At 67.3% G+C, this 55,586-nt stretch carries 53 protein-coding genes and 1 pseudogene (1 of these 54 only partly in view); 20 read left to right on the forward strand and 34 right to left on the reverse strand.

Annotated features, from left to right (window positions below; genetic code table 11):
* Positions 1-139: 139 nt before the first annotated feature.
* Genes ACW7G3_RS05980 through ACW7G3_RS06000 form a run of 5 tightly spaced genes read right to left on the reverse strand, consistent with a single transcriptional unit; the run spans position 140 to position 2,469 of the window.
* On the reverse strand, positions 140-307 hold the full coding sequence (locus tag ACW7G3_RS05980) for a hypothetical protein (RefSeq protein WP_456981699.1): 168 nt from the start codon (positions 305-307) through the stop codon (positions 140-142).
* A gap of 36 nt (positions 308-343) precedes the next feature.
* Entirely contained in the window at positions 344-790 is a 447-nt protein-coding gene (locus ACW7G3_RS05985) for a CBS domain-containing protein (protein WP_456981701.1), read from the reverse strand.
* Positions 791-817: 27 nt separating this feature from the next.
* Positions 818-1,201: a succinate dehydrogenase, hydrophobic membrane anchor protein gene (gene sdhD, locus ACW7G3_RS05990; protein ID WP_456975467.1), complete on the reverse strand. Its 384-nt coding sequence runs from the start codon at positions 1,199-1,201 to the stop codon at positions 818-820.
* 3 nt (positions 1,202-1,204) lie between these two features.
* Positions 1,205-1,582, reverse strand: a complete 378-nt coding sequence (gene sdhC, locus ACW7G3_RS05995) for a succinate dehydrogenase, cytochrome b556 subunit (RefSeq protein WP_456981702.1) — start codon at positions 1,580-1,582, stop codon at positions 1,205-1,207.
* Between the two features lie 47 nt (positions 1,583-1,629).
* Positions 1,630-2,469 (reverse strand): succinate dehydrogenase iron-sulfur subunit, encoded by an 840-nt coding sequence (locus tag ACW7G3_RS06000; protein WP_456975603.1) that lies wholly within the window; start codon positions 2,467-2,469, stop codon positions 1,630-1,632.
* A 162-nt stretch (positions 2,470-2,631) separates the two neighbouring features.
* Between ACW7G3_RS06000 and ACW7G3_RS06005 the strand changes: the two genes are divergently transcribed.
* Both ACW7G3_RS06005 and ACW7G3_RS06010 read left to right on the forward strand, forming a co-directional pair.
* Entirely contained in the window at positions 2,632-2,832 is a 201-nt protein-coding gene (locus ACW7G3_RS06005) for a hypothetical protein (RefSeq protein WP_456975463.1), read from the forward strand.
* On the forward strand, positions 2,783-3,073 hold the full coding sequence (locus ACW7G3_RS06010) for a hypothetical protein (RefSeq protein ID WP_456981704.1): 291 nt from the start codon (positions 2,783-2,785) through the stop codon (positions 3,071-3,073). Before ACW7G3_RS06005 ends, ACW7G3_RS06010 begins: the two co-directional genes overlap by 50 nt.
* A gap of 18 nt (positions 3,074-3,091) precedes the next feature.
* Here ACW7G3_RS06010 and ACW7G3_RS06015 read toward each other — a convergent pair whose 3' ends face one another.
* From ACW7G3_RS06015 to ACW7G3_RS06035, 5 genes are read right to left on the reverse strand one after another with little or no spacing between them, the layout of a single operon-like run.
* Positions 3,092-4,219 (reverse strand): zinc-binding dehydrogenase, encoded by a 1,128-nt coding sequence (locus ACW7G3_RS06015; protein ID WP_456981706.1) that lies wholly within the window; start codon positions 4,217-4,219, stop codon positions 3,092-3,094.
* Positions 4,220-4,229: 10 nt separating this feature from the next.
* A complete protein-coding gene (locus tag ACW7G3_RS06020; protein ID WP_456981708.1) occupies positions 4,230-4,697 on the reverse strand; it encodes a PaaI family thioesterase in 468 nt (155 codons plus the stop codon).
* Positions 4,694-5,395, reverse strand: coding sequence for an SDR family NAD(P)-dependent oxidoreductase (locus tag ACW7G3_RS06025; protein WP_456981710.1), 702 nt, complete (start codon positions 5,393-5,395; stop codon positions 4,694-4,696). The genes ACW7G3_RS06020 and ACW7G3_RS06025 overlap by 4 nt, the downstream gene beginning before the upstream one ends.
* On the reverse strand, positions 5,392-5,985 hold the full coding sequence (locus tag ACW7G3_RS06030) for a DsbA family protein (protein WP_456981711.1): 594 nt from the start codon (positions 5,983-5,985) through the stop codon (positions 5,392-5,394). Before ACW7G3_RS06030 ends, ACW7G3_RS06025 begins: the two co-directional genes overlap by 4 nt.
* Positions 5,982-6,485, reverse strand: a complete 504-nt coding sequence (locus ACW7G3_RS06035) for a winged helix-turn-helix transcriptional regulator (protein ID WP_456975451.1) — start codon at positions 6,483-6,485, stop codon at positions 5,982-5,984. The genes ACW7G3_RS06030 and ACW7G3_RS06035 overlap by 4 nt, the downstream gene beginning before the upstream one ends.
* A gap of 208 nt (positions 6,486-6,693) precedes the next feature.
* Here ACW7G3_RS06035 and ACW7G3_RS06040 point away from each other — a divergent pair, with 208 nt between their 5' ends.
* Both ACW7G3_RS06040 and ACW7G3_RS06045 read left to right on the forward strand, forming a co-directional pair.
* Positions 6,694-8,157 carry a SulP family inorganic anion transporter gene (locus ACW7G3_RS06040; protein WP_456981837.1) on the forward strand — a complete coding sequence of 488 codons (1,464 nt, stop codon included), beginning with the start codon at positions 6,694-6,696 and terminating at the stop codon, positions 8,155-8,157.
* Between the two features lie 22 nt (positions 8,158-8,179).
* Positions 8,180-9,067, forward strand: coding sequence for a universal stress protein (locus ACW7G3_RS06045; protein WP_456981712.1), 888 nt, complete (start codon positions 8,180-8,182; stop codon positions 9,065-9,067).
* A 31-nt stretch (positions 9,068-9,098) separates the two neighbouring features.
* Here the strand turns inward: ACW7G3_RS06045 and ACW7G3_RS06050 are convergent, their stop codons facing one another.
* Complete coding sequence (locus ACW7G3_RS06050) at positions 9,099-10,301, reverse strand: serine hydrolase domain-containing protein (RefSeq protein WP_456981713.1); 1,203 nt, start codon at positions 10,299-10,301, stop codon at positions 9,099-9,101.
* Between the two features lie 202 nt (positions 10,302-10,503).
* Here ACW7G3_RS06050 and ACW7G3_RS06055 point away from each other — a divergent pair, with 202 nt between their 5' ends.
* Complete coding sequence (locus tag ACW7G3_RS06055; RefSeq protein WP_456981714.1) at positions 10,504-11,862, forward strand: MATE family efflux transporter; 1,359 nt, start codon at positions 10,504-10,506, stop codon at positions 11,860-11,862.
* Between the two features lie 6 nt (positions 11,863-11,868).
* Here ACW7G3_RS06055 and ACW7G3_RS06060 read toward each other — a convergent pair whose 3' ends face one another.
* From ACW7G3_RS06060 to ACW7G3_RS06075, 4 genes are all read right to left on the reverse strand, one after another.
* Positions 11,869-12,318 carry a hypothetical protein gene (locus tag ACW7G3_RS06060; RefSeq protein WP_456981716.1) on the reverse strand — a complete coding sequence of 150 codons (450 nt, stop codon included), beginning with the start codon at positions 12,316-12,318 and terminating at the stop codon, positions 11,869-11,871.
* A gap of 16 nt (positions 12,319-12,334) precedes the next feature.
* A complete protein-coding gene (locus ACW7G3_RS06065) occupies positions 12,335-13,378 on the reverse strand; it encodes an NAD(P)-dependent alcohol dehydrogenase (RefSeq protein WP_456981717.1) in 1,044 nt (347 codons plus the stop codon).
* Between the two features lie 70 nt (positions 13,379-13,448).
* Entirely contained in the window at positions 13,449-16,094 is a 2,646-nt protein-coding gene (locus ACW7G3_RS06070; RefSeq protein WP_456981719.1) for an AAA family ATPase, read from the reverse strand.
* A complete protein-coding gene (locus ACW7G3_RS06075; RefSeq protein ID WP_456981721.1) occupies positions 16,091-17,239 on the reverse strand; it encodes a metallophosphoesterase family protein in 1,149 nt (382 codons plus the stop codon). Before ACW7G3_RS06075 ends, ACW7G3_RS06070 begins: the two co-directional genes overlap by 4 nt.
* Positions 17,240-17,333: 94 nt before the next feature.
* On the opposite strand from ACW7G3_RS06075, the gene ACW7G3_RS06080 reads away from it, so the two are divergent.
* From ACW7G3_RS06080 to fghA, 3 genes are all read left to right on the forward strand, one after another.
* Positions 17,334-17,609, forward strand: a complete 276-nt coding sequence (locus ACW7G3_RS06080; protein WP_456981722.1) for a metal/formaldehyde-sensitive transcriptional repressor — start codon at positions 17,334-17,336, stop codon at positions 17,607-17,609.
* Positions 17,610-17,667: 58 nt separating this feature from the next.
* Positions 17,668-18,777, forward strand: coding sequence for an S-(hydroxymethyl)glutathione dehydrogenase/class III alcohol dehydrogenase (locus tag ACW7G3_RS06085; RefSeq protein ID WP_456981723.1), 1,110 nt, complete (start codon positions 17,668-17,670; stop codon positions 18,775-18,777).
* A 209-nt stretch (positions 18,778-18,986) separates the two neighbouring features.
* Entirely contained in the window at positions 18,987-19,832 is an 846-nt protein-coding gene (fghA, locus tag ACW7G3_RS06090) for an S-formylglutathione hydrolase (protein WP_456981724.1), read from the forward strand.
* Between the two features lie 195 nt (positions 19,833-20,027).
* Here fghA and ACW7G3_RS06095 read toward each other — a convergent pair whose 3' ends face one another.
* From ACW7G3_RS06095 to ACW7G3_RS06115, 5 genes are all read right to left on the reverse strand, one after another.
* Positions 20,028-20,723 (reverse strand): Dph6-related ATP pyrophosphatase, encoded by a 696-nt coding sequence (locus ACW7G3_RS06095; RefSeq protein ID WP_456981725.1) that lies wholly within the window; start codon positions 20,721-20,723, stop codon positions 20,028-20,030.
* A gap of 12 nt (positions 20,724-20,735) precedes the next feature.
* A complete protein-coding gene (locus tag ACW7G3_RS06100; RefSeq protein ID WP_456981727.1) occupies positions 20,736-21,068 on the reverse strand; it encodes a hypothetical protein in 333 nt (110 codons plus the stop codon).
* A gap of 65 nt (positions 21,069-21,133) precedes the next feature.
* The gene (locus ACW7G3_RS06105; protein WP_456981728.1) at positions 21,134-21,292 is read right to left on the reverse strand and encodes a hypothetical protein; all 159 of its coding nucleotides are present in this window, start codon (positions 21,290-21,292) and stop codon (positions 21,134-21,136) included.
* Positions 21,293-21,386: 94 nt separating this feature from the next.
* The gene (locus ACW7G3_RS06110; protein ID WP_456981729.1) at positions 21,387-22,694 is read right to left on the reverse strand and encodes an amidohydrolase family protein; all 1,308 of its coding nucleotides are present in this window, start codon (positions 22,692-22,694) and stop codon (positions 21,387-21,389) included.
* Positions 22,691-24,103 carry an amidohydrolase gene (locus tag ACW7G3_RS06115; RefSeq protein ID WP_456981730.1) on the reverse strand — a complete coding sequence of 471 codons (1,413 nt, stop codon included), beginning with the start codon at positions 24,101-24,103 and terminating at the stop codon, positions 22,691-22,693. The genes ACW7G3_RS06110 and ACW7G3_RS06115 overlap by 4 nt, the downstream gene beginning before the upstream one ends.
* Before the next feature lie 96 nt (positions 24,104-24,199).
* Here ACW7G3_RS06115 and ACW7G3_RS06120 point away from each other — a divergent pair, with 96 nt between their 5' ends.
* The 3 genes from ACW7G3_RS06120 to ACW7G3_RS06130 are packed head-to-tail and all read left to right on the forward strand — an operon-like array spanning position 24,200 to position 26,144.
* A complete protein-coding gene (locus ACW7G3_RS06120) occupies positions 24,200-24,970 on the forward strand; it encodes an AMP nucleosidase (RefSeq protein ID WP_456981731.1) in 771 nt (256 codons plus the stop codon).
* A gap of 34 nt (positions 24,971-25,004) precedes the next feature.
* The gene (locus ACW7G3_RS06125; protein WP_456981732.1) at positions 25,005-25,574 is read left to right on the forward strand and encodes a DUF411 domain-containing protein; all 570 of its coding nucleotides are present in this window, start codon (positions 25,005-25,007) and stop codon (positions 25,572-25,574) included.
* A gap of 33 nt (positions 25,575-25,607) precedes the next feature.
* The gene (locus tag ACW7G3_RS06130) at positions 25,608-26,144 is read left to right on the forward strand and encodes a DUF924 family protein (protein ID WP_456981733.1); all 537 of its coding nucleotides are present in this window, start codon (positions 25,608-25,610) and stop codon (positions 26,142-26,144) included.
* A gap of 171 nt (positions 26,145-26,315) precedes the next feature.
* Here the strand turns inward: ACW7G3_RS06130 and grxD are convergent, their stop codons facing one another.
* Positions 26,316-27,248: a Grx4 family monothiol glutaredoxin gene (gene grxD / locus ACW7G3_RS06135; RefSeq protein WP_456981734.1), complete on the reverse strand. Its 933-nt coding sequence runs from the start codon at positions 27,246-27,248 to the stop codon at positions 26,316-26,318.
* Positions 27,249-27,305: 57 nt separating this feature from the next.
* Here grxD and ACW7G3_RS06140 point away from each other — a divergent pair.
* A pseudogene (locus ACW7G3_RS06140) lies at positions 27,306-28,049 on the forward strand (polysaccharide deacetylase family protein); the annotation flags it as partial.
* A gap of 120 nt (positions 28,050-28,169) precedes the next feature.
* On the opposite strand, the gene ACW7G3_RS06145 reads toward ACW7G3_RS06140, so the two are convergent.
* The 3 genes from ACW7G3_RS06145 to ACW7G3_RS06155 form a co-directional block, all read right to left on the reverse strand.
* Positions 28,170-28,931 (reverse strand): hypothetical protein, encoded by a 762-nt coding sequence (locus tag ACW7G3_RS06145; RefSeq protein ID WP_456981735.1) that lies wholly within the window; start codon positions 28,929-28,931, stop codon positions 28,170-28,172.
* Positions 28,932-29,027: 96 nt separating this feature from the next.
* Entirely contained in the window at positions 29,028-29,792 is a 765-nt protein-coding gene (locus ACW7G3_RS06150; protein ID WP_456981736.1) for a methyltransferase domain-containing protein, read from the reverse strand.
* Positions 29,793-29,838: 46 nt separating this feature from the next.
* Positions 29,839-30,513, reverse strand: a complete 675-nt coding sequence (locus ACW7G3_RS06155; RefSeq protein ID WP_456981737.1) for an SGNH/GDSL hydrolase family protein — start codon at positions 30,511-30,513, stop codon at positions 29,839-29,841.
* 111 nt (positions 30,514-30,624) lie between these two features.
* Between ACW7G3_RS06155 and rsgA the strand changes: the two genes are divergently transcribed.
* Positions 30,625-31,704: a ribosome small subunit-dependent GTPase A gene (gene rsgA / locus ACW7G3_RS06160; RefSeq protein WP_456981738.1), complete on the forward strand. Its 1,080-nt coding sequence runs from the start codon at positions 30,625-30,627 to the stop codon at positions 31,702-31,704.
* A 21-nt stretch (positions 31,705-31,725) separates the two neighbouring features.
* Here the strand turns inward: rsgA and ACW7G3_RS06165 are convergent, their stop codons facing one another.
* Genes ACW7G3_RS06165 through ACW7G3_RS06175 form a run of 3 tightly spaced genes read right to left on the reverse strand, consistent with a single transcriptional unit; the run spans position 31,726 to position 35,652 of the window.
* Positions 31,726-32,646 carry a LysR family transcriptional regulator gene (locus ACW7G3_RS06165; RefSeq protein ID WP_456975391.1) on the reverse strand — a complete coding sequence of 307 codons (921 nt, stop codon included), beginning with the start codon at positions 32,644-32,646 and terminating at the stop codon, positions 31,726-31,728.
* Between the two features lie 23 nt (positions 32,647-32,669).
* On the reverse strand, positions 32,670-33,917 hold the full coding sequence (locus ACW7G3_RS06170; RefSeq protein WP_456981739.1) for an FAD-dependent oxidoreductase: 1,248 nt from the start codon (positions 33,915-33,917) through the stop codon (positions 32,670-32,672).
* Positions 33,892-35,652: a gamma-glutamyltransferase family protein gene (locus ACW7G3_RS06175; protein ID WP_456981740.1), complete on the reverse strand. Its 1,761-nt coding sequence runs from the start codon at positions 35,650-35,652 to the stop codon at positions 33,892-33,894. Before ACW7G3_RS06175 ends, ACW7G3_RS06170 begins: the two co-directional genes overlap by 26 nt.
* A gap of 228 nt (positions 35,653-35,880) precedes the next feature.
* Between ACW7G3_RS06175 and ggt the strand changes: the two genes are divergently transcribed.
* The 3 genes from ggt to ACW7G3_RS06190 all read left to right on the forward strand — a co-directional run bounded on the left by ggt (position 35,881) and on the right by ACW7G3_RS06190 (position 42,036).
* Positions 35,881-37,611 (forward strand): gamma-glutamyltransferase, encoded by a 1,731-nt coding sequence (gene ggt, locus ACW7G3_RS06180; protein WP_456975385.1) that lies wholly within the window; start codon positions 35,881-35,883, stop codon positions 37,609-37,611.
* 85 nt (positions 37,612-37,696) lie between these two features.
* Positions 37,697-40,810 (forward strand): TonB-dependent receptor plug domain-containing protein, encoded by a 3,114-nt coding sequence (locus tag ACW7G3_RS06185; protein WP_456981741.1) that lies wholly within the window; start codon positions 37,697-37,699, stop codon positions 40,808-40,810.
* A gap of 101 nt (positions 40,811-40,911) precedes the next feature.
* Positions 40,912-42,036: a serine hydrolase domain-containing protein gene (locus ACW7G3_RS06190; protein WP_456981742.1), complete on the forward strand. Its 1,125-nt coding sequence runs from the start codon at positions 40,912-40,914 to the stop codon at positions 42,034-42,036.
* On the opposite strand, the gene gltS is transcribed toward ACW7G3_RS06190, so the two are convergent.
* On the reverse strand, positions 42,020-43,213 hold the full coding sequence (gene gltS, locus ACW7G3_RS06195; RefSeq protein WP_456981744.1) for a sodium/glutamate symporter: 1,194 nt from the start codon (positions 43,211-43,213) through the stop codon (positions 42,020-42,022). The two genes, ACW7G3_RS06190 and gltS, sit on opposite strands and share 17 nt — an antisense overlap.
* Before the next feature lie 39 nt (positions 43,214-43,252).
* Positions 43,253-44,890: an N-acyl-D-amino-acid deacylase family protein gene (locus tag ACW7G3_RS06200; protein ID WP_456981746.1), complete on the reverse strand. Its 1,638-nt coding sequence runs from the start codon at positions 44,888-44,890 to the stop codon at positions 43,253-43,255.
* 204 nt (positions 44,891-45,094) lie between these two features.
* Here ACW7G3_RS06200 and ACW7G3_RS06205 point away from each other — a divergent pair, with 204 nt between their 5' ends.
* Entirely contained in the window at positions 45,095-47,401 is a 2,307-nt protein-coding gene (locus ACW7G3_RS06205; RefSeq protein WP_456975375.1) for an NADP-dependent malic enzyme, read from the forward strand.
* A gap of 28 nt (positions 47,402-47,429) precedes the next feature.
* On the opposite strand, the gene ACW7G3_RS06210 is transcribed toward ACW7G3_RS06205, so the two are convergent.
* Genes ACW7G3_RS06210 through ACW7G3_RS06220 form a run of 3 tightly spaced genes read right to left on the reverse strand, consistent with a single transcriptional unit; the run spans position 47,430 to position 50,062 of the window.
* The gene (locus ACW7G3_RS06210; protein ID WP_456975373.1) at positions 47,430-47,807 is read right to left on the reverse strand and encodes a response regulator; all 378 of its coding nucleotides are present in this window, start codon (positions 47,805-47,807) and stop codon (positions 47,430-47,432) included.
* A gap of 12 nt (positions 47,808-47,819) precedes the next feature.
* Positions 47,820-48,260, reverse strand: a complete 441-nt coding sequence (locus ACW7G3_RS06215; RefSeq protein ID WP_456975371.1) for a response regulator — start codon at positions 48,258-48,260, stop codon at positions 47,820-47,822.
* Entirely contained in the window at positions 48,257-50,062 is a 1,806-nt protein-coding gene (locus ACW7G3_RS06220) for a sensor histidine kinase (RefSeq protein ID WP_456981748.1), read from the reverse strand. The genes ACW7G3_RS06215 and ACW7G3_RS06220 overlap by 4 nt, the downstream gene beginning before the upstream one ends.
* 219 nt (positions 50,063-50,281) lie before the next feature.
* On the opposite strand from ACW7G3_RS06220, the gene aceE reads away from it, so the two are divergent.
* Positions 50,282-52,972, forward strand: a complete 2,691-nt coding sequence (aceE, locus tag ACW7G3_RS06225; protein WP_456981750.1) for a pyruvate dehydrogenase (acetyl-transferring), homodimeric type — start codon at positions 50,282-50,284, stop codon at positions 52,970-52,972.
* Positions 52,973-53,021: 49 nt separating this feature from the next.
* On the opposite strand, the gene ACW7G3_RS06230 is transcribed toward aceE, so the two are convergent.
* Positions 53,022-53,876: a universal stress protein gene (locus tag ACW7G3_RS06230; RefSeq protein WP_456975365.1), complete on the reverse strand. Its 855-nt coding sequence runs from the start codon at positions 53,874-53,876 to the stop codon at positions 53,022-53,024.
* The gene (locus tag ACW7G3_RS06235; RefSeq protein ID WP_456981752.1) at positions 53,873-54,634 is read right to left on the reverse strand and encodes a hypothetical protein; all 762 of its coding nucleotides are present in this window, start codon (positions 54,632-54,634) and stop codon (positions 53,873-53,875) included. Before ACW7G3_RS06235 ends, ACW7G3_RS06230 begins: the two co-directional genes overlap by 4 nt.
* 98 nt (positions 54,635-54,732) lie before the next feature.
* On the opposite strand from ACW7G3_RS06235, the gene ACW7G3_RS06240 reads away from it, so the two are divergent.
* A complete protein-coding gene (locus ACW7G3_RS06240) occupies positions 54,733-55,338 on the forward strand; it encodes a TetR/AcrR family transcriptional regulator (protein ID WP_456981754.1) in 606 nt (201 codons plus the stop codon).
* 61 nt (positions 55,339-55,399) lie between these two features.
* On the forward strand, positions 55,400-55,586 hold the beginning of the coding sequence (locus ACW7G3_RS06245; RefSeq protein ID WP_456981755.1) for a DUF5671 domain-containing protein. The gene runs 875 nt beyond the window's last position; the window shows 187 of its 1,062 coding nt (coding positions 1-187); it begins with the start codon at positions 55,400-55,402; its stop codon lies off the right edge, out of view.

Genomic DNA, 55,586 nt, shown 5'->3' on the forward strand with positions numbered 1-55,586 from the left:
ATGTTGCCGACATGAGATTCACGGTGAAGCTTTCGGCCGTCGCTTTGTCTTGAGAGGTCCGTCGTCACCGCCAATACCGGCCGCTGCATCCACGAGCAAGGCAGTGACCAAGCCTTCCAGCGCAATCACGAATGTGCAGTTACGATAATTCCGCATTCGTCAGAGGAGGCACTTCGGATGGTTTCTCATCCGAAGCGGCATTTTCTCCATGCTCGCTACGGATCGCGCCACCCTCGTTTTCCCAGCTTGCAAGTGCTTTCGCGCGAAGCTGCAACGGGGTCAGGGATTGCAGGTCTTCGTCAGACATAAAAAGCTCCGAAACAGCAAGGCTCGTACACTGGGTTCAGTGGTAACCGACGGTCATCACATAGTCTCGAAGCAGCGATTCCTCGTACTCGACTTCCTGCATGAGCGCTTGCAGCGCATCGCGGGCATTGAGCACTCCCACTGGCCGGGAATCCTCGTCTGTCACCGGAACGTTCTTCAAGCCACGCGTTCTCATCTTCGACCACACCTCGTCCATCCGATCTCCTGGCCGACAAGCAAGAACATCGCGCACCATTACAGATGAAACCGCGGTGGTGCAGCCGCATCCTTGGCATCGGCTGATCTGGTCGACGACGTTGGTCTTGGTCACGACGCCCGCCAGCACACCATTCACGTCGCAAATCACCACAAGGTCGGTCCCGGTATTGCGCAAGAGTTTGGCGGCCTCAATGAGTTGCGCGTCGTCGGCAAGCATGACGAGCCGCTCGCGCGCTACAGGCAGCGATGCTTCAACGAATATCATGGTACTCCTCCGGGTTCACGCTCGCGTTCATTTGAAGACTATATGCAGGGTGGCCATGGCACCGGCAATGGCCAATGCGAGACAGGTCAGACGCATCGCTACCAGCACCGTGAACCTGGCACGTGAGTGCATGTAATCCTCAATGACCACCTGCAGACCGAGCGCCGTGTGATGGAACAACGCCAGCAGCAACAGGATCATCGCAACGGCATTCAATGGTGCCCTCAACCACACCAGGAAGGTGGCGTGGTCACTGTGGGTATGCGCGATGAGCGACGCGACGAACCAGAGCGTGAGCGGGATGAGCGCGATGGCTGAAACGCGCTGGGCCCACCAGTGCTCGACGCCCGCCTTCGCCGATCCGAGCCCGGCCGCACGGGCCACGGGGGATCGCATGTCGTGACTGCCCATGTCCTAACTCCCTCTCAAGAGTATGGCGAGCACCCAGGCCAACACGGTCAACACCACACTCGCCACCACCACGGCCCAGCCGGACAGATAAATGGAACGCAACTCGAATCCCTGCACGGCATCGAAGAACAGATGGCGGATGCCTCCGCAAAGATGCAAGAAGAACGCCAGGGTGGCTGCCACCAACAGGGCTTGGCCGACCCAGGAGCCGATAACGCTTTGTACGAGGCTATAGGGGCTCGGTCCTGATGCGGCAGCGAGCAACCAGAGCACCAATACGATGGCACACACGCTCAGCATGACGCCGGTGATGCGATTGACGATCGACAGGACCGAAGTCAGCTGCGGGCGATAGATCTGGATATTGGGAGATCGGGGCATCGGCCGTTTCCGCACATGATTTGACGTTTTTTCCATGAGGTCCGCCGTCAGCCCCTGCGCTCGATCATCTGCCGCTTGATCTCCGCGATGGCCTTGCCTGGGTTCAGGCCCTTCGGACACGTCCGGGTGCAGTTGAGGATGGTGTGGCATCGGTAAAGGCGGAAGGGGTCTTCGAGTGCGTCGAGCCGTTCATCCGCTGCGTCGTCACGACTGTCGGCAAGCCAACGCCAAGCTTGGAGCAGTACCGCAGGGCCCAGGAAACGGTCGCCATTCCACCAATGACTGGGGCAGCCCGACGTGCAGCAGAAACACAGAATGCACTCGTAAAAGCCATCGAGCTTGTGACGTTCCTCCACCGATTGAAGTCGTTCGCGCTCGGGTTCTGGCGTTCTGGACTTGAGCCATGGCTCGATCGCGGTGTATTGCGCGAATACATGCGTGAGATCCGGAACAAGATCTTTGACGACCGGCATGTTCGCCAGCGGATAGATGGTTGCTGGCGAAGCCAGGTCAGTGATGAATCGCATGCAGGCGAGCCAGTTCGTGCCATCCATGGTCATGGCGCAGGAGCCGCAGATGCCTTCGCGGCATGAGCGCCGGAACGTAAGGGTTGGATCGACCTTGTTCTTGATCCAGAAAAGTGCGTCCAACGTCATTGGGCCGCAGTCGTCGAGATCGACTTCAAACGTATCCAGGCGCGGATTGGCGGTGGAATCTGGATCGTAGCGGTAGATCTGGAACCGTTTGGTTCGCGTCGCGCCGACAGGCACCGGCCACGTCTTGCCGTTCTTGATACGCGATTCCGGGGCTATCCCCATATTGCGCGGTACTGGAAAACGCTTGAGCAGGGTTGCGCGCGGAACCTGATCCGATCCCTCGATGATCATCAGTCGATCCGGGTCACGGGTGGGGGACGCCAGCTGGGTGGCGCGCGGCAAGTCATTGATCGGTTTGCGGGACATGATTTGTGGTTCGTGCCCAGAGTCACCGAGAAAGGTCATGCAAAAGTAGTCCCGCGAGCGGGAGATATCCGTGAAGGTTCTTCAAATGTGCGCGATCTGCGTCGGCTCCAGCGGGGGAGGGCGGCATGCCGTCTGGTAAAAACCGGCTCGCTTGCCCTGGCCGACGTGCTGGAAGCCATGCGGGATGCCGGCACCCACCACGCGTTTCTCAACCTCGTGCCGAACGGCATGCAGGCGCATGAAAACCTGGAGATCATCGCCCGCGACGTGCTGCCTGCTTTTGGCTGACCTTGGCCCGCTGCTTCTGCGCCTGCAGGATCCGGGGCAGGCTTCCCTCGATGAAGCCGAGGCGCGCGGGACGCTCGACGCGGACTACCGGGGCCCGGTCATTGCCGGCGACCTCGATGCGATCACGAGTCCAGCCCACGTCCTCATCATTGACGGCATCCTCGATGTGGGCAGGCGACTGGCCATCGCGGAGGCCGAAAGGGCGCTGCAGCACTTCGGCAAGATCGTGCCCGATATCTGAGCATTGAAACAGCCCTGCCTACAGGGATGGATTGATCAGATACTTCTCGCCGGTCGACTTGCGCTCATATGCAGCCAGGATCCCTGGCTGGAGCGCATCAGCGAGGCTGATGGTCTTCGTGTAGTGGCTGGCGAAGGTCGTGCCGAGTTCATCCACGACGCGTTGACGCATCCGCGCCGCGACCTCCTGGCCCGCCTTCTGCAAATAGGGGAAGAGCAGCCAGCCGCCGACGCTCCAGGCAAAGCCGAAGGTCCGATCGATCACGGTCGGCCCCGTGTCCAGACCGCCGTAGATATAGACCTGCTTGGGCGCGTCCGAGCCGTAGCGGCTGTAGGAGGTGACGCCGCGGCTGGCGACCGTTTCCATCGCCTGCAGGATCTGCCCGGCCAGCTTGCCGCCACCGATGGCGTCGAAACCGATGGTTGCACCGGTTTCGGCGATCGCTTCGGTAAGTTCGGCCTGGAAGTCCGGCGACGTGCTGTCGACGATGTGGCGTGCGCCGATGGCGCGGAGAATCGCCGCCTGCTCGCTGCTGCGCACGATATTGACGAGCCCGATGCCGTCCGCAAGGCAGATCCTGTTGAGCATCTGGCCCAGGTTCGAAGCGGCGGCGGTCTGCACGATGGCACTGTGCCCCTCGGCCTTCATCGTCTCGGTGAAGCCAAGCGACGTCAACGGATTGACGAACATGGAAGCGCCGTCCGCGACGTCCACGTCATCGGGCAACAGGATGCAGTCCTGAGCCCGCAGTTTGCGCAGCTGCGTGTACATCCCGCCGCCCAGCATCCCGACCTTTTTGCCGAGGAAATGCTGCACCTCGCTGCCCGCCTTGACGACGGTGCCCGCACCTTCGTTGCCGACCGGCAGCGACTGGTCCAGCCGGCTGCGAATGGCCGCCAGGCGCTGCTGCGGAATGTCGGCGACCAGCACCGGTCGTTCCGGCGCGCCTTCGGCCCTGACGGTCGATACATCGGCAGGGCCGAGCAGGAGCCCAAGGTCGGATGGGTTGATGGGTGTGGCCTCGACCCGCACCACCAGCTCATCCGGGCCGGGCTCATCCAGTACGGCCGTCTCCAGGCTCAGGCGAAGCTGTCCATCGGACGTCGCCAGCGATCGCAGTTCCAATCCACTCATCGTCTTGTCCATCTCTGCTCCCTCATTGGGGTTGTTCAATGTCGAATACCAGCAGCGTCGACGTGGCCGTCGCGCACAGCCGGCCGTCGCCGTCATGCAGCGTCGCCTCGGCGAACGCGACGCGTCGTCCCATCGAGACAACGCGGCCGACTGCGCGCACCGTTCCGCTGTTGTCGCTCAGCGCACGCAGGTACGACACCTTCAGTTCGAGCGTGGTGTGTCCGCGCCCGGCGTCGAGCTGGCTGTGCACGGCAATGCCGCAGGCGCTGTCGAGCAATGTCGCCGCGTAACCGCCGTGCACCGAGCCGAGCGGGTTGTAGACGGTCCGGTCGGGCGTGCCTTCGAACACAGCATGGCCGCGATCGACTTCGACCAGCGTGAAGCCGAGCGTTTCGCCCATCGGCGGCTGTTTGGAGCCGGCCACCATCAGGGCGCGAAGCTGCTCGAGGCCGTTGAGCGCGCCGTCTCCCCACGTATCCACGGCGCTCACCACGGCTCGTGAAAGGGACGGACTTCGGCGAGGAACGACCAGGCGTCGCGCGGCTGATGCGCCAGGTGAAAGACCTCGCCCGCGATCGAGGCGGGCGAGATGAAGAAGTCATCCGCCGCATCGGGCAACCGCTCGCGCTGCCACGGCACGTCGATCACCGCGTCGATGATCAGGTAGGCGACGTGCACGCCCTTCGGCCCCAGGTCGCGGGCCAGTGATTCGGCCAGGATCCGCTGTGCCGCCTTGGTCGGCGCGAACCCGGCGAAACCCGCCCTGCCGCGCTGGGCGGAGGTGTTGCCGGTCACGATCAGCGCGCCTTCGCCGGCCTCCACCATCGCCGGAGCAGTCAGCCGCGCGAGGTTGAACAGCGCCATCGTATTGATGTCGAAGTTCTTCTGCAGCGTCTCCGCCTCGATCTCCATGAACGTGCCGAAAGCACCGCCCACGGCGTTGTGGACGACCACCTTCGGCATGCCTACGTCGGCGATGGCCTGCTCGAGCGCGGCCACGTCGGTCACGTCGCACGGCACGGCGATGGTGTCGGGGATCTCACTTTCCAGCGCCGCGAGGCGATCCGCATCGCGCGCCAGCATCGCCACGCGGTAGCCGCCCTCGGCGAAGCGCCGCACCAGGGCAGCGCCGGTGCCGGGGCCGACCCCGGTCACGAGGGCGAGTGGTTTGGTGGTCTTGCTGGTCATGCTGATTCCTCCAGGAGCGCGATGTGTTCGCGCACAAAGTCGAGACGGTCGTTGCCGAAGAACATCGCGTCGCCGACGAACATGGTCGGCGAGCCGAACACGTCGCGCTCGATGGCTTCGTTGGTGTTGGCCTCCAGCTGCGCGATCGTTTCGGGTGCGTCGATCCGCTTGGCGATCGCGTCAGTGTTGATCCCGGCTGCGGCGATGACAGCGAGGATGTCGTCCTTCGTGGCGAGTGTCTTGCCCTCGCTCCAGCACGCGCGGTACAGCGCCAGCGTTATTTCCACTGCCTCCGCCGGCGACTCCGCCGCCAGCACCGCGCGCGAACAGGCATCGCCATCGTTCGCGCGCATGTCGGATGGGTTCAGCGCGATACCGTAGCGCTGCGCCCAGCGCGCCAGGTCCGTGGAGGCGTAGCGTCCCTTGGCGGCGCAGGTGAGCGTGGTCGGCACGTTGCCGACCGCCTCCATCACCTTCAGCAGCATCATCGGCCTGAGCACGAGGTCGACGCCCATCTCGCGTAGCTGGGTGAAGGCAAGGTAGCTGTACGGGCTGCGGAAATCGTAGAAGAGTTCGAGCGATCGGGTCATTGGGCTGCTCCTGTGGCGAGGTTGTCGAGAAGGTGGCGGGTGCGGTCGTCGGCCCCGGGGCCGGGGCGAAGCTGGGTGCGGTTCGTGGGCACGGCCGTGCCGGTCTCGGGATCGACCAGCGCCAGGCGCAGCGGTCGCCCGGTCTCGCGATCGATGGTCTCCACGGTCGGCGCGCCAAAGCCGCTCGCATCCCAGCGATCGCCCCATTCGCGCAGTGCGACGCTGACCTTCCACAGGTCGCGGCCCTTGGCGGTCAGCCGGTATTCGACCCGTGGCGGCCGCTCCTGGTACTGCGACGGTTCGACGATGCCGTGCTGCATCAGATGCTTGAGGCGCGCCGCCAGCGTGGCGGTGGGAATGCCCGTGCTTTCGCGCAGTTGGTCATGGCGGGCAAGCCCGAGCGACAGGTCGCGGATCAGCAGCAGCGTCCAGCGATCCCCGATCAGCTCGAGTGCGCCCGCGATGGAGCAGCGCATGCCCTTGAAGGATTTGGGCTTCATTCTGGTGGTCCTTAGTTACTTCAATGATTGAAGTATACAGAAGAGGGCGGGCTGACGTCTGCTAAACTTGCCGCCCTGATCATGCCGTCCCAAGTCCGGATCCCGGTCAGCTCCAGTCTTGATCCGTCACGCCGGCGCGGCGTCGTTGTCACTGCCCGGCCGCAGCGCACGGGCGCAAGGAAACCCCACAGTGAAACCCGCTTCCCGCCTGGGCCAGGAATGGTTCGGCAATGTCCGTGGCGACGTGCTCGCCGGCCTGGTCGTCGCGCTTGCGCTGATTCCCGAGGCAATCGCGTTTTCCATCATTGCCGGCGTGGATCCGAAGGTCGGCCTGTACGCCTCGTTCTGCATCGCGGTGGTGATCGCCTTCACCGGCGGCCGTCCGGGCATGATTTCGGCAGCCACCGGCGCGATGGCGCTGGTGATGGTGGGGCTGGTGAAGGACCACGGCCTGCAGTACCTGCTGGCGGCCACGCTGCTTACCGGGGTGCTGCAGATCATCGCCGGAGCGCTGAAGCTCGGTGCGCTGATGCGTTTCGTCTCGCGCTCGGTGATCACCGGCTTCGTCAATGCGCTGGCGATCCTGATCTTCATGGCCCAGCTGCCGGAGCTGATCGGGGTTCCGTGGACGGTCTACGTGATGACTGCGGCCGGCCTGGCAATCATCTACCTGCTGCCGCGCCTGACCCGGGCCGTGCCCTCGCCGCTGGTGGCGATCGTGCTGCTGACCGCAGTGGCAGTGATGATGGGGCTGGATATCCGTACCGTGGGCGACATGGGCGAGCTGCCCGACAGCCTGCCTGTGTTCCTGCTGCCGGACGTGCCGTGGAACCTGGAAACGCTGAAGATCATCTTCCCGGTCTCGGCCACGCTGGCGGTGGTGGGCCTGCTGGAGTCGCTGCTGACCGCGCAGATCGTCGACGACCTGACCGACACCCCCAGCAACAAGAACCGCGAGTGCGCCGGCCAGGGCGTGGCCAACATCGCGGCCGGCTTCATGGGCGGCATGGCCGGCTGCGCGATGATCGGGCAGTCGGTGATCAACGTGAAGTCGGGCGGGCGCGGGCGCCTGTCCACTTTCGTTGCCGGCGCGGTGCTGCTGGTGATGGTGGTGTTCGCCGGGCCGTGGGTGGAGCGGATCCCGATGGCGGCGCTGGTGGCGGTGATGATCATGGTCTCGATCGGCACCTTCAGCTGGAGCTCGATCCGCAACCTGCGCACCTATCCGGCGACATCGAGCATCGTGATGATCGGCACCGTGCTGGTGACGGTGTTCACCAGCGACCTGGCCAAGGGCGTGCTGACCGGGGTGCTGCTGTCGGCGCTGTTCTTCGCGCGCAAGGTCGGCCGGGTGCTGCATATTGATTCCGAGCCTGGCGCGGACGGGCTGAGCCGGCGCTACACGGTGACCGGGCAGGTGTTCTTCGCTTCATCCGACAGCTTCGTGGCGGGTTTTGATTTCAAGGAAACCCTGGAGAGCGTGGTAATCGACGTGGGCAGTGCGCACTTCTGGGACCTGAGCGCGGTGGGCGCGCTGGACAAGGTGGTGATCAAGTTCCGCCGCGAAGGCGCGCAGGTGGAAATCATCGGCATGGACACGGCCAGCACTACCCTGGTCGACCGGCTGGGCGTGCATGACAAGCCGGATGCCGAGCGGCTGATGGGCGCGTGAGAGCAGGCATGAAGGAGCACACATGAGCGATTCCACACAGACAGTGCAACAAGCCGATGGCCACGTGCTGGCGGCGGTGGACAGTTCCATCTACACCGAAAGCGTCGGCCACTACGCTGCCTGGGCGGCCAAGCGCCTGTCGGCGCCGCTGGAGTACCTGCACGTACTGGACCGGCATCCGGAAACGGCGCCCAAGCTCGATCACAGCGGCAGCCTCGACCTCGGGGTGAAGAGCAAGCTGCTGGAAGAGCTGGCCGAGATGGACGAGACGCGCAGCCGCCTGGCCCAGCAGGGTGGGCGCCTGCTGATGCGCCAGCTGGATGCGCTGGCCCGCGAGGAACACGGGCTGGAAGCGATCACCACCCTGCGCAACGGTTCGCTGGTGGATACGCTGACCGGGCTGGAAGACCGCGTGCGCCTGTTCGTGATCGGCAAGCGCGGCGAGCACGCCGATTTCGCCAAGGGCCACCTGGGCAGCCAGCTGGAGCGGGTGGTGCGCGCGGTCCATCGGCCGCTGCTGGTGGCTTCGCGCAGCTTTGCGGAGATCGGGCGCGTGCTGATCGCGTTCGACAACAGCCCCACCGCGCGCAAGGGCGTGGAGATGGTGGCGGGCAGCCCGCTGTGCGCGGGGCTGGTGATCGAAGTGGTGACGGTGGGCGCGGACAGCGACGCCAATCGCAGTGCCCAGGCCTGGGCGCTGGAGCGGCTGGCGCAGGCGGGCCTGCAGGCGACCGGGCGGATCCTGCCGGGCGATCCGGACGAGGTCATCACGGCGACTGTGGAGCAGGACGGGATCGACCTGCTGGTGATGGGTGCCTACGGCCACTCGCGCATCCGCCAGCTGCTGGTGGGCAGCACCACCACGACGCTGCTGCGCACCTGCCGGATTCCGGTGCTGCTGCTGCGCTGAGCCGGGCGCCGGTGGGCCAAGACCCCGTGGTTCAGCGCTCCGCGTCGACCGCCTGCTTCACTGCTTCGATCATCGCCCGGCGGGCTGCCACCAGTTCGCTGGAGGTGGCCTGCGGCCAGGCGGCGGCCTGGGCGATGACCAGTTTACGCGCCGGGTCGATATAGACCATCTGCCCGAAGATCCCGACCGCGAAATAGCTGCCGTCGGTATCCGTCCACCACTGATAGCCGTAGCCGCGCTCCGGCGCGCCTTCGCTGTCCTGACCGCGCACCGCCCCCTGCATCCAGGCTTTGGCGATCACCTGTTCGCCATTGATGCGGCCGCCTTCGAGCATGAACTGGCCCAGCCGGGCGTAGTCGTCCAGGGTCGCGGAAAGCCCGCTGCCGCCGGTGTTGCTGCCATCGCATTCGTCGCGGATCCAGTACGCCTCGGCGGCCATGCCGTAAGGCTTCCAGATCGTGTCGGACAGATAGTGGGCCAGCGGCCGGCCGGTGGCGCGTTCGACCACCAGGCCGATCAGGTCGGTCTCCGCGGTGTTGTAGTTCCAGTGCGTGCCGGGTGCGTGTTCGCGTGGTAGCTGGCGCAGGTAGGAGAGGGCATGCGACTGGCCGGCGACGCAGGCGCCCAGGTACATCCGGGCCACGTCGGACTGCGGATCGGCATAGTCCTCGTTCCAGCGCACGCCCGAGGTCATGGTGAGCAGCTGGGCCACGGTGACGTCTTCGTAGGCGCTGCCGGCCAGCTCGGGAATGTAGGCGGTCAGCCGGTCGTCCAGGCTGTGCAGGTAACCCTGCTGCAAGGCAATGCCGAGCAGGGTGGAGGTGATCGACTTGGCGACCGAGAACGACTCCCAGCGGTCGTCGGGGCCGAAATCCAGGCCATGGCGCTGCAGCCGCACCTCGCCCTTGTGCAGCACCATCAGGCCGGCGATGTGGTGGCTGGACATGTAGTCATCGAGCCAGGCTTCGCCGCCGGCCAGAGCCAGCGGGGTGCCATCGGGAAGCGGGTGGATCCGGGTGCCGGGCGCTGCGATATCGCTGGGGAACTGCGACTGCATCTGCCGGAATCCGGCTTCACGCTCGGCCTGGCTCCAGAACAGCGTGGCCTCGCGCTGCTCGCCAATGGTCGGGCCGGCCTGCGCCGGGGCAAGCGCGGGCTTGCCACATCCGGCGAGCGCCAGCAGCACCAGGAGCAGCAGGGTGCCGGTAGCAGCAGGCGAAGTGGGAGAGCGCATGGGCAGGACCCGGGAAATGAAGGGACAACCAGTTTACCGGCGCACGCCCAATGGGCAGGCAGGCGTCGGCCAACACATCATTGCAGCGTCGTGCGGGGCCGCCCACGGTTGAAATACCGGCCTTGCGACCCCATCTTCGGGTGTCCCCCCAAGTCGCGATCAGCGCCGCCGCGAGTCCGCCCGCGGGGCTGGTGCCGTCCTGATGCCTTCCCGTAACGACTTCACCGTGGGTTCGATCCCGCGCAAACTCATGCTGTTCTCGCTGCCGATCCTGGCGGCAAACCTGCTGCAGGTATCGATGCAGCTGGTCAACGGGCTGTGGGTGGGCAACCTGCTGGGCATGGATGCGTTTGCCGCGGTGACCATCGCGATGACCGTGCTGCAGGTGGTGCTGGCCTTCGTGCTGGGGCTGAACAACGCCACCCTGACCATCTTCGCCCAGCTGCGCGGCGCCAATGACCAGCAGGGCATCGATGCCTCGCTGGGCGCGTTCGTGATCATCCTGGGCACGCTGTCGGTGCTGGTTGGCGCCGCCGGCTTTGTATATGCCGAGCCGCTGCTGGCCCTGCTCAACACGCCCGAGGCGGTGATGGACCAGGCGCGGGTGTACCTGCGGGTGAACCTTGCTGGCACCCTGGCGCTGGTGGGCTACAACTTCGTCGGCAGCATGCTGCGCGGTTTCGGCGACAGCCGCACGCCGCTGTACTTCGTGCTGGTGGCGACGGTGCTCGCCGCGGCGATGGTGCCGCTGGCCATCATCGGGCTCGACATGGGCGTGGCCGGCGCGGCGTGGGCGATGGTGCTGGCGCAGGCCGCGGCCTTCGTCTACAGCCTGTTCCACCTGGCGCGCTGGCCGGGCAGGTATGCGCCGCGACCGCGGATGCCAAGGCTGGAGCACGTGCGGGCAGTGCTGGAGCTGGGCATTCCTTCCGGTATCCAGATGATCGTCATCTACGCCGGGCTGACGGTGCTGCTGTCGCTGGTGAACTCGTTCGGCGAAGGCGTGGTGGCCGGCTTCGGCGCCGCCCAGCGACTGGACAGCATCGTGCTGCTGCCGGGCGTCGCCCTGGGCATGGCGGTCAACGCGATGGCCGCGCAGAACATCGGCGCCAATCGCTGGGAGCGGGTCGGGCAGGTCACGCGCGTCGGCGTCGCCTGCAACCTGGTGATCATGGGCGCGATCGCGGCGGTGCTGATGATGGCGGCCGAGCCGCTGGTGAGGCTGTTCATCCGTGACGAGGCCAGCGTGGCTTTCGGCGTGTCCTACCTGCGCACGATCGCGCTTTTCTATCCCTTCATCGGGCTGAACTTCATTTTCAATGGCGTGGTGCGCGGTTCCGGTGCCATGTTCCAGGTGCTGGTGCTCAACATCATCTCGCTGTGGATCCTGCGCGTGCCGCTGGCATATGCGCTTGCCGACCGCTACGGCGAGAACGGCATTGCGCTGGGCATCGGCCTGAGCTTCCTGCTCAGCAGCCTGTTCTCGGCCGCCTATTACCGCTGGGGTGGGTGGCGGCGCAAGCGGCTGTTTACCGATGTCGAGGCGCCGGCTCGCGGCTGAACCCGGTCAGGCCTGGCGGGTGGCTTCCCAGGCGAAGGCGGCGATACCGATCCCGATCAGGCCGATCGCAGCCAACTGCACCGGGCTGAGGGATTCGCGCAGAAACAGGATCCCCGCGATGGTGGTCACCAGCAGCGAGCCACCGATGATCAGCGGGTTGCCCACCGCCACCGGCAGGCCGCGGCCGTAGACGAAGAAAGTGAGGATCTCCACCAGCCCGATGGCCACGCCCGCACAGGCTGCCAGCGCGAGCCCGCGACTGTTGAAGTGCAGGCTGTCCGCCTGCGTCGCCTGCGTCGCCTGCAGGTACAGCAGCCACGCCAGCCCCATGAACGCGGCCACGAACTGCAGCACCACCGCACCCAGCACCGCCTGGATGTGATCGGCGGAGAGTTTGATGAACACGTTGTAGAGGCCGAACATCAGCGCGGCCACGGCGATCAGGGCGTAGATCACGACGCTTCTTCCCTCTTTACAGGCTGGCGTTGTCGATCACGAAGCGGTAGCGCACGTCGCCCTTGAGCATGCGCTCGTAGGCCTCGTTGATCTGTTCGGCGCGGATCATCTCGATATCGGCAACGATGCCGTGCTTGGCGCAGAAATCCAGCATCTCCTGGGTTTCCGGGATACCGCCGATCAGCGAGCCGGCCAGGCTGCGGCGCTTCGCGATCAGGTTGAACACCTGCGGTGACGGGTGCGGGGTGGCCGGCGCGCCGACCAGGGTCATGGTGCCGTCGCGCCTGAGCAGGCTGATGTAGGCGTCCAGGTCATGCGGCGCGGCGACGGTGTTGAGGATGAAATCGAGGCTGTTGCGGTGCGCGGCCATTTCTTCCTCGCTGCGCGAGACCACGGCCTCGTCGGCGCCCAGCTTGCGCGCTTCTTCGCGCTTGCCTTCCGAAGTGGTGAAGGCCACCACGTGTGCGCCCAGCGCGTGCGCGAGCTTGATGCCCATGTGGCCGAGCCCGCCGATGCCAACCACGCCAACCTTCTTGCCCGGCCCCACCTTCCAGTGGCGCAGTGGCGACCAGGTGGTGATGCCGGCGCACAGCAGCGGTGCGACCGCGGCCAGGTCGGCTTCGGGATGGCTGATGCGCAGTACATAGCGCTGGTCGACCACGATCGCCTGCGCATAGCCGCCCAAGGTGTGGCCCGGCGCATCGGGAGTGAGGCCGTTGTAGGTGCCAACCATGCTGTCGCAGTAGTTTTCCAGGCCATCGCCGCACTCATCGCACTGGCGGCAGCTGTCGACGATGCAGCCCACGCCCACCAGATCGCCCGACTTGAAGCCGGTGACCGCGGTGCCGACCTCGGCCACCCGGCCGACGATCTCGTGGCCCGGCACGCAGGGAAACAGGGTTCCGGCCCATTCCGCGCGCACCTGGTGCAGGTCGGAGTGGCAGACACCGCAGTAGGCGATGTCGATGCGTACGTCTTCCGCGCCGGTGGCACGGCGGGCGATGTCGATGGGAACCAGCGGCTGATCGCCGGCGTGGGCACCGTAGGCTTTGATGGTCATGGCAGGAACTCCGTTGTGGGGTGGGGCCGGACGGGATCCGACCGCTTGCAGGTGGTCTGGGACAGCGCGCTCAGCCGAGGGCGGCAACGTCGATGAACCGGTTGGCGCCGGCATCGCGCCAGGCGTCCGGGTGGCAGGTGAACAGCAGGATCTGATGGCGGCTGGCCGCATCGTCCACGATACGCTTCATCCGCCCGAGGCGGTCGGCATCGCTATGCACCAGCGCGTCGTCGAGCACCAGCAGGGTCGGCTGGCCGGCCTGTCGCAGCAGGTCGGCATAAGCGAAGCGCGCCAGCACGCCGAGCTGCTCGCGGGTGCCGTGGCTGTGCTCGTCCAGCGCCAGCGCGCTGCCGGCGCGCACCAGGCCGACCGGCGACAGCTGCTCGACCTCCACATCGGCCGCCACGCCCGGGAACAGGATGGCCAGGTAGTGGCCCAGCCGCTCCCTGAGCGGGGCATAGAGTCGTTCGGCCACCGCGCGCTGGCTGGCTTCGATGCGTTCGTGCAGCAGCTGCAGCGCATCGGCACGCAGCTGGTACTGCGCATGGCGGCGCTGCAGCCGTTCAGCGGTGATAGTGGCCGCGGCGAGCTTTTCGTCGATGCCGTCCACGCCCAGCGTTTCCACCCGGGAGCGGGTGCGGGTGATGGTGTCGCGCAGCGTGCTGCGCTCGTGCTCCAGGCCGGTGAGCGAGCGTTCGAAGCGATCGATGTCGGCCTGCAGCAGTTCCGGGTTCTGTTCCTTGAGGGCGGCTTCCAGCTGTTCGATTTCAGTGCCCAGCCGGGACGCCTGGGCGCTGTCGCTCTCCAGCCGGGCGAGCTGGCGTGCGTCGAGCTCCCTGGCCTCGGGGCTTTCCAGGGTACGGCTGGCGGCCTCGACGCCGGCCTGCAGACGCCCCAGCTGCAGCTGGGCAGCGGTGACCGCCTGCCCGCACGCCTGGAGCTGGCTGTCCGCGGCCTGCGTTTCCTGCTCGGCATCTTCAAGCTGGCGCCGGGCGTCTTCCAGCGACACCGCTCCGGCGTCCGCGACGGTATCGGCCAGCGTGGCCAGTCGGCGGGCGGTCTCGTCGGCCTGTCCCTTCGCCTCGGCCAGGGTGGTGCGCCAGTGGTCTTCTTCCTGGCCGCCGAGGGCTACGTCGCGGGTGCGTTCGCGCTCGCGGATGTCGTCGAGGATGCGGGCGTGGCGTGCGCGGCGCTCGTCCGCCTCTGCCAGGCTGGCGACCCCGACCTGGCCGAGCAGGCGCTGGCGTTCGGCCTCCAGATTTTCCGCCTCCTGGGCCAGGCGCTGTATGTCCTGGCCGCCGGGGACGATGTCGATCTCGCCGACGCCGTCGATTCCCAGGGTCAGCGGGCCGCCGACGAGCAGCTGTCCTTCGCCTTCCAGGTCGTCCTGGCCGGTGGCCTGCACCACATGCCCCGGGCGCAGGCGCCAGCTGATACGGGTGGCGATGGCCTCGCGGCGAATGCGGTTCTCATGCAGCGTGGCTTCGACCTTGCGCAGTTTTTCGAGCACGGCGTCGTCGATGGCGATTGCTGCGGCGCTTGTGCGCAGCGCGGCGATGGCTTCGGCTTCGGCGGCGGCCTGCGCCAGCGCCCGCGTTGCCTGTTCCACCTGTGCGGCAAAGCGCTGCGCGTCAGCGGCAAGGCGGGCACGGTCGGCTTGCCGTTCGGCGATGCGCAGCGCGGCGGCAGCATGCTTGCGAGCGGCCAGCGTCGCCTCGTGACGTGACTGGGCCTGAGCCTGCTGCGCGGCCAGTCCTTCGATGGCTGCTCCGGCCTGCTCCAGTTCGGCACGCTGCCGGCGCAGCTCCTCCAGCCGGTCGGAGCGGGTCTGACGCTGTGCGGCAGTGTCCTCGATCCGCTGGCGGATTTCCTGCAGCGCACGCGCTTTTTCTTCCAGCTCCCGTGCCTGCGGCTGCAGGCGGGCGAGCTGTTCTTCCGCGGCTTTCTTCCGGGTCTGGATTTCCTCCCAGGGCTTGCGGCTTTCCAGCTGGTTGAACTGGTCGGTGTCCCGGGCCAGCTGGTCGATCAGCGCGGCATATCCGTCGGCCCGCTCCTGCAGCTGCGCCTGCTCTTCGCGGGCGGCCTCAAGCTGGCTGATGGCATCGGCCAGTACGCCGGTGGGCCGGCCGGTGCGGGTGAGCAGGGTGCGCAGCTCTTTTTCCACCGCCGCCGCCACGCGTCCGCCGGCGCTGCTGGCGATGTCGCCGATGATGTCCTGCAGTCGCTCCTGCAGGGTGCTGCGTGCATGCTGAAGTGGTGTGGCCAGGCTGTGGCTGTCGCCCTGCTCGATCCACAGCAGTCCCGGAATGCCGCGGGTTTCGGCGCGGCTGGCACCCTTGCCGGTCAGCTCAAAGCCCAGGCGTCGGGCCAGCTCTTCATCGGCGTCGTCACCGTCCCAGCTGCGGTCGGCAATGACCAGTCGCGCGCGCGGCTTGTGCACGAAGGTCTTGTGCACGCTGCACTGCTCGGAGCCCAGGTGGAAATCGGCTTCCAGGCTGGGCGCGGCGGCGTCCGAACCGGCCGGCAGGATGGTGGCGGCGAAGTCGCCGCGGGTCTTGTGCTTCTCGAAGAACAGCGTGCGCAGGGCGTGGGCGAGGGTGCTCTTGCCCGCCTCGTTGGGACCATGGAAGACGTTCAGGCCGTCCTCCAGACCGGTAATTTCAACCGGCGCGGTGAACTTGCGGAACTGCTCGACGCGCAGGCGCTGCAGCTTCATGCCGCCGCTCGTTCCGTGCGTCGCAGCACGTCGAACAGCTGGCGCAGTGCCTCGCGCGCCACCTCGGCCTGCGCGGGATCCTCCTGCAGGGCGCGCAACTCAGCCACCACGTCCGCCAGCGCGCCATCGACGTGCATCGCGGCCAGGTCGGCATCGGTGGGATCCAGGCGCAGGCCGGCAAGGTCGGCTTCCAGCACGTGGGCCCGGGCCCGGGCGTCATCGATGGCCAGGCGCAGTTGTTCGGCGGTGGCGAAGTCGGCCATGCCTTCAATGGCCAGGCGTGCCACGTCGCAGTCGTCCAGGCTCCGCAGTTCGTCGGCCAGCCGCTCGACGTCAGCCGCGCCGTCCACGCGGAGGCTGCGCTCCTGCCAGTGGAAGCGGCCCACGCGCAGCACGCTGACGCCGGGCGCCGCGCCGGGCGCCTCGATTTCCACCAGCAGCACGTTGCCGGGATCGTTGTCCTTGAACCGGTCGGGCTCGGGCGTGCCGCTGTACCAGGTGCGGGCATCGATCTGCTTCGTGCCGTGCCAGTCGCCCAGGGCGAGATAGTCGAGCCGGGCCCGCGTGGCCCGATCGGGCGCGATCGGGTTGGCCGAGTCCGCCTGCTCCGGCAGGATGCCGGCCACGCTGCCATGTGCCAGGCCGATGCGCAGCAGGCCGGGGGCGGTGTCCCAGCCGTCGAATGCCGCGGTCAGGTCGTCGTGCACATGGCGCTGGGTCAGCGGCGCGGCGAGCACGGCCAGGCCGGCACCTGCCAGTTCGACAACCCCGGGCTCAAGCGCCAGCACCACGTTGGCGGGCACGATGCCCAGGCGGCGGGCGCGTGTCCACACGCTCTCGGCCAGTGCGGCGTCATGGTTGCCCGGCAGCAGTACCCAGGGCCCGGTGAAGCCGGCCATGGCGTGGAAAGCGCGGCGCAGCGAATCATCCGAGAGCCCGGGTTTCTCGAACACGTCGCCGGCCACCAGCACCGCGGCAACGCCGTGCTCCACGGCCAGCCGGGCGATCCCGGCCACGGTATCGAACCGCGCCTGGGCAAGGGCCGCAGCCGGATCGAGGCCGTCGTCATTGGCTTCGAAACCGAAGGTCTTGCCGAGCTGCCAGTCGGCGGTGTGGAGGAATTTCACGGTGGGGCCAAGGGTCATGCATCCAGTATGGCCAAGCGGGGAACGGCGTGCCCGTCCGCCGCTGGATCGTCGTGCGATATACTATCCCCCACTATAGTTCCCGTCAGCCACCATGCCGCACTCACCCGAAGAGAAAAAGAAGGTCCTGGCCCGCATCAGGCGTATCCGCGGCCAGTGCGACGGGCTGGAGCGCGCGCTGGAGGCAGGTGCCGACTGCGGCCGGGTGCTGCAGCAGATCGCGGCCATCCGCGGCGCGGTCAACGGACTGATGAGCGAGGTGCTGGAATCGCACCTGCGCGAGCAGTTCGGCCAGCCCGCCAGCGATCCGGCCGACCGCCAGGCGCGGGTCACCGAGATGACCGGTTTGATCCGTTCCTACCTCAAGTAATCCATCGTCGCGGCGCCCTGCGCCGCTTCGCCCTACCGTTCATTGCAGGAGTATCGCCATGAAGACCCGTGCCGCCGTTGCATTCGAAGCCGGCAAGCCGCTGCAGATCGTCGAGCTGGACCTCGAGGGCCCGAAGAAGGGCGAGGTGCTGGTGAAGATCACCCACACCGCGCTGTGCCACACCGACGCCTTTACCCTGTCGGGCGATGACCCGGAGGGCGTGTTCCCGGCGGTGCTCGGCCACGAGGGCGCGGGCATCGTGGTGGAAGTGGGCGAGGGCGTGACCAGCGTCAAGCCGGGCGATCATGTGATCCCGCTGTACACCGCCGAGTGCGGCGAGTGCCTGTTCTGCAAGAGCGGCAAGACCAACCTGTGCGTGTCGGTGCGCGCCACCCAGGGCAAGGGCGTGATGCCCGACGGCACCACGCGCTTTTCCTACAACGGCCAGCCGGTCTACCACTACATGGGCTGCTCGACCTTCGCCGAGCACACCGTGGTGGCCGAGGTGTCGCTGGCCAAGGTGAATCCGGAGGCCAACCCGGAACACACCTGCCTGCTCGGCTGCGGCGTGACCACCGGCATCGGCGCGGTGCACAACACGGCGAAGGTGCAGGAAGGCGACACGGTGGCCGTGTTCGGCCTGGGGGCGATTGGCCTGGCGGTGATCCAGGGTGCGGTGCAGGCCAGGGCCGGGCGCATCATCGCCATCGACACCAACCCGGGCAAGTTCGAGCTGGCGCGCGAGATGGGCGCCACCGACTGCGTGAATCCGAAGGACCACGACAAGCCGGTGCAGGAAGTGGTGGTGGAGATGACCGGTTGGGGCGTGGACCACAGCTTCGAGTGCATCGGCAACGTGGAAGTGATGCGTGCCGCGCTCGAGTGCGCGCACCGCGGCTGGGGCCAGAGCGTGATCATCGGCGTGGCCGGCTCGGGGCAGGAAATCAGCACCCGTCCGTTCCAGCTGGTCACCGGTCGCAAGTGGCTGGGCACCGCCTTTGGCGGCGTGAAGGGCCGCACCGAGCTGCCGGGCATGGTGGAAGACGCGATGAAGGGCGACATCAAGCTCGAGCCCTTCGTCACCCACACCCTGCCGCTGGAGCGGATCAACGAGGCCTTCGAGCTGATGGAAAAGGGCGAGTCCATCCGCACCGTCATCCGTTACTGAGTAGCGCAGCCGTAACTTGAACCCCTTGTAGGGGCGCGTCATACGCGCGAAGCCGCGTGACATCTGGCGGCGCGCGTGGCATCGGTCAGAGCGTTCCGGACGAAGCCCCGCCGCGCGGATCATCGTCACGCGGTTTCGCGCGCATGGCGCGCTCCTACAACAGCGGGACGCGTCCATATCGAACGTGTTCCGACATCAGGAGGAATCTCATGAGCAAGACCGAAAGAATCGAACACCGCGCCTGTTTCGGCGGCTGGCAGGATGTGTATCGCCACCGCTCCGACGTGCTCGGCAGCGATGTGACCGTGGGCGTGTACCTGCCGCCGCAGGCGGAGCAGGGCGAAAAGCTGCCGGTGCTGTACTGGCTGAGCGGGCTGACCTGCAACGAGCAGAACTTCATCACCAAGGCCGGCGCGCAGCGTTACGCCGCCGAACACGGGATCATCATCGTCGCGCCGGACACCAGTCCGCGCGGTGAGGGTGTGCCCAACGACGAGGCCTACGACCTGGGCCAGGGCGCGGGCTTCTACGTCAATGCCACCCGCGAGCCGTGGGCGAAGCACTACCGCATGTACGACTACATCGTCGACGAGCTGCCGGCGTGGGTGGAAGCCGACTCCGCGGCCAGCGACGTGCGCGCCATCAGCGGACATTCGATGGGCGGCCACGGCGCGCTGATGATCGCGCTGAAGAATCCGGGCCGCTACCGCAGCGTGTCGGCGTTCTCTCCGATCGTGGCGCCGACGCAGGTGCCGTGGGGCGAGAAGGCGTTCGGCGCTTACCTGGGCGATGACCGCGAGGCGTGGAAGCAGTACGACACGGTCGAGCTGGTGAAGCGGGGGGCGGCGGAGAAGCTGCCGCTGCTGATCGACCAGGGCGATGCCGATGAATTCCTCGAAGGCCAGCTCAAGCCGCAGCTGCTGCGCGAAGCGGCCGAGGCCGCGGGTCATCCGCTGGAGCTGCGCATGCAGCCCGGCTATGACCACAGCTACTACTTCATCTCAAGCTTCATCGGCGATCACATCGCCCATCACGCCAAAGCCCTGAAGGCCTGACCCGCAGCGCCGGGCGCCCCATGACGGCGCCCGGCCGTATTTCTGTAGGAGCGCGCCATGCGCGCGAAGCCGCGTGACCCATGTTGCGGGAGCGGCGTCGGCCACATCGTCGTGATCGACGCCCCGTCCCTTGCCAACAGTCACGCGGCTTTGCGCGCATGGCGCGCTCCTACACGACGGGGGTGCAGCTCGGGGTTACGGGGCCGAGGCCTGCAGCAGGTAGTCAGTGTAGGCGAAGCGCTCGTCGCGGAGAACGGTTTCGCCGCGTTGCAGTGGCAGCGGACTGGTGAACATCGGGCCGGCGGAGACGCAGGTGTGGAACTCGCCGTTTTCGCCGCAGGGATCGACTCCTTGTGGCAGTCCGTCCAGAAGCACCTCGTCGAACAGCCGGCCGGCAAAGCCGGCGTCCAGCTGTTGGGTGTCCACGCAGCACAGGTGGGTGCGCAGGCCGGCGGCAATCATGTCGCGGGCCACCACCGCGGTGTCCATGCCGAACAGCGGGAACAGCGCGTCCCAGCCCAGGCGGGTGCACAGTGCCTGGCGCCAGTCGCGCACGTCGGCCAGCAGCAGGTCGCCGTAGGCAATCGTGGACAGGCCGGGCCAACGGCTGGCGGCGCGGGCCAGACCATCGGCGAACGCGGCTTCGTACTCAGCGTTGCCGCACTGTTGCGGAATCATTGATTCAATCAGCGGCAGGTCGGCGGCCCGGGCCTGGACATGCACCACCTCGCGGCGCACCCCTTGCATCGAAACGCGGTCGTGGCCTTCGGTAAACGTGGTGAACAGGCCAACGACGCGGACGCTGGGGTCCTGCCTTAGCAGGTGCAGGGTCCACGCTGCGTCCTTGCCGCCGCTCCATGACAGCAGCACCTGCCGGGAAGATGGATTCACCAATGCGCTCCGTCAGCGTACGTCGCGCAGTTCCCACGCCTTGCCGGCCAGCAGGCTGAGGCGATGGCGGAGGAGGTCGCCCGGGATGGTGGTCTCCACCACCAGGTCGACCCCAAGGTTGCGCTGACGACCCTTGACCGTGGTCTGCGGATCCACCACCCCCAGGGCGGGATCCACTTCATCCGGCTCTTCCTGGGTCTGACGCCAGCGTTCAAACAGAGCGGTGCCACGCAGGGCGTCCTGCAGCTCGGTGGCAATGCCTTCCGGCCCGCGGGAATCAAGCGCGAATTGGCCCGCCTGGTCCAGTCGCGAGGTGTCGGGGATCCGGATGTCGTATACGGCCATGGGCAATCCTCGGTGTCGGGGCCACCAGTTTGCCCGGTTCAGCGTGGCCGTGGCGTTGCGATGCCTCAGGGCCTGCGGTTGCGCTCCGCTTCCGCGGCATCGATCTTCTCGCGGTGCCTGATGAACAGCGGAACCCCGGCCGCCAGTCCGATCATGATCAGCATTCCCCCAATGGTCAGCCAGCCGACGGGACGGGCCAGCAGTTCAACCAGAATCGGATGCATTCCATTTCCTCCTTCTGCCTGTGCAGACCCGATCATCGGCAGGAAGAAGAAGCCCGGCCTTGATTGCAATCAAGGCCGGGCTGGCAGGGTTGTATCAGCGCTGCGGGTAGGCCCGGGGCAGGCCGCCCTCGGCGCGCGGCGCGGGACGATGCAGGTAGCGGTCGCGCAGCTCGGTCTGGCGCGAACGCATCTGGATCGGCGCGCCGTTGAACCACACCTGCTCGGCGGTATGGGCCACATCCAGCGGGTCGCCGGTCCACAGGGCGAGGTCGGCGCGCTTGCCCACTTCGATCGTGCCGATCTGGTCGGCCACGCCAAACGCTTCGGCAGGCACCCGGGTCAGGCCGGCCAGGCCGTCATCCCAGGGCAGGCCGTGGGCCACTGCGTTGCCGGCCAGCTGGCGCACCTTGCGCGCGTTGTGCGAGGCGTCACCCGACTGGGTGAAACCCACTTGGACACCGGCTGCGCGCAGGCGTGCAGCGTTCTCAAGCGTGGCCGCGATCTGGTCGAAGCCGGACGGCAGGTTGTCCAGCGGGTCGACGAACACCGGCACATTGGCCGCGGCCAGCTGTGGAGCCAGGCGCCACGCCTCGGAGCCACCGCTGATGGCGATATTGACGCCATGGCGGCGTGCCCAGCGCAGCAGCTGGCGGATGTCGGCGGCGCGGTCCACGCCCACCACGATGCGGCCGTTGCCGTCCAGGAAGCCGGTCAGGGTGGTGCGGCCCGCCGGCGTCAGCAGGGCCGCGTGCGAGTCGGCCGGGATGCGGCCACGGGCCTCGTCGATCAGCTGGTCCAGCAGCATCCACTGCCCGGCGCGCGAGCTGCCGGACAGGCTCGACGCGCGTGCGCCAAGGCGCAGGGCCAGCACCTTCGGCCCGGCCGGATCCGGATCACCATCCAGCCGGAACACCGCACCCTGTCCACCGATGATCGAGCCGCCGGCAGCGGTGCCGGGGCTGACCAGGGTGAAGCCGATGCCCTCATAGGTGCTGACCGGGATCAGCATCGAATCGGGGTTGTAGGCCAGGGTCACGTCGAACTCGGGCCGCACCACCATGGCCTTGGCGCCATCGCCCAGGGCCAGCGAGTTGTCGCGCGCGCTGTCCTCGCCCGAGACCTCTTCCACACCGATGCCGGTGATGCCGCCGAACAGGGCCGGGGTCAGCGGCTTGCCCTGTGCATCGACGGTGCGTACGCCGTCTGCGGCCAAGCCCGTGCCAATGCCGGCAATGCGCCCGCCGCGCACCATCACGTCGGTGTTCTGCAGGGTGCCGCGCTCGGTTGCGGTGTGCACGGTGGCGTTGCGGATCAGCAGGTCCTGGGCAAACGCCGGCACCGACAGGCCCAGCGCCAGCACGGCGGTGGCAAGCGCGCGGAGGCGGAAGCTGCGGCGGCTCATCGGGCACCTCCTTCAACGCCGAATCCAAGGCTGAAATCGGTCACCGGCTGCAATGCCGGGTTGGCGCGGTCATAGAGCAGGGCGCCGTCGATCCACACGTGTTCGGCCAGGGCGTAGGAGCTGAAGGGGTTGCCGTTCCACAGCACCACGTCGGCCATCTTGCCGGCCTCGAGCGTGCCGGTCTGGTCGAGGATGCCCATGGAGCGGGCCGGGTTGGCGGTCAGCCAGCGGATCGCGCGCTCAGGGGTGATGTCCATGCCGGCGCGGCGCGCGCTGGCGATGACCTTGGCCGTCTCCTGGTTGAGGCGCTGGATGCCCTCGGCCGAATCCGAATGCACGATCGCGCAGCTGCCTTCCGGCCGGTCGACCAGGGCGATGTTCTCCTGGATGCCGTCCAGCGCTTCCATCTTGAAGCCCCACCAGTCGGCCCACAGCGCGGCGCAGGTGTTGGCCTGGGCCAGTTCGTCGGCCAGCTTGTAGGCCTCCACGCCGTGGTGGATCGCGGCGACCTGGAAGTTGAACTCCTCGGCCAGGTCCATCATCTGGGCGATCTCGTCGGCGCGGTAGCAGTGGATGTGCACCAGCACGTCGCCGTTGATCGCGCCGGCCAGAGTGTCCAGCTTGAGGTCACGCTTGCCGGGGCCGTTGCCATTGGAGGAATCACGCCCGCGCCGGCTGGACTGCCCGCCGGAGTCATCATGCTTGCCCAGGTACTCGGCGGCATCGATGAAGGCGGCGCGGTAGCCGGCCATGTTGCCCATGCGCGTGGCCGGGCCGCCGCGCTGGCCGTAGACCCGCTTGGGATTCTCACCGCAGGCCATCTTCAGGCCGTGGGGGGCGCCGGGGAACTTCATCTCCTGCACCGTGGTGGAAGCGACGTTCTTGAGGGTCACGCCGCGCCCGCCCACCAGGTTGGCCGAACCGGGCAGGATCTGCAGCGAGGTCACACCTCCGGCCAGGGCCGCGCCAAAGCCCGGATCCTGCGGCCACACCGAGTGTTCGGCCCACACGTGCGCGGTGACCGCGCCGGTCATTTCGTTGCCGTCGCTGTGCGCGCGGACGCCGGGGCTGGGGTACACGCCCAGGTGCGAGTGCACGTCGATCAGGCCCGGGGTCACCCACTTGCCGGTGCCATCCACCTGCACCGCGCCCTCCGGGGCAGCCAAACCCTGGCCCACGGCGGTGATGCGCCCGCCTTCCATCAGCACGTCGGCGCCTTCCAGGCGCTCGCCGGTGCCGGTCAGCACGGTGGCGCCCTGGATCAGTACCGGTGCCGCCGCGACCGGCGCATAAGTGCTGGTGTACGGGTCTTCGGCAAAGCGGGGAACCTTGGCCCCCTCGTTGGCCCCGGCCGCAGCGGGCAGGGCAAGCAGGACCGCGGCGAGCGCGGCGGTCAGTGGTCGCAACATGGTGGTTCCCCAGTGATGATGATCCAGCCATGCAAGCTATCCCGGGGCCCCCGGCCTGCCAACGTGACTGAAGTCATGCCATGGCAGAATGGCCGGATGAAAGAAAAAGAACAGATTGTTGAAAACTGGCTGCCGCGATACACCGGCGTGCCGCTGGCCGAGTTCGGCCAGCACATCCTGCTGACCAACTTCGGCGGCTACCTGGACCACTTCAGCCGGCTGACCGGCGCGCCCATCGTGGGCCTGGACCGGCCGATGCCCAGCGCCACTGCCGACGGCATCACCATGATCAACTTCGGCATGGGCAGTCCCAACGCCGCCACCCTGATGGACCTGCTGTCGGCGGTGATGCCCAAGGCGGTGCTGTTTCTGGGCAAGTGCGGCGGGCTGAAGAGGAAGAACCAGCTGGGCGACCTGATTCTGCCGATCGCGGCGATCCGCGGCGAGGGCACCAGCAACGACTATCTGCCCGCCGAGGTGCCGGCGCTGCCGGCGTTCGCCCTGCAGCGTGCGGTGTCCACGATGATCCGCGACCTCGACCACGATTACTGGACCGGCACCGTCTATACCACCAACCGCCGGGTCTGGGAGCACGACGAAGCGTTCAAGGACTACCTGCGCCGGCTGCGCTGCATGGCCATCGACATGGAAACGGCCACCATCTTCGCCGCCGGCTTTGCCAACCGGATCCCGAGCGGCGCGCTGCTGCTGGTATCCGACCAGCCGATGATCCCGGAAGGGGTGAAGACCGAGGCCAGCGACGCGGTGGTCAGTGCGGATTACGTGGAGAACCACATTCAGGTGGGGATCGAGGCGCTGCGCCTGATCCGGCGCAAGGGCAAGTCCGTGCGCCACCTGCGGTTCTGATTTGCAGCGGCACGGGAGCAAGCGGATGGACAACATGAAGAACTTCAAAGGCTGGATCCTGATCCCCGCGGCGGTCGCCGCACTTGCGCTGGCGGCATGCGCCGAGCCGGAGCCTGGGGCGACAGCGGCAGACCCGCCAGCTGCAGCAGCGCCGGCCGAAGCGACGGCCACGGCCACGACGCCGCCCGCGGACGCGGATGCGGACATACCAATGGCCGGTTGGCCGACCATGACCGTCTACAAGACTCCGTCCTGCGGTTGCTGCGTGGTCTGGATCGAGCACGTCAACGCGGCCGGGATTCCGGTGGAAACCGTGGACGTGACCGACATGGGGCCGATCAAGCAGGAGCTGGGCGTGCCGTATGGCAAGGGCTCGTGCCATACGGCGAGCATCGACGGCTACCTCATCGAAGGTCATGTGCCGATCGAGGACATCCGCCGGCTGCTGGACGAGCGCCCGCGTGCCCGCGGGCTGGTCCTGCCGGGCATGCCGCTCGGATCGCCCGGCATGGAGATGCCCGATGGCCGCAGCCAGGCATTTACCGTCGAGCTGGTGGCTGAAGACGGCAGCACTACGGCCTGGGCACACCATCCCGCGCGCTGAGCGCGGGGCAATGTTTTCCAACGGAGCAGTGCAATGACGACGGCCAGCGAAGTAGTGGGCTTCTGGCGCGAGGCCGGGATGCAGAAGTGGTTCCGCGGAGGCGACGAATTCGACCGCGAGTGCGAATCACGCTTCCTCACCGCCCATCTGGCCGCCGCCAGGCGCGAGCATGAGCGGTGGATGGATGACGCCGAGGGCGCCCTGGCGCTGTTGATCCTGCTCGACCAGATCCCGCGCAACGTATTCCGGGGCAGTGGCCACGCCTTCGCCACCGATGGCCTGGCCCTGCATTACGCCGGCCGCGCGGCGGAAGCGGGCCTGGACGTGCAGGTGGATCCGGCCCTGCGGGCCTTCATGTACCTGCCCTTCGAGCATTCGGAGGTCATGGCCGACCAGCAGCGCTCGGTGGCGCTGTTCCGCACCCTGGGCGATGGCAACTCGCTGGATTACGCGGTCCGGCACCTGGAAGTGATCGAGCAGTTCGGTCGCTTCCCGCACCGCAACCGCGCGCTGGGACGCATCAGCACGCCGGCAGAACAGGCCTGGTTGGACGCCGGCGGCGGTTTCTGATCGGGAAGGTTTCGCACGACAGGGAAACCTCGTAGGAGCGCGCCACGCGCGCGAAACCGCGTGACATCAATCCACGGCGCGGGGCTTCGGCCGCCGCGCCGGTAAAGGAACCCCACCGCGCCGATCCGGTTCACGCGGCTTCGCGCGCATGGCGCGCTCCTACGGTGGGGCTCAGTAGCGGGCGATCGAGGTGTCGACGGTCGTGGCCCAGGCTTCGATGCCGCCTTCCACGTTGAAGATGTTGGTGAAGCCCAGGGCGGTGAAGTGGGCCACGGCCTGCTGGCTGCTGCCGCCGGTGTGGCACAGGAACGCCAGCGCCGTGTCCTTGGGCAGCGTCTCCAGCTTGGCACGGCTGTCGCCGTCCAGCGTCTCGTGCGGCACGTTGACCGACGCGTGGGCGCGCTCGGGAGCGCCGCGCACGTCCACCAGGGTCAGCTCGCCGGCGCGCACCTTGGCGTCGGCATCGGCCGGGGAGATCTGCTGCATCGGCTTGGGCGCGTTCGGGTTGTCGATCGCCAGGCCCTTGCCGCGCATGTCGTCCACCCAGTCGATGGTGATGCCGTCGGCGCGGCGCGCGCTGGCCGGATCGAACTGGATCCGCAGGCCACCGGCTTCCACCGCGATCGCGGTCGGGCTGGCCTTGGCCACCTCGAACTTCGGACGGAAGCGGGCGTCGATGCTCAGTGCCAGCGCCATGTCGGGACCGGCCTCGCCCAGCGCATTGCGCAGCATGTCCGCAGCGGCAGGGGTCACGGTGACGTCCTTGGGCGGGGTGCGGTCGACCGGCGGCAGGCCCAGGGCCTCGTTCAGTTCACCGCTGGCGGACATTTCTTCGATGATGTCGCTGCCGCCCACCAACTCGCCGCCGATGTAGAGCTGCGGGATGGTCGGCCAGTTGCCGTAGGCCTTGATGCCTTCGCGGATGTCGGGATCGCTGAGCACGTCCACGTGGGCGAATTTGACCTCCAGCCCCTGCAGGATGCCGGCGGCCTTGGCCGAGAATCCACATTGCGGCATTTCCGGGCGGCCCTTCATGAACAACACCACCTGGTTGTCCTGGAGCAGGGTGTCGATGCGCGTGCGCAGGCTGGGATCAAGGCTCATGGCAGAAAATACTCCGACGGGGAACCGCCCATTTTACGCCCGTGGCATGATCCGCGCATGGACGGTCGGGGAACACTGCATCGCGTGCCGCGCTGGCCGCACGCCTGGCTGGCGCTGTTCCTGCCGTCGCAGCTGCTGGTGGCCCTGGCATGGTGGGCGCTGGGCTGGCGCATCGGACTGCCGCTGCTGCTGCTCAGCCACCTGCCGTTCGTGGCCGCCGTGCTGATGCCCCGCGCGCGGCTGTATGCGCCGGTGCTGGCACGGTTGCCGGTGAACGGCCGGGCGGTCTGGCTGACCATCGATGACGGGCCATCCGACGACACCTTGGCGCTGCTTGACCTGCTGGACCAGCACGGGGCCCGCGCCACCTTCTTCCTGGTGGGCGAACGCGCGGCACGGCGGCCGGAACTGGTGGCCGAGATCGTACGCCGCGGGCACGGCATCGGAAACCACAGCCATACCCACCCGCAGGCCTGGTTCTGGGCGCTGGGGCCAAAGCGGATGGCGCATGAGATCAACCAGGCGCAGCGGACCCTGACCGAGCTGGCGGGTGCGCCGCCGCGCTGGTTCCGCTCGGTGGTGGGCATGACCAATCCGTTTGTGGCCGCGCCGCTGCGGGCCAATGGCCTGGCGCGGGTGGCGTGGAATGCGCGCGGCTTTGATGCGGTGCGCGCTGATCCGGCAAAGGTGGCGGCGGATATCGGCCGGGATCTGGCACCGGGTGCAATCGTGCTGCTGCACGAGGGCGCATCGCACGGACGCAGCGTGGAAACAGTTACGGCGGTGCTGGAGCGGCTGCGCGTTGAAGACTGGTCCACCGTGCTGCCTGAAGATCTGGACGGCGCGGCAGCACTTCGGCCGCAGCTTGCGGACGCCGCCAGGCGGGGTGGAGAGTTGTCCGCCGGCGGGCCCTAGGCGGGATCAGTTGGCCGCGCCGTTGCGGCTGGTCTTTTTGGCTGCTTTGCGGGCGCTGGTTTTCTTCGCCGCAGTTTTGGCCACGGCCTTGCTGGCCGGCGCCTTGCCCGCAGCGGCTTTCTTGCTGGCTGCGGCCTTCTTGCGGGCGGGCGCCTTTTTTACCGCTGCCTTTTTTACCGCTTTGCTGGCTGCGCGCTTGGCGGCCTTCTTCGCCGCTTTGCGGGGCGCCTTCGCGGCAGGCCGGGCCTCGGGTGCCGGCGTCGTCCTTGCTGCCGTCCGCCGGGCGGGTTTCCGGGCCGGCGCGGTCGCGGTTACCGCGGGTCCGGTTGTGGCCGGCATCATGACTTCCGAAAGCTGGTCCAGCACCTTGCGCAATGCATCAAGAGGCCCTGCGGAATGGGCGGTGTCGGCGGTGGTGTCTTCCAGGGCGGCCGTGGTGGTCTGCTGCCATTCGGTCAGCGCCTGCTGGAAACCGTCGACGAAGGTGGCCTGGTGGTCGCTGGCCGACTGGGCCAATGCCTGCATGTCGCTGGCTTGGCGTTCGGCCAGGTGCCAGAGCGCGCTGCCCGGCAACATTGCCAGCGCCGACCAGTCGCCGGCCTGCAGGCGCGCGGCTTCCCCGCCCGCTTCCGCCAGGCGGTCCTGCAATCCGCGGCGGAGCAGTTCCATCCACTGCCCGCGGTTGTCTTCAAGCAGCTGGCCGATCCGCAGCCACAGCTGCAGGTTGGCGTTGTAAAGGGTCAGGGGGAGATGGCTGGCGTCGGTCATCGTGCTGTCCTCGGTGGCGGAGTGGATGCAGCAACTGCAGCCTCCGCCTTCGACGCGGAGGCCTGGGCTGATCGTACTGCAAGCCCCGTATCCGGTTCAGCCGTCCGGAAGTGCTGTGCAGCGACCGGGGGATGCGGGAGTGGCCACCAGCAGCCAGTTGTTGAACGGCGTGCTGCCGTAAAGGGGTGCGGCCGACACCTTGAGCCCGGCGGCTTCCAGGATTCCGCGCAGGCCATCCAGGGTCGGGTGGTGGCGCGGGCGCTCCTGCATCCAGCCCACCAGGTTGGCGAACCGGTCGCTCATCCGGCTGGTGCGGCTGCGGCCGCTCTCGTCCAGCAGGCCGGTGCGGATCACCAGTCGTCCGCGCGGGGCAATCATGGGAGCCGCCTTGGTCAGCAGGGCCCGCTGCGCCTCCGGATCCAGGAACTGGAGCACGTCCAGGATGGTCACGCTGCCGCAGTGTTTCGGAGTTTCCGCGCCGACGTCCATCACTTCCAGACGCACATCGCGCAGGCTGCAGTCGGCGGCCACGCGGGCCCCGCGGGCGATCTTGTCCGCATCGATATCCACCCCGCGATAGACAATGGACTGGCCATCCTGGCGCAGCGCATGGGACAGCAGGCCCAGTCCGCAGCCCAGGTCCAGGACCGGCGCCTTGGTGCCGCGCAGGGCCGCCAGCACACCCGGATAAAGCGGGTCGCTGCGCAGCTTGATCAGGGTGTAGAAGTAATCGTGCCGATTGCCAAGCAGGCGCCTGGGAGCAAAGGCCTTCGCAATCCTGCGGCTGCGCGCACCGTCCAACGGCCGCAGCGATGACAATGCGTGGGCGTCGAGCACGGCGTCGGCGGGGGCAGGGGACATCCGGTGGGGCCGGTAAAGGAACGGGCGACAACCTAACATGCCTGAATCAGGCGTCAATGTGCCCCGGGCCGGCCTGGTCATTCAGCCCGGGCCGGGCCAGCAGGCGAAGCACCACCGGCAGCGCAAGGCGGGTCCACTGCGCGTACATGCGAGCGGAAGGATGCAGTCCGTCAGGGGCGATCATTTCCGGCTCCGCACCGCGGGCGCGGCTGACCGGCGTGATGTCGATGAAGGCCACGCCCAGCTCGCGGCAGCGGCCGGCGGCAGCGGCGTTGAAAGCATCGATGTCCGTGGCGACCGCTTCAGTGTCGCGTCCCGAGGCGGCGGCAAACGGGGTCACGCCCCAGTCGGGAATGGACAGCACGAACACTCTTGCCCGATCTCCGCCCGCGAATCCCACCGCCCGATCCAGCAGGGCGGCAAACTGCGCTGCGTACTCTTCCACGCTGTGGCCGCGGTACTGGTTGTTGACCCCGATCAGCAGGCTGACCAGGTCGTGATCCTGCGCCGGCGCTGCGGCGTCGATGGCCGCGTCCAGCTCGTCGGTGGTCCAGCCGGTGGTGGCGATGATCCGTGGCCCGTCCACCGCGATGCCCTCGGCCCCGAGCGCGCGCACCAGCTGCGCCGGCCACGACTGCGCGGGATCGACGTCTTCACCAACGGTGTAGGAATCGCCCAGCGCCAGATAGCGCAGCGGGCGGTCCGGTGCGGGTCCGGTCATGACTGCCTCCGTTCAAAGGACGCCAGCATAAGTGGCAATGTGCCTGCGCGGGACGCTGGGCGGTCCGCATGCGCGATAGAATCGCCGCATGCTGACCTCGACCGCTTCCGCGTGACCCCTGGCGCCGCCGAGGCGGACCAGGCCGCGCTGCGTGCGATTGGCTGGCCCGCCGTCGGCGAACCGCTGCCGGAGGCCTGGGCCGGGCTGATGGCGGAACACCCCCAGGCCCGTCCGGCCCGCATCGTTGAACAGCACCGCACCGGCTACCTGGCCACCGATGGCCTCGGGCCGGCCGCTGTGGTGGAGTCCCTGCCCGAATGGCAGCTGCCGCGCTTTCCGTCGCAAGGGCGGGCGGCAGTCGGGGACTGGGTGTTGCTGGAAGAGAGCCGGATCGTGGCCCTGCTGCCGCGGCGCAGCCTGATCAAGCGCGCGGCCGCCGGGGAGCACTACCGCCAGCAGCCGATCGCCGCCAACGTCGATGTGGTGATGGTGGTGACCGGCCTGGACGGCGATTTCAACCCGCGCCGCATCGAGCGCTACCTGCTGCTGGTCCGCGGCGCCGGGGTGCAGCCGGTGGTGATACTGACCAAGGCCGACCTGCCGGAAACCGACGTGGATGTCGCGCTCGCCGCGCTCGCCGCCACCCTCGGTGATGACGTGCCGGCGTTGGCGCTGGATACGCGCGATCCGGCCAGCGTCAATGCGCTGTTGCCCTGGCTGCGTCCGGGCGTGACCGCCGCGCTGGTCGGCAGCTCCGGCGCGGGCAAGTCCACCCTGGCCAACACCCTGGTCGGCGAGGAGCGGATGAAGACCGCCGCGGTGCGCGAGAGCGATTCGCGCGGCCGCCATACCACCACCTGGCGCACGTTGATCCCGCTGGCCTCGGGCGCGTGCCTGATCGACACCCCGGGCATGCGCGAGCTCAAGCCCACCGGCGAAGAGCGCCTGGCCGATGGCGGGTTCACCGAGATCGAAACCTTGGCCGAGCAGTGCCGCTTCCGTGATTGCCAACATGACCAGGAGCCCGGCTGCGCAATCCGCGAGGCGCTGCAGGCCGGGCGGATCGACGCCGGCCGGCTGAGGAATTACCTGAAGCTGCGCGACGAGCTGGCCACGGCTGCGGAGACGCTGCTGCAGCGCCGCGCGAGCGGGCCGCCGGGCAAGCGCCCGGGCGGATCGCGGCCGCGCTGAGGGCTGTCATCTCCGTGCCCTTCAGGTCCGGACCGAAGGCTCTGCGGCGCCCCGGCCTTTCGCGGCCTTGAGCGATGCCCGGAATTCTTCAATGAAGGCTTCCGCCAGGTGCGAAGGAGGCCTGTCTTCCAGGTACACGCACTCGATCTCGAACCGGATGGCAGGATCCAGTGGGCGGAACTCCAGCTCTGCGCCAGCGATCGCCCGGGCGGTGAACTCGTCGATGATGCTCATGCCGGCACCGCACCGGGTCAGCGCAGCGGCCAGGTAATAGGTCTGGTTGGATACCACTTCGCGAAGGGTGACTTGCTGGGCTTCCAGCTCACGTTCGACGAGGTCGCTCAGCGGTCCGCTGTTGGCCAGCCCGACCATGTCGCGGCCGGCCAGGCGCGTGATGGGAACGCGCGCTTCCGGGTTGGCCAGCGAAGCGCGGTCATACAGGAGTACCAGCTCCCCCTTGCCCAGCCGCCGGCGCTGCATGCGGGGGTGCATGGGGGGCATGTAGGCGAAGGCAATGTCGCACTCGCGTTCGTACAGGGCCTGGAAGACATCGCTGTGGTGCAGGGTCTGGACATCGAACGTCACCTGCGGGAAGCGCTTCCGGTAGCGGGCAATGGCGCTTGGCGCAATGTACAGCCCCAGTGACGGCACCACTGCCAGGCGCAGGTGGCCGCCATCCATATTGCGGATATTGGAAATGGTTTTGCGCAGGGAGGCCATCCGCTCGAAGATCACCTTGACCTCTTCGAACAGCGTATGTGCTTCATCGGTGGCCACCAGCCGGCCGCGCACCCGGGTAAACAGCTCAAAGCCCAGCTGGCTCTGGGCATGCTGGAGCACCTTGCTCACCGATGGCTGGGAGACATGCAGCGTTCGGGCCGCTGCGCTGATCGAGCCCGCGGTGTAAACCGCATAGAAAACTTCAATATGACGAAGGCGCATGAAGGCAGGTTAGGGCATGGGCTTCAGCTTGGCCACGCCCCGGCGCCGTCTTCTCCCAGGGCAAGCGCCACCGCCCGTTCCGCGCTGCCCATGGCAAGCGTCCAGCCGAACATGCCGTGTCCGATATTGCAGGTCAGGCCCTCGCGGACGTTGGCGATGATCGGAACGGAGTCCGGTGTGGACGGGCGCAGTCCGGCCCAGCGATCCAGGATCCTGGAGTAGTCGGCGGCCTCGGGCAGCGACTGGCGGGCCAATGCGAGAAACTGTTCAAACCGCGCGTTTGAAACGGCGGGGTCCCAGTCGTTGATATCCGCCATGCCGGCGATGCGCATGTTGTTGCCGAGCCGGCAGAACACCAGTTTGCGCGCCGTATCGGTAATGCTGGCGGTCGGTGCCAGGGGGCCGCAGGGGGCGGTAAGCGAGTAGCCCTTGATCGACATCAGCGGCGCGCGGATGCCGAGTTGACGCAGCAGCGCAACGCTTTCCACGCCGGTGCACACGATCAGCCGCCGTGCATGAGCCACATCACCGTCGCGCGAGTGCAACATCCAGTGCGGGCCGCGGCGCTGGATCGATTCGATATCGAACCCGAAACGGGTCTGCACGGGGTACCGGCCACACATGGTGTCCAGCAGCCCCGCGGAAAAACGCCATGGATCGCCAACGGCCTCCTCCGGGGAGTACACCACGCCCCGGATACCGGGCACCTGTGCCAGTGCCGGCTCGATTGCGACGGCTTCGCGTGGCGCCAGCAGCTGCTGTTTCACCCCGTAGGGACGCTTCAGTTCCAGCATCGCCGCACCTGCCTGCAGCGCAGCGTCGCTGAAATACAGGTGCAGCTTGCCGGCCACCCGGTGCTGGAAATCGAATGGATGCAGCTCCAGCAACGACTGCATGGCCTTCTGCGATGCCTGGGCCAGATGCAGGGTGTGCAGCGTATTGCGCCGCAGCTGCCGGCTGGTGGCGTTGGCCAGCAACGAGACGCCCCAGCGCCAGATGGACGGATTGCCCGTCAGCCGGAGCCGGAAAGCGGGGTCACTGCCGGTCAGCAGTCCGGGGATCTGCTTCCACAGGGATGGGCCTGCCATGGCGTCCGTGTAGGCGTAGCTGAGCTGGGCGCCGTTGGCGAACGATGCCCCCTGCGCCGGTCCGGATGCGCGGTCCACGATTTCCACCGACAGGCCGCGCTGGGCGGCTGCCCAGGCCGTGGCCATGCCGACCACGCCAGCCCCCAGGACAGTGACATCACAGGTCGAGTTGGATGTTGGCATCACGAGTGCCCTTGTCAGACGTTGGAGCGGCCAATACGGCCCCCTCGCGTCGTGGATCGGCCGCGCCGTGCAGGCCATCCGCGCGCAGCTGCACGCCGTGCAGGCCGGAATCTTCCCCGCTGCCGGCCCGTACCGTTACGCCCCGGCGTTCCAATTCGAGCAGCAATGCGGGGGCCATGGCATCGGCCTCGCCATCAAAGCGCTCGCCCCGGGCCACCAGGTTGGGCAGGGCGATGGCCTCGTCCAGGGGCATGTCCCAGAACAGCCATCCCAGCAGGGTCTTGCCAATGTATGCGGGAATCGCATTGCCGCCCGGCGAGCCGATGGCGCCGGCAAAATTGCCGTCGCCGTCGAGCACGATGACCGGAGACATGGATGAGCGGGGGCGTTTTGCAGGCGCGATGGCATTGGCCGCTGCCGCGCCCGGCTGCCAGGAGAAATCGGTGAGCTGGTTGTTGAGCAGCATTCCGCCCGCGACCCGGCCTGAGCCGAAATACGATTCGATCGTGGTGGTCATGGAGACCGCGTTGCCTTCGCCGTCCACCACCACGAAATGGCTGGTGCCGGCCGGCTCGGCCGTATGGTCCTCAGCGTTCGCAGGCGCGCCGGCGGGCAGGCCGGGCGCAAATGCCCCCGGCGCGGCGTGCTGGCCAAGCAGGCGCCTGCGGCTGTCGAGATAGTCCGGGTCGAGCATGCCTTCGATCGGGACCTGGACGAATCCCGGATCGCCCACGTAGTGGTCGCGATCGGCATACATCAGCCGGCTGGCCTCGGCGAAGGTGAGCCAGGCGGCCGGATCGTTGGCCGGGCGCTGCGCGATATCGGTCCCTTCCAGCAACAGCAGGAGTTGCAGCAGCCCGACCCCGCTGGAGGGCGGCGGCGGCACGCAGACCAGGTGGGCGCGGATGGCGCGGCACAGCGGCTGGACCTTTTCGGCCTGGTAGCTGGCCAGGTCCGCCGCGCGCATCGGCGACGGACCGGGGGGCTCGCTGATCCGGTCGAGGATGGCCTGCGCCAGCGGCCCGGTCTGCAGTGCGGCTGCGCCGCGCGTGGCGATTTCCTGCAGGCTGCGCGCATAGACGGGGTTGCGCATCACGTCGCCGGCGCGCAGCTTCCGTCCGTCGGGATGCGAGAAGAGTCTGGTCACGTCCGGAGCGGCGGCTTGCGGGAACGTGCCTTCGATGTGCTGCTGGAGGCGCGGGGTGACAGTGAACCCCTGGTCGGCCGTTTCCGCCGCGGACGTAAACAGCGTCGACCAGGCAAGCCTGCCGTGGTCGGCGTGTGCGGCTTCCAGGGCCGGCAGGACGCCTGGCACTCCGGTGGCGCGGCCCGTGAGCATCGCCTGCGATCGCGGCAGCAGGTCTCCGGCGGGATCATGGAACAGGAGGGGGCCCGCGCCCGAGGGGGCCCGCTCACGCCCGAGGTAGGCATCGACCTGGCCGTCACGGGCCCGGTAATGAAGCAGGAACGCCCCCCCGGCCAGCCCGGAACTCTGGGGCTCGACGAGACCGAGCATCGCCTGCACCGCAATCGCGGCATCAATCGCGGTGCCACCGCGTTCCAGCACCTCCATCCCCGCCTGCGAGGCGAGCGGATGGGCGCTGCTCACCGTTCCAGCGCTGCGCGGTGCGACCGGCTGTGCCGGCTGCAGCGTGGGCTGGTGGATGCACGCCGCAAGCATCACGCCCGCGAGCGCTGTGCATGCAAGCGTCAGGCGCCGGGTGGCAGTGGACAACAGGCCATCTCCTGCTGGTGGGTGGATACGGATTCCGGCAACCAGAGGCCGGCGTGCAAAGCCTAACCCGGCCCGCGGCAAGCAGGCTTCATTTTCCTTCCCATGGGCACAACCTCCGGTTATGGGATGCCATAACCGTGGGGTATGCGTTGCCCCAGGATTGGTGGGGGACACCCGCCGGCAATCTATGCATGGTGGTACGTGGCCGCTGCCCTGGGAGGAGGAAGCATGGTCTGGAACGCCGCACGCCAGTGCGCTGTGCTTGTTGCCGGGTGCCTGTTGACGCTGTCGCTGGCGGTGCCCGCGCAGACCCGCCAGCTGCTCAATTACGAAGCCATCCACAAGCCGGAGACGGGCAGTGCCGGCATGGTGGTCAGCCAGAACGATGCGGCCAGCCGGGCCGGTGCACAGGTGCTGCGCGAGGGAGGCAACGCGGTGGACGCCGCTGTCGCCACCGCCTTCGTACTGGCCGTGACCCTGCCGCGCGCAGGCAATGTCGGCGGTGACGGATTCATGCTGCTTCACCTGGCTGGTGAGGGTCGGTATACCGCCATCGACTACCGTTCGGCGGCCCCGGCGCTGGCCACTCTGGATGCCTACGTCGGTGATGATGGTCAGCTCGACGGCCATTCGGCGGGCATCCGCGCCGCGGGTGTGCCGGGCACGGTGGCAGGCCTTGCACTGGCCCACGAAAAGTATGGCCGCCTGCCGTGGAAGCGGCTGCTGGAGCCGGCGATCAGGATGGCCGAGGACGGCATCGTGCTGACCGCCGATGAGGCGTTCGCGCTGGACTGGGGCAAAGAGCGGCTGGCACGCAGCACGGCGGGGGCCGCGGTGTTCCTGCACCCTGACGGGGAGGCGCTGGGTGCGGGCGAGCGGCTGGTGCAGTCCGACCTGGCCTGGACGCTGCGCCGGATCGCGGAACATGGAGCGGATGATTTCTATCGGGGCCAGGTCGCTGATCGCCTCGATGCGGGCATGCGCGAGCACGGCGGGCTGCTTCGCAAGCAGGACCTGATGCAATACCAGGCGATCGAGCGCCCGGCGCTGCGCAGCAGCTATCGCGGCGTGGAGGTAGTCACCATGCCGCCCGCCAGCGGTGGCGGTGCGGGCATCGTCGGCACCCTCAACGTCCTCGAGCATTTCGACCTGCCATCGATGGGGGCGGGGTCGGCCGATGCGCTGCACCTGTTCGCCGAGGCCAGCAAGCTTGCCTGGCGTGACCGGCTGACCCATGTCGGCGATACCGGCTTCCTCCAGGTACCGCTCGGGGGGCTGGTGGCCAAGCAGTACGCGGCCGGCCGCGCGGGCCTGGTCAGGATGGACCGCGCCACGCCGGCGGCAGACGTGGAGGCGGGAGATCCGTGGGCGCATGAAAGCCCGGAGACCACCCACTTCTCGGTGGTCGACGCCGACGGCAACGTGGTCAGCAACACCTACACCATCGGCGCCGACTTCGGGTCGGGGGTGATGATCGGGGGAACCGGCTTTCTGCTTGGCAACCTGATCGGAAACTTCTCGTTGCGCGCGCAGCTGGATGCCCAGCGCGAGGGCCGGCCTGCGCCGCCCAATGCGATGGAGCCGGGACGGCGGCCAGTCTCCAGCATGGCGCCGACGATGCTTGTGCGCGACGGCAAGCCATGGCTGGTGACGGGGAGTCCAGGCGGCAACACCATCCCCGGAACCATCGTGCAGACGATCATCAACGTGGTCGATTTCGGCATGAACGTCGCCGAGGCCACGATGGCACCGCGGGTGCATCAACACATGTCCGGCGACGGCGCGCTCCAGATCGAACGCGGCCTGAGCCCGGATACGCTGCGGCTGCTCGAAGCGCGCGGCCACATCACTTCATCCGGACAGACGATTGGCAGCACCCAGATGCTGGTGGTCGAACCCGGCCGGGTCGAAGGCGCGGCTGATCCCCGCAGGCCCGGGGCGGCGGCCATCGCACAGTAGCGGCGGCAGCGGCCACAGGAAAACAGCGCCCGCGCTTTCCAGCGCGGTCATGACAAGAACCGATGGTTCGTGGGAGCGAAGACACATGAAGACGTACCGGAAAACCATACTCGCAGCGGTCGTGGGCGCGATCCTCGCCGGCGCGCCGGCTTTCGCCCAGACTCCGCCGGCCGCGGACCCGGGTGCACCCCCGCCGACGGATGACGGGGAGCGGCGCCGGACCGACGAGCAGGCTGCGGCCGAACGCATCGCCGAGCTGGATCAGGTCGTGGTCGTCGGCAGCCGGTTCGCCGGCAACAACGAGGCCGGCATGGTCCCGGTGGCGGTGATGGACGAAGCGGAGATCGAGGCCACCGGCGCGGTCTCCGGTGAAGAGCTGCTGCGCAGCCTGCCGCAGGTGGGCGACATGATGTTCGACAATACCGACGTCGCCGCCAACCTCAATGCCGCGCGCGGCGATATCGGCTCGATCAACCTGCGCAACCTGGGTACCGGCAATACCCTGCTGCTGGTCAACGGCAGGCGCATGGTCCCGCACCCAGGTACGCAGACGGAGGCCCTGGTTCCGCGCCAGACCGCCAACATGAACTCGATCCCGCTGTACGGGGTGCGCCAGATGGAGGTGCTGATGGGCGGTGCTTCGGCGCTGTACGGATCGGACGCGGTAGCCGGCGTGCTCAACGTGGTGATGGACACCCATTTCCAGGGTCTGGAAGTGCAGGCGCAGTACGGCGGTTCGGAAAACATCGACCTGCGCCAGGGCAACTTCAACTTCAAGGCCGGCCGCTGGTTCAACGATGGGCGCACGCGGGTGACCCTGCTGGGCGGACACACCTACCGATCCGAAGTGGCGGCCAGCGAACATCCCCGCACCGCCAACATGGATCGCCGGGAGATGCTGGAAGGAACCCCGTTTGAGGGCCATACCTCCTTCGATAACCGCATGACCACCACGCCTTGGGCGGCATTCCAGACCCGCGATGGCCGGACGGTTTCGATGGACGGTGATCTGATCACCAGCGGGACCGGTTACTTCCACATGCAGCCGTTGGAGCATCGCTGCCTGATGCAGATCAACGATGACGTGTGCATCCAGACCGGTGCCTTCAGCACCGCCGAAGATCGTCCCCGGCGCTTCAACTCGATGCACCAGCGCAATATCCTGGGTGGCGTGGGCCGGACCAACCTGTTCGGCACCATTGAGCAGGACATCAACGACAACTTCGTCGCCTTCGGCGAAGTCAGTTACTACAAGGCCCGGTTCGAAAGCATGCGCGAACAGGCGTCGTCGCTGGGCTCGGCGCCGATGATCGTCCCCGCGTCCAACTACTACAACCCGTTCGGCGCGATGTACCTGCCGGACGGCACGCTCAACCCCAACCGCCTGCCCGGCATCGATGCGCCGGAAGAAGGCCTGGATCTGCGCATCACCAGCTATCGTGCCATCGACACAGCGCGTCCCTACACGGTGGACGATGATTCCTACCGGGTCATGGCGGGCGTGCGTGGCTACCTGGGCAATTTCGACTGGGAAAGCGCGGTGCTGTACTCGCGCGCAACCACCGAGGACACCCAGCACGGCTCGATCAGCAACTCCCTGTTTGCCGAAGCGTTAGGGCGTTCCGATCCGGGCGCCTACAACCCGTTCAATGGCGGTGATCCGAACGACTGGTCAGGGCTTGACGCGACTCCGAGCGATCCGGACACCATTGCCAGCTTCACCGTGCCGGTGGTCCGCTACAGCACCGCGAGCCTGTTCCAGGTGGACACCCGGTTCCTGCACGAGAGCATCTTCAACCTGCCCGCCGGCGACGTGGGCCTTGCCTTTGGTGCAGAGTGGCGTCGTGAAACGCTGAATGACGTGCGCGATCCGCGCTTCAACGGCGAGATCACCTACACCAACCCGATGACCGGGGAAATCACCAGCGACGTGCTGGGCGCCAGCCCGGCGGCAAGCAACTCCGGTGATCGCAACGTGGCTTCGTTCTACGGCGAGTTCGCCGTACCGCTGGTGTCGCCGCAGATGGGGATTCCACTGGTGCGCAGCCTTGACCTGCAGTTGGCCGGCCGCTGGGAGAACTATTCCGACTTCGGCTGGGTCTCCAACCCCAAGGTCGCCCTGGCGTGGAACCTCAGCGAGGACTTCATGGTGCGGGGCAACTGGGCGCAGAGCTTCCTGGCGCCCAATATCCTGCAGCTTTACGCCGAAGGCACCGTGGTCAGCAATACCCGCACCGATTACTACCTGTGCGAGGCGGACCTGCGTGCCGGCCGCATCGACAGCTGGTCCGGGTGTGGCCGTGGCTCCAGCACCCAGGCCGAGCGCAGCGGCAACCGCGACTTGCAGCCGGAAACCTCCGACGCCTATTCGGTCGGGTTCGTGTTCCAGCCGACCTTCCTGCCCAAGGCTGCAGGCCGCCTGACCCTGACCGCCGACTACTGGGTGATCGAGCAGGAGGACGTGATCGGCATCCTCGGCGAGCAGGCCCAGCTGGCGCTGGATTACCTGGCGCGCATGCAGGGTTCGCACAACCCGAACGTGGTCAGGAACGATCCCGATGACACCCGCATCGAGGACTTCGTGGGGACCGGCCTGGACCCGGTCGGTACCGTCAGCGTGGTCAATGACACTTACATCAACCGGCTGCCCCGCACCACCCGCGGCATCGACTTCGGGCTGACCCACCGGATCCCGACTGAGCGGGCGGGCACGTTCAATTACAGCATCAATGCCTCCCGCCTGATCGAGCGCACCCAGGATCCGGTGGCCGACGAGCAGATGATCCTGGACGCCCAGGAAGCGGGCATCATCAGCGACGGGTTCCGGCTCAGCAGCGCCGGCAACCTGCTTGGCATCAACGGATCGCCAGAGTGGCGGGCGACAGCCAACCTTTCATGGCGCAAGGGTGATTGGCTCACCGGGGCCCATGTGCGCTACGTGGGCGAGTTCGAATCCACCGGTGCGCTGCGCGATGGCAACCGCTTCCAGATTCCGAGCTGGACCACTACAAACCTGTACCTGGAGCGTCGCTTCGACGGGCTGGACAACTTCCTCGACGGCTCCCGCATCCGGCTCACGGTACGCAACGTGGCTGATCGCGACCCGCCGCTCTCGACCACGGCCATCGGCTTCTATTCCGGTGTGCACAACGTGCTGGGGCGTGGCTACTACCTGACCCTGACCAAGAGCTTCGACTGATCCGGCCACTGCACGACGCCGGGCGGCATCAGCCGCCCGGCGCCCATCCAGCAAGAGGAAGCGCGATGCGATCCAGACACTCTGCAAAACGTAGCGTCGCCATGTGTGCGGCGCTCCTGCTGTCGCTGTTTGCGCTGCTCCCCGCCTTGGCGGGCGGCATCGAAGAGAGGCTCGCCGGACTCATGGCCGAGCACGAGGCGGTGGGGTTGGCGGTGGTGGTGGTCGGGGACAACGACATCGTCTACCGCAACAGCCTTGGGTGGAAGGACAGGGAAGCGCGCATGCCGCTGGAGGAGGATGACGTGTTCCGCATAGCGTCCATCTCCAAGTCGTTCGCAGCGGTGTCGGTCCTGCAACTGGTGGAGCAGGGCAGGCTGTCGCTGGACGACGACGTGGGTGGGCTGCTTGGATTCCCGGTGCGCAATCCCGCGTTCCCGGAACAGGCGATCACGCTGCGGATGCTGCTCAACCACACCTCGTCCATTACCGACAGCCAGCAATACGGCAGCCTGGACATCATCAATCCCGGGGCCAACGCGACCTGGGCCGAAAGTTACTCGGCCCACGCCCCGGGGCAGCAGTACGAGTACTCCAACCTGGGTTACAACATGGTCGGGGCGATCATCGAAAGGGCCTCGGGGGAGCGGTTTGACAGGTACGTGAAGCAGCACGTGCTCGAGCCTCTGGGCCTGTACGGCGGCCATTGGGCGGACGTGCTGGATGCGGAACGCTTCGCGCAGATCTACCGCTACCGGGACGGCGCGGGCTTCGTGCGCTCGAATGCCGCGTATGCGCCGCTGGGCGAGCGCCTGGCGGACTACCGGCTGGGCTACAGCGCGCCCCTGTTCTCGCCCACCGGGGGCATGAAGATCAGCGCGTCCGACCTGGCCCGGTACATGTTGATGCACATGAACCAGGGCGAGTGGGCGGGCGCGCGGATCATCAGTCCCGAACACGCCGCCATGATGCAGGCGCCCGCCGTCCGTATTGATGACAACGCAGGCTACGGGCTGGCCCTGCGCACCGACCGGAGCCTGGTGCCGGGCGCGACCCTGACCGGTCACACCGGTTCCGCCTACGGGCTGTACAGCTCGATGTTCTTTGATGCCGACAGGAAGTACGGCTTCATCGTGATCACCAACGGCGTCAGGGACCCGGAGCTCCGGGACGCGGTGAACCGCGCGCTGTACGAACACTTCATCGGTCCGGTCAGCTCCAGAAATTGATGAAGCCGGTGATGATCAGAGCGTTGGTGAAGTCGATGAAGAACGCGCCGACCAGGGGTGCCACCAGGAATGCGCGCGGCGCCGCGCCGTAGCGTTCGACCAGGGCGCGCATCACAGCCATCGCATTGGCGGTGGTGCCAAGCATGAAGCCGATGAAACCGCCGCCCATGATGGCGGCGTCGTAGTCCCGGCCCATGACCCGGAACACCACGATGCAGAAGGCCACCACCGCGCCCACCTGCAGCACCAGGTTCAGCACCAGCGGAAGCGCCAGCCCGGCAAGCTCCCAGAGCTTGAGGTTCATCAGCGCCACCGACAGGAACAGCGCCAGGCACACGTTGCCGATCAGATCGGTGGTGGGCACCGAAAGGCCGATCCACCCGGTCCTGTCATCCAGGTTGCGGATCGCCGCGCCCACCAGCATTGCTCCCACGTAGGCGGGCAGGGTGATGCCGGTAGCGGAGATCCAGCCGCTGACCCATGCACCCAGCCACATCGCGATCAGCAGGGTCACGATGCTTTTGAGCGCGTTGAATTCGCGTACCGCCTCCGATGGTGCCGGACCGGTCGTCTCCAGGTCTGGTGAAACCTGCGCCTGCTGGCTGGACGGCGACAGCCGGAAGCGGCGGATCATCACCGTGATCGCCGGGCCGCCCACCAGCCCGCCGAGCACGATGCCGGCCATCGCCGAGGCCACGGCGATCGACTCCGCGCCCACCACGCCGGCCTCCTCGAACAGCGGCGCGAATGCCAGGCCCGTGGCCGGCCCGCCGGTGAGCGTGGTCGAGCCGGCCAGCACGCCGAACAGCGGATGCAGGTCGAAGCCCACCGCCACCGCCATGCCCAGCAGGTTCTGGAACACCGCGAAGCCGCTCGCCAGCCCAAGGAAGATCATCACTTGGGTACCGCTGATCTTCAGCAGCCTCAGGCTGGCGTTCATGCCGATCGTGGTGAAGAAGGCGATCATCAACGGCGTCTGCAGGCTGGTGTCGAGTACGAATAACGTGGTGTCCCGCGCATGCGCAATCCACACCGCTATGGCAAACACCAGCCCCCCGATCACCGGTGGCGGAAGGTTGTATTTTCCAAGCACCGGCACCCATCGGCACAGGCCGTAACCCAGGAACAGCGCGATGCCCGCAAGGGCAAGGGTCTGCACCGCATCAAGTTGCAGCATCGACAGGGACTCCTCGTGTAATCAGGCGCACGGTAGTGCTCAATCGCAGGTACCGGCAGGCGGATGGTGGCGCAGCATACGCCCCGGCAGGGCTTCCGCCGTCTCGCCGCGATCGATCATGGCCGTGCCGTTGATGAATAGATATTCCACGCCCTTGGACAGGACCGAAGGTTCCACGTAGGTCGCAGCCGGCGCGTACCGTTCGGGATCAAACACCACGACATCGGCGTGGTATCCGGCGCGCAGGTAGCCGCGATCCTCCAGGCCGAAGGTGTCGGCGGTCAGGCCGGTCGAGCGGTGGATGAAGGACTGCAGGTCGATGACGCCTTCCTGGATGACGAAGCGGGCGTATTTTTCCGGGAAGGTCGCGTACTGGCGTGGATGTCCGTCGCCGCCGTCGGAGGCGGTCAGCACCCACGGCTGGCGCATCAGTTCCGCCACATCATCCGCGTGCATGTTGAACGAAGCGATCTTCCGTGCGGACCCGCTGCCGCCCGGTCCGCCGTGGCGGATGATCCGCAGTGCCGCCTCCACCGGCTCCGTCTCCCACGTGTCCGCCATTTCCTCCAGCGTCCTGCCCGACCAGGGCCAGCCCTCGCCGATCATCAGGACTGCGGCGGCTCCCCCGCGCCGGCGCAGGTTCTGCACCATTTCACTGTGGATCCGGTCCGCGCTGTCCGGATCGTCGAGCCGAGCGAACAACGCTTCGCGGCCGCCATCCTGGGCCCAGCGCGGCAGCAGTGCGGCCTCGATCCCGGTCGCCGAGGCCAGCCAGGGGTACTGGTCGGCGGTCACCCGGATGCCTTCCTCGCGCGCGCGCGCGATGCGCTCGATGATCTTGCCGGCGCTGCCGTGCACGTCCGTGCCCAGCGCCTTGATGTGGGCGATATGCACCGGGATCCGCGCCCGCCGACCGATCTCGAGCACTTCCTCGATTGAGTCCATGAGGCCGATCGAGTAGCTGGATTCGTCGCGCTGGTGGGTGTCGTAGACGCCACCGCGGATGGCGGCCTCCTTGGCCAGCGCCACCACCTCGTCGGTGCTGGCGAAACTCTGCGGGGCGTAGAACAGGCCCGTGGAGAGGCCGATGGCGCCCTGGCACATCGCCTCGGCGACCATGCCGCGCATCTGCTGCAGTTCGTGCGCGTCGGGGGCACGGTCCGCGTTGCCGAGCACGCGCCGCCTGACCGCTCCCAGTCCAACGTAGGCCGCGATATTGGTGCCTGTCCCGTGGCTTTCGAACCATTCGCGCTGATCGGCGATATCCGGGGTGCCCCCTCCATCGATTCCGATGAAGATCGTGCTGACCCCCTGGTGCAGCCACGGCAGGTTGCGTCGGGCCTGGGGATCAGGAGAGCGGATGTAGGTGGAAGGATGGGTGTGGGGGTCGATGAAACCCGGCGCCACGATCAGCCCGCGGGCGTCGATGGTGCGCGCCGCCTGGTAGCGGCCGGCCAGGTGCGGGCCCACCTCGACGATCCTGTCCCCGGTGATGGCGACATCCGTGCTGCGGCCGGGACTGTCGCTGCCGTCAAACAGCGTGCCGCCGGCGATGATCAGGTCCACGGTGCCGGCGGCCGGCTCCTGGCGGACCTCAAAGCAGGCCGTGAGCAGCAGCGCGACCGTCAGCCAGGCGGCGAGGCCGCAGGATCGCATGAGGCGGTACAGCTGGGGCATCGGACCTCTCCGGACAGATGGGGTTCGTTTTTTGGCCGTGGATATTGGCCGAAGATCCATCCATCTTCATGCCTGCTGCAATCATTGACCATTGAAATAGGGCCGGTCCTGCATAGCCCGGGGTTATGTGTCATGCGCCCCCGGCTGGCGTAGGCGGCATCCGGACCGGCTAGAATTGGGATTCCAGCAGCAGGTCAGAGTGAGATGTCAGACAAACCGTCCAGCCCCATCGAATCCGCAGAAGAGTTCCGCAAAGCGGCCCTGGACTACCACCGCTTGTCGCCCCCCGGGAAGATCAAGGTCACGGCCACCAAGGCCATGCTGACCCAGCGCGACCTGGCCCTGGCCTACTCGCCCGGCGTGGCCTACGCCTGCGAGGAAATCGCCGCCGATCCGCTTACCGCCGGTGACTACACCGCCCGCGGCAACCTGGTGGCGGTGATCACCAACGGCACCGCGGTGCTGGGCCTGGGCGATATCGGGCCGCTGGCCAGCAAGCCGGTGATGGAAGGCAAGGGCGTGCTGTTCCAGAAGTTCGCCGGCATCGACGTGTTCGACATCGAGATCGACGAGCGCGACCCGGACAAGCTGGTCGACATCATCGCCAGCCTGGAGCCCACCTTCGGCGGCATCAACCTGGAAGACATCAAGGCGCCGGAATGCTTCGTCGTCGAGCGCAAGCTGCGCGAACGGCTGAAGATCCCGGTGTTCCACGACGACCAGCATGGCACGGCGATCATCGTCGGCGCGGCGGTGGTCAACGCGCTGGAAATCGCCGGCAAGAAGATCGAAGACGTGAAGCTGGCCACCACTGGCGCCGGCGCAGCGGGCATTGCCTGCCTGGACATGCTGGTGGCGCTGGGGCTGAAGCCCGAGAACATCACCGCCTTCGACCGCGGCGGGGTGATCCACAGCGGCCGTGACGACCTGGACGAGGCCAAGCGCCGCTACGCCCGTGACACCGACAAGCGCGAGCTGGCCGAGATCGTGGCCGGCGCGGACGTGTTCCTGGGCCTGTCCGCCGGCGGCATCCTCAAGCCGGAAATGGTGGCCACCATGGCCGAGCGGCCGGTGATCCTGGCGCTGGCCAATCCGCACCCGGAAATCCTGCCTGAAGCGGCCAAGCTGGTGCGCCCGGACGCAATCATCGCCACCGGCCGCTCCGACTACCCCAACCAGGTCAACAACGCGGTCTGTTTCCCCTACATCTTCCGCGGTGCGCTGGACGCCGGCGCCACCGGTATCAACGAAGAGATGAAGCTGGCCTGCGTGCATGCCATCGCCGAGCTGGCCAAGGCCGAGGCCAGCGACCTGGGCAGCGCCTACGGTGGCGACGTGCCCACGTTCGGGCCGGAATACATCATCCCGCGCCCGTTCGACCAGCGCCTGCTGACCGTGCTTGCGCCGGCCGTGGCCCAGGCGGCCGTGGACTCGGGCGTGGCCCAGCGTCCGATCGAGGACATGGATGCCTACCGCGAAAAGCTCCGCCACTTCCTCACCCGCACCGCGCTGGTGATGAAGCCGGTCTACGACCGCGCCCGTGACGACCGCCAGCGCGTGGTCTACGCCGAAGGCGAGGAAGAGACCGTGCTGCGCGCGGTGCAGACCGTGGTCGACGAGGGCCTGGCGCGTCCGATCCTGATCGGGCGGCCGGATGTGATTGAGACTCGGATCCGCAAGCTGGGGCTGCGCCTGGAGGAAGGGCGCGACTTCGACCTGACCAACATCAACGATGATCCGCGCTTCCACGATTACTGGACCCAGTTCCACGCCCTGACCGAGCGCCGCGGCATCACCCCGGATTCGGCCAAGAACCTGATGCGCTCGCGGCCGGCGCTGATCGCCGCGCTGATGGTCGAGCGCGGTGAAGCCGACGCCATGCTGTGCGGCATGGTCGGGCGCTTCCACAAGAAGCTCGGCTATATCCGCAGCGTGCTGCCACTGGATCGCGGCGTGCAGTGCACCGCCGCCATGACCGGCGTGGTCAGCGATCGCGGCCTGTGGTTCTTCCTCGACACCCATGTGCAGGAAGACCCCACTGCCGAACAGCTGGCCGAAGCCACCATCCAGGGCGCCTACCGGCTCAAGCTGTTCGGGATCGAGCCCAAGATCGCGCTGCTGTCGCACTCCAACTACGGCAGCCACGCCAGCCCCAGCGCGATGAAGATGCGCAAGGTGCGGGAGATCCTGGCCGAGCGCGCGCCAAAGCTCGAGGTGGACGGCGAGATGATGCCCGACACCGCCTGGGACGAAGTCATGCGCCGGCGGATCTTCCCCAATACCACGCTTTCGGGCCAGCCCAACCTGCTGGTGCTGCCCAACCTGGATGCGGCCAACATCACCTACAACATGGTGCGGGTGATGACCGACGGCGCCGCGCTGGGGCCGATCCTGATGGGCGTGAGCCGTCCGGCCCACATCATGACCCCCACCGCCACCCCGCGCAGGGTGATCAATATGACCGCCATTGCCGCGGTCGAGTCGCAGATCCGCAAGAGCCGCGGCGGCTGAGGCGTCGGGGCCCGGCCCCGACCCCGGCCTACGCCACGAGGCTGCGGACCAGCGCCGGCAGCTGGTGCAGGTCGTCCTTTGACAGGGCCGCGTCGGCGGCCAGTGGCGGATCGTCGGACAGGCCGAGCAGCGGCGCACCGGTGAGGAGCACAAACGGCAGTGCAGGGTCGTGGGCGCGCACAAGCGCCAGCGCCTCTTCGGCGGAAAAGCCCGGCAGGTTCAGATCCGACAGCACCAGCTGCGGCGGGGTGTCGCGTAGCGCCTGACGCACGGCGTCCGCCGACCATACGTGGGTGCAATCCACTCGCAGCCCGCCGTCGCGCAGGGCAATGGAAATCAGCTCCGCGTCATCGCGGGAATCCTCGATCAACAACACCCGGTATGGCTGGCCCGGCGCCCGGCTCATGATCGCTGCTGCCTAGTCAGCCGCCGGTGGTTCGTTGAGAACCGCCCAGAACCGGCCCAGGGTACGCACTGCTTCGAAGAATTGGTCCACATCCACCGGCTTGACCACGTAGGCGTTCACTCCCAGATCCCAGCTGCGCGCCAGGTCGCTTTCTTCGCGTGAAGAGGACAGGATCACCACCGGCAGGTGGTTGAAGCGGCTGTCCTTGCGCAGTTCGGTCAGCACTTCCAGGCCGTCCAGGCGCGGCATCTTGATGTCCAGCAGCAGCACCGCGGGATCGCTGTCTTCACGATCCTGGAAGCGGCCGCGGCGGAACAGGTAGTCCAGCGTCTCCACGCCGTCTTCCACGTGCACGATGGGATTGGCGAGGTTGGCATCGCGCAGCGCATCGATCGCCATTTCGGCATCGTGCGGACTGTCTTCCGCAAGCAGGATGGTGCGAAGTTGGGTCATGTTCCGGTATTCCTGTGTTCCTGCAGCTCGCTGGCGGCCGGGAGGGTGAAGTGGAAGGTGGCACCTTTGCCAGGCTCTGATTCTGCCCAGATCCGGCCGCCGTGGCGAACCAGCACCCGGCGCACGCTGGCCAGGCCGATGCCGGTGCCGGGGAACTCGCTGGGTGCATGCAGTCGTTGGAACACGCCGAACAGCTTGTCGCCGTATTTCATGTCGAATCCGGCGCCGTTGTCGACCACCTGGAAGTGGTGGCTGCCATCCGCGTCCAGTTCGTGACTGACCGTGATCCGCGCGGGTTCGGAGCCGGCGCTGTACTTGACCGCGTTGCCCAGCAGGTTCAGCCAGACCTGGCGCAGCATGTTTTCGTCACCCACCACCACCGGCAGGTTGTGCACCTGCCAGTGGATCTCGTGGTCGGGGTTGTCTTCCCGGGCGTTGGCGTCCAGCAGGGCCCGGGTGTCGTTGACCGCCGACTGCATATCGACCATCTGCAGGCGCAGCGCGCTGCGTCCCAGGCGTGAATACACCAGCAGGTCGTCGATCAGCGCCGACATGCGCTTGCTCGATCCGGTGATGACATCCAGGTAATGGCGGCTCTTTTCGTCGGCCCCCTCGCCCAGGTGCCGGCCCAGCTTGTCGGCGAAGCCGCCGATATGACGCAGCGGCGCGCGCAGGTCGTGCGAGACCGAATAGCTGAACGCCTCCAGCTCGCGGTTCACGTCCGACACCAGTTCGATCTTGCCTTCCAGCTGGCGGTTCAGTTCGCGGATCTGGCGCTCGTGGAGGATCTGGGCGCTGATATCGCTGGCGGTCAGCAGCACCGCCTGCTGCTCGCTGTCCGGCAGCTCCATGCGCCGGGCCGAAAGCAGCATCACCCGTTCCACGGAGTCGGCGGTGCGCTGGGTGATCTGGAAATCCCACAGTTCGCGCCCGCGGGTCAGTACGTCGGTCAGCCGCCGCAGCACGGTCGGTTCCTGCCATGCGCCGGCGCCGAAGGCGGTCAGCGGCTCGCCGCGGCTGTCGTCTTCCACGCCGTACAGCTCTCCGAAGGCGGTGTTGTACATCAATACGTGGTTGTTCCCGTCGAGCAGTGCGATGGGCTCGCGCACGGTGTCCAGCATCACTGCGGCACGCGAGCTGGCGCTGCGGGCATCCTGCTCGGCGCTGATTCGGCGCGCGCCCTGGCGCAGGCTGTACCAGGCCAGCAGCCCCAGCAGCAGCAGCTGCAGCACCAGACCGGCGCCGCCCACCAGCGTGGCGCGCCGTTCGGCCACCTGTGCCTCGGCCTGGCGCAGCTCCAGCAGCCGGTGCTCCTCGGTGTTGAGCTGGTCGATCAGCTTGTGGATCGGGAAGCGCGTGAGCATCGTCTGCACTTCCGCGGTCGTCGGCCCGGTGGCGGTATCCAGCAGCCGGTAGATCTCGCCCAGGCGCAAGGTGACCATCGCGTGCAGTTCGCCGAGCAGCCGTTGCTGCACCGGATTGTCCTGCGTCAGCGTATGCAACTCCTCCAGCAGCGGTTCGATCCGCGGACGGCTGTAGCTGATCCGGTCGAGCAGCACTTCGATGTCCACGCCGTAGCCCAGGCCCAGGGCCGCGGCCTCCACGCTGCGCACGTCCGCGGCCAGAGTGCTCACCCGGGCTTCCACCTGGTGGCTGTGCACCAGCCATGCCTGCGCGCGGGTGTTGGCCTGCGTGGCCAGGGCATTGAGCAGGAAAGGCACGACCACGATCGCCGCAACCGCCAGGATCAGGCCTGGCAGGCGGTATTTCGAAGAATCGGCTTCGGCTATGTTGATTGGCATGGATTGGCAGCAACTGCAGGACAGCGGGCGTTGGTGCCGTGGTCCTTCCCCGTTTGAACCGACGAATCATGGCCCAATCTTGTGAAAAATCCGTGAAGGCGACGGTGTGGCGGCCCCGCCGCGCGCCCGGCCCAAGGGTGCGCGCCTGTTAGAATCGTGGGATTCGATCCACTGACCAAACCACGGCTGCACAGGCGGCCGCGAGCGGAGCCCCAAGCGATGAACTGGTTGAACGACGTACTGGAAAACGATCCCGATCCCGCAGAGACCCGGGAGTGGGTGGAGTCGATCAAGGCGGTCATCGACAACGACGGACCGCAGCGCGCGCACCACCTGCTGGAAAATATGGTGGAGCTGACCCGCCGTGCGGGCGCCCACCTGCCGTTTGCGCCGACCACCGAATACATCAACACCATCCCGGCCCACCTGGAGCCGGGCATGTCCGGCGACGCGGCGATGGAGTGGAAGATCCGCTCGCTGATCCGCTGGAACGCCATGGCCATGGTGGTGCGCACCAACCGTAAGCCGGGCGACCTGGGCGGGCATATCGCCAGTTTCGCCAGCGCCGCCACCCTGTACGACGTGGGCTTCAATCACTTCTGGCGCGGGCCCGAAGGCGACCATCCGGGTGACATGATCGGCATCCAGGGCCACAGCTCGCCGGGCATCTACGCCCGCTCGTTCCTGGAAGGCCGCCTGAGCGAGGACCAGCTGGACCACTTCCGCATGGAGGTCGACGGCCGCGGCATTTCCTCCTACCCGCATCCGTGGCTGATGCCCGATTACTGGCAGTTCCCCACGGTGTCGATGGGCTTGGGCCCGATCGCTGCGATCTACCAGGCGCGCAACTGGAAGTACCTGGAGGCGCGCGGGCTGATGCCCAAGACCGACCGCAAGGTCTGGTGCTTCCTGGGCGATGGCGAGACCGACGAGCCGGAAAGCCTGGGCGCGATCTCGGTGGCCGGCCGCGAGGGCCTGGACAACCTAGTGTTCGTGATCAACTGCAACCTGCAGCGCCTGGACGGCCCGGTGCGCGGCAACGGCAAGATCATCCAGGAGCTGGAGGGCCAGTTCCGCGGCGCCGGCTGGAACGTGCTCAAGCTCATCTGGGGCAGCTACTGGGATCCGCTGCTGGCCAACGACAAGGACGGCATCCTGCGGCGGATCATGATGGAAACCGTCGACGGCGAATACCAGAACTGCAAGGCCTTCGGCGGCGCCTACACCCGCGAACATTTCTTCGGCAAGACCCCGGAGACCGCAGCCCTGGTCGCCAACTTGTCCGACTACGACATCTGGCGCCTGAACCGCGGCGGCCACGACCCGCACAAGGTCCATGCCGCCTACCAGGCCGCTTCGGAAACGGAGGGCATGCCCACCGTGATCCTGGCCAAGACGGTCAAGGGCTACGGCATGGGCAGCGCCGGCGAGGCGCTCAACCCCACCCACCAGACCAAGAAAATGGACGACGAGGCGGTGCGCGTGTTCCGCGACCGGTTCAAGATCCCGATCGACGACGACCAGCTCAAGGACGGCGCGGTGCCGTTCTACCACCCCGGCAAGGACTCGGAGGAAGTGCAGTACATGCACGAACGCCGCAAGTCGCTGGGCGGCTTTCTGCCGCAGCGCCGGATGAAGGCCAGCGAGTCGCTGCCGGCGCCGAAGATGGAGGTGTTCGAGCGTCTGCTCAAGGACACCGGCGAGCGCCAGATCTCCACCACCATGGCGTTCGTGCAGGCGCTGGGCATCGTGCTGCGCGACAAGCAGGTGGCGCCGCGGGTGGTGCCGATCGTGGCCGACGAGGCCCGCACCTTCGGCATGGAAGGCCTGTTCCGCCAGATCGGCATCTATGCCCCGCAGGGCCAGAAGTACAAGCCGGTCGACCGTGACCAGCTGATGTACTACCGCGAGGACGAGGCCGGGCAGGTGCTGCAGGAAGGCATCACCGAGGCCGGCGCGTTCGCCAGCTGGATGGCCGCGGCCACCAGCTACAGCACCAACGACCTGCAGCTGCTGCCGTTCTTCATCTTCTACTCGATGTTCGGCTTCCAGCGCGTGGGCGATGCTGCCTGGCAGGCGGCCGACATGCGCGCGCGCGGGTTCCTGCTTGGCGCCACCGCCGGGCGGACCACGCTCAACGGCGAGGGCCTGCAGCACGAGGACGGCCACAGCCACCTGATGGCCGGCGCGGTTCCCAACTGCCGCAGCTACGACCCCACGTTCGCCCACGAAGTGGCAGTGATCCTGCAGTACGGCATGCAGCGCATGCTCGAAGAGCAGGTGGACGAGTACTACTACCTCACCCTGATGAACGAGAACTACGGCCACCCGGGCATGCCCGACGGTGCCGAGGAAGGGATCATCAAGGGCATGTACCTGCTCAAGGACGCCGGCAAGCCGAAGAAGGGCGAGCTGCGGGTGCAGCTGCTCGGCAGCGGCACGATCCTGCGCGAAGCGATCGCCGCGGCCGAGCTGCTGGACAAGGATTTCGGCGTCACCGCCGACATCTGGTCCTGCCCCAGCTTCAGCGAGCTGCGCCGCGACGGCTTCGACGTGGAGCGCTGGAACCGCTTCAACCCGGAGGCGAAGAAGCCGCGCAAGGCTTACGTCACCGAACTGCTGGAAGGCCGCCAGGGTCCGGCCATCGCCGCTACCGACTACGTGCGCGCCTACGCCGACCAGATTCGCGCCTTTGTGCCGACGACATACACGGTTCTGGGCACCGACGGCTTCGGCCGCTCGGATACCCGCGAGAACCTGCGCCGCCACTTCGAGGTCGACCGCTTCCACATCGCCCACGCGGCGATCGACGCGCTGGCCAGGGACGGCAAGATGACCGCCAAGGACGCCGCCCGCGCGTTGAAGCTCTACAAGATCGATACGGAGCGGCCGAACCCGCTGCTGGCCTGATCGCCATCGCCACGTCGGCGTCGGGGCTACGCCCTCGACGCCCGCGGCTTCAGTCCGAGATCAGCAGCGGGACCGGGACTTCCGCCAGCAGGGTGGTAGTCACGCCGCCAAAGAACCGCTGGTAGACGCGCGAGCGGCTGTAGGCGCCGATCACCAGCAGATCGGTCCGGGATGCCTTGGCATGTTCAAGCAGGGCCTCGGCCACCGGCGCGCCGCCGGACTGGATCTGGTCCACCTCGATCTTCGCCCCGTGCCGGGCCAGGTGCTGGGCCAGGGTTGCGCCGGCATCGGCGCCTTCCCAGCGCGGATCCTTGTCGCTGTCCACCACCACCACCCGCACTTCGTCGGCGGAAACGATGAACGGCATGGCGTCGGTGATGCTCCGGCGCGCCTCGCGACTGCCGTTCCAGGCCACCATGACGCGCTTGCCGATGTGTTCGCTTTGCCAGGCCTGGGGCACGACCAGCACCGGTGAACCGCCTTCGGCGAGGATGCGGTCGGGCGTCCATTCGGCGGGCCATCGCGGCGAGGGCGGGTGGCTGACCATCACCAGGTCGCAGTACAGCGAGTGCCGGCCGATGGTTTCATCCGAATGGTCCAGCATCACCACGCGGAATTCCGCGCTGATCTCATGGCGACTGGTCAGGCGGGCCAGGTGGCGGCCGGCGCGGATCACCCGACGCTCCTGCTCCCGCTGGCGGCGGGCGGCGGCCTCCTGCAGGGCCTGCGCACCGCGGATGTGGCCGCTGGCGCGGTGCCCGGACGCGGTGTCGATGGCGTAGATGCCGATCAGGTGTGCATCGTGGATGCGGGCCAGCCTCGCGGCGTGATCGCCGAGGTCGGAATGGCCTTCTCCGGCCCCCTCTTCGACGACGAAAGCGATGTTCTTCATGCTGTTGATCATGTTGACTCCAGTTCGTTCCGCGCCGACAGGAGCCGGAGCCCCTGGCGCGGACGTTTGAATTTCAGGTGCCGGGCCAGATACGCGATCCCGGATGTGGAGATGAGCACGTAAGCCAGCAGCTCGGTGGTTTCTTCCACGGCGTTCTTGAATACCCGCAGATACTGCTCGTCCAGCAGTCCCTCCCAGATCAGGCTCATGCCCAGCAGGCGCGAATGGACCAGCAGGATGCCCAGCGCCAGGATCATCAGCACCCCGGACCGGGATGACACGAAGCGCGCCATGGCGCGAAGCGCAGCCCGCCAATCGGCAGCCGCATAGGCCACCGCTGCCAGGGCCACCGCGGCCACCAGGATCTGCCAGAGGCCGTCGAATACCAGATCCCAGGCGGCATCGGTTTCGCGGATGGCCATGCAGATGAAGAATCCGGCGGCCAGTACGGCGAAGCGGCGTTCGCCAGGATTGCCACGGGCCAGGGTGAGAAACGCGGCGGCGGTGACGGCCAGCAGCAGCAACTGGATGCTTTCCACCAGCGAGTGCTCTCCCACGCTGTTGCCCAGCCACTGGATATCCACCAGCAGCGCAACTGCCGGGATGGCCATCAGGCACCAGAGTGCGCCCGCCCGGACAAGTCCCTGCGCCAGCAGCCGCAGGTCGGGGGAGTGCCAGGGGCCGGGCGCACCTGCGTAGGGTCTGGGCGCTGGCGCAACGGACAACGGCCCCCGGTCACCGTCATTGGTGGCCGGCAGGTCAAAGCGCATTGGCCGGTTGCCCAGTCGGGATCGGGCTTGGGCGGCGTATGTGTGTTTCAATTCGGTAATTGGTTGATCATCCTAGTTTGGTTGGTCATACTACCTAAATGCGAAAATCAGAGCAAACCACGACCCGCCAACCGTCGCGGTCCGCAACCACCAAGGGGGAGGCGCGCAGGGCCCAGATCCTGGATGCGGCCACCGAGTGCTTCCGCCGCGAGGGCTTCCACGGCTCGAGCATGGCGCGGATCGCCGCCACTGCCGGCATGAGCACCGGTCACGTATTCCACTACTTCAAGCGCAAGGAAGACATCGTTGAAGCGATCGTCGCCCGCGAGCGCACGGTGATGGAGGGGTTCGCGGAACGGCTGCGGGCTGCCGGGACCCAGGCGGACATGCTTGATCTGATCTACGAAGGGGTGGTCGATGTACTCACCCGGGAAAGCGGCGGCGCATCGCTGACCATGGAGATCCTGGCAGAAGCCACGCGCAACCCCGAGATCCAGCAGATGCTGCGCTCATATGACGACGAAGCCAGGCAAATGATCGTTTCCACTCTGGAAGACACCGGCCATGGGGCCGCGACCCGGCGGGAGATCCTGGCCGCGATGGTGGAGGGCCTGTCGATACGCAGACTGCGCAATCCGGGCCTGGCCGATACGCTGGACCGGCAGGTGCTGCGCCAGGTACTGGGGTCCGTCATCGCCGGCTGACACCCACGGTTCGGCATCCTGCTAGATTCGCGCACTGGAAACTCACAAACGGAAGTGCGGCATGGCGGTGGCAACGCAGGAGCTGGAGCTGTTCGTGCGCGAGGCGCTCGCCAGGGGCGCCTCGAAGGAAGAAGTCGCGGCAGCGCTCGACGCGGCCGGCTGGGACCGGGTGCAGGTCGACAGCGCCTTGGGCGCCTGGGCCGACGTGCCGTTCGCGGTGCCGGTGCCGCGCCCGCGCCCCTATCTCT

The sequence above is a fragment of the Luteimonas sp. A478 genome (assembly GCF_054052025.1).

Coding starts and splice junctions, on each gene's coding strand:
- ACW7G3_RS06190 (WP_456981742.1), top strand. CDS start 40,912: ATGTGTGCGGCGCTCCTGCTGTCGCTGTTTGCGCTGCTCCCCGCCTTG.
- ACW7G3_RS06035 (WP_456975451.1), bottom strand. CDS start 6,485: ATGAAGCCCAAATCCTTCAAGGGCATGCGCTGCTCCATCGCGGGCGCA.
- ACW7G3_RS06120 (WP_456981731.1), top strand. CDS start 24,200: ATGAAAGAAAAAGAACAGATTGTTGAAAACTGGCTGCCGCGATACACC.
- ACW7G3_RS06000 (WP_456975603.1), bottom strand. CDS start 2,469: ATGATCATCGAGGGATCGGATCAGGTTCCGCGCGCAACCCTGCTCAAG.
- ACW7G3_RS06125 (WP_456981732.1), top strand. CDS start 25,005: ATGAAGAACTTCAAAGGCTGGATCCTGATCCCCGCGGCGGTCGCCGCA.
- ACW7G3_RS06015 (WP_456981706.1), bottom strand. CDS start 4,219: ATGGACAAGACGATGAGTGGATTGGAACTGCGATCGCTGGCGACGTCC.
- ACW7G3_RS05985 (WP_456981701.1), bottom strand. CDS start 790: ATGATATTCGTTGAAGCATCGCTGCCTGTAGCGCGCGAGCGGCTCGTC.
- ACW7G3_RS06150 (WP_456981736.1), bottom strand. CDS start 29,792: ATGTCCCCTGCCCCCGCCGACGCCGTGCTCGACGCCCACGCATTGTCA.
- ACW7G3_RS06210 (WP_456975373.1), bottom strand. CDS start 47,807: ATGAGCCGGGCGCCGGGCCAGCCATACCGGGTGTTGTTGATCGAGGAT.
- ACW7G3_RS06165 (WP_456975391.1), bottom strand. CDS start 32,646: ATGCGCCTTCGTCATATTGAAGTTTTCTATGCGGTTTACACCGCGGGC.
- fghA (WP_456981724.1), top strand. CDS start 18,987: ATGAGCAAGACCGAAAGAATCGAACACCGCGCCTGTTTCGGCGGCTGG.
- ACW7G3_RS06105 (WP_456981728.1), bottom strand. CDS start 21,292: ATGCATCCGATTCTGGTTGAACTGCTGGCCCGTCCCGTCGGCTGGCTG.
- sdhD (WP_456975467.1), bottom strand. CDS start 1,201: ATGGGCAGTCACGACATGCGATCCCCCGTGGCCCGTGCGGCCGGGCTC.
- sdhC (WP_456981702.1), bottom strand. CDS start 1,582: ATGCCCCGATCTCCCAATATCCAGATCTATCGCCCGCAGCTGACTTCG.
- gltS (WP_456981744.1), bottom strand. CDS start 43,213: ATGCTGCAACTTGATGCGGTGCAGACCCTTGCCCTTGCGGGCATCGCG.
- ACW7G3_RS06155 (WP_456981737.1), bottom strand. CDS start 30,513: ATGACCGGACCCGCACCGGACCGCCCGCTGCGCTATCTGGCGCTGGGC.
- ACW7G3_RS06240 (WP_456981754.1), top strand. CDS start 54,733: ATGCGAAAATCAGAGCAAACCACGACCCGCCAACCGTCGCGGTCCGCA.
- ACW7G3_RS06230 (WP_456975365.1), bottom strand. CDS start 53,876: ATGATCAACAGCATGAAGAACATCGCTTTCGTCGTCGAAGAGGGGGCC.
- ACW7G3_RS06235 (WP_456981752.1), bottom strand. CDS start 54,634: ATGCGCTTTGACCTGCCGGCCACCAATGACGGTGACCGGGGGCCGTTG.
- ACW7G3_RS06010 (WP_456981704.1), top strand. CDS start 2,783: ATGAAAACCTGGAGATCATCGCCCGCGACGTGCTGCCTGCTTTTGGCT.
- ACW7G3_RS06215 (WP_456975371.1), bottom strand. CDS start 48,260: ATGACCCAACTTCGCACCATCCTGCTTGCGGAAGACAGTCCGCACGAT.
- ggt (WP_456975385.1), top strand. CDS start 35,881: ATGGTCTGGAACGCCGCACGCCAGTGCGCTGTGCTTGTTGCCGGGTGC.
- ACW7G3_RS06045 (WP_456981712.1), top strand. CDS start 8,180: ATGAGCGATTCCACACAGACAGTGCAACAAGCCGATGGCCACGTGCTG.
- ACW7G3_RS06070 (WP_456981719.1), bottom strand. CDS start 16,094: ATGAAGCTGCAGCGCCTGCGCGTCGAGCAGTTCCGCAAGTTCACCGCG.
- ACW7G3_RS06050 (WP_456981713.1), bottom strand. CDS start 10,301: ATGCGCTCTCCCACTTCGCCTGCTGCTACCGGCACCCTGCTGCTCCTG.
- grxD (WP_456981734.1), bottom strand. CDS start 27,248: ATGAGCCTTGATCCCAGCCTGCGCACGCGCATCGACACCCTGCTCCAG.
- ACW7G3_RS06185 (WP_456981741.1), top strand. CDS start 37,697: ATGAAGACGTACCGGAAAACCATACTCGCAGCGGTCGTGGGCGCGATC.
- ACW7G3_RS06205 (WP_456975375.1), top strand. CDS start 45,095: ATGTCAGACAAACCGTCCAGCCCCATCGAATCCGCAGAAGAGTTCCGC.
- ACW7G3_RS06170 (WP_456981739.1), bottom strand. CDS start 33,917: ATGCCAACATCCAACTCGACCTGTGATGTCACTGTCCTGGGGGCTGGC.
- ACW7G3_RS06065 (WP_456981717.1), bottom strand. CDS start 13,378: ATGACCATCAAAGCCTACGGTGCCCACGCCGGCGATCAGCCGCTGGTT.
- ACW7G3_RS06110 (WP_456981729.1), bottom strand. CDS start 22,694: ATGAGCCGCCGCAGCTTCCGCCTCCGCGCGCTTGCCACCGCCGTGCTG.
- ACW7G3_RS06025 (WP_456981710.1), bottom strand. CDS start 5,395: ATGACCAGCAAGACCACCAAACCACTCGCCCTCGTGACCGGGGTCGGC.
- ACW7G3_RS06220 (WP_456981748.1), bottom strand. CDS start 50,062: ATGCCAATCAACATAGCCGAAGCCGATTCTTCGAAATACCGCCTGCCA.
- aceE (WP_456981750.1), top strand. CDS start 50,282: ATGAACTGGTTGAACGACGTACTGGAAAACGATCCCGATCCCGCAGAG.
- ACW7G3_RS06080 (WP_456981722.1), top strand. CDS start 17,334: ATGCCGCACTCACCCGAAGAGAAAAAGAAGGTCCTGGCCCGCATCAGG.
- ACW7G3_RS06100 (WP_456981727.1), bottom strand. CDS start 21,068: ATGGCCGTATACGACATCCGGATCCCCGACACCTCGCGACTGGACCAG.
- ACW7G3_RS06085 (WP_456981723.1), top strand. CDS start 17,668: ATGAAGACCCGTGCCGCCGTTGCATTCGAAGCCGGCAAGCCGCTGCAG.
- ACW7G3_RS06075 (WP_456981721.1), bottom strand. CDS start 17,239: ATGACCCTTGGCCCCACCGTGAAATTCCTCCACACCGCCGACTGGCAG.
- ACW7G3_RS06055 (WP_456981714.1), top strand. CDS start 10,504: ATGCCTTCCCGTAACGACTTCACCGTGGGTTCGATCCCGCGCAAACTC.
- ACW7G3_RS06145 (WP_456981735.1), bottom strand. CDS start 28,931: ATGACCGACGCCAGCCATCTCCCCCTGACCCTTTACAACGCCAACCTG.
- ACW7G3_RS06200 (WP_456981746.1), bottom strand. CDS start 44,890: ATGCCCCAGCTGTACCGCCTCATGCGATCCTGCGGCCTCGCCGCCTGG.
- ACW7G3_RS06130 (WP_456981733.1), top strand. CDS start 25,608: ATGACGACGGCCAGCGAAGTAGTGGGCTTCTGGCGCGAGGCCGGGATG.
- ACW7G3_RS05980 (WP_456981699.1), bottom strand. CDS start 307: ATGTCTGACGAAGACCTGCAATCCCTGACCCCGTTGCAGCTTCGCGCG.
- ACW7G3_RS06030 (WP_456981711.1), bottom strand. CDS start 5,985: ATGACCCGATCGCTCGAACTCTTCTACGATTTCCGCAGCCCGTACAGC.
- ACW7G3_RS06115 (WP_456981730.1), bottom strand. CDS start 24,103: ATGTTGCGACCACTGACCGCCGCGCTCGCCGCGGTCCTGCTTGCCCTG.